This window comes from Rhodohalobacter mucosus (assembly GCF_003150675.1).
Classification (GTDB): Bacteria; Bacteroidota; Rhodothermia; order Balneolales; family Balneolaceae; genus Rhodohalobacter; species Rhodohalobacter mucosus.
This window is the reverse complement of sequence record NZ_QGGB01000010.1, coordinates 57,672-115,342: the sequence shown is the minus strand read 5'-3', so window position 1 is coordinate 115,342 and position 57,671 is coordinate 57,672. Positions and strand designations below refer to the sequence as shown.

The following is a 57,671-nucleotide window of genomic DNA, read 5'->3' as shown; positions in this document are numbered from 1 at the left end:
AATGAAGAGATCTGCCAGTTTTTTCGCCTGCTTGTCATATTCATCCGGATTGTCCCACGTCTGTTTTGGAAGAAGGATATCAGACGGAACATTCGGACACGTGGTCGGGATTTCAAAACCGAATACTTCATCTGGTTTCGTTTGTACATTTTCAAGCTCACCATTGTGAATGGCCTCAACAATAGACCGGGTATTCTTGAGATTGATCCTGCTGCCTGTGCCATAGGCACCCCCGGTAATTCCCGTGTTAATAAGCCACGCACTGGTATTGTGCGCCCTCATTTTTTCGGCAAGCATTTCCGCATATTTAGAGGGTGGCCATACAAGGAATGCTGCGCCAAAACATGCAGAAAAGGTGGCCTGGGGTTCGGTGACGCCCACTTCCGTACCGGCTACTTTTGCGGTATATCCGCTGATAAAGTGATACATGGCCTGTTCCGGGGTCAGTTTGCTAACAGGAGGTAGTACTCCGAAAGCGTCATAGGTCAGAAAAATGATGTTTTTCGGGTGACCCGCAATACATGGAATCTTAGCGTTGGAGATATGCTCAATCGGGTAGGAGGCACGTGTGTTCTGGGTGATGCTGGTGTCATCATAGTCCACCTCCCTGGTTTTCTCATCGTAGATCACATTTTCCAGAACCGTGCCGAATTTGATGGCATCGTAAATTTCAGGTTCTTTCTCCTTGGAGAGATTGATGGTTTTGGCGTAGCATCCGCCCTCAATGTTGAAGACGCCGTTATCGCTCCAGCAGTGCTCGTCATCACCGATCAGTTTTCGGCTTGCATCGGCAGAGAGAGTGGTTTTACCTGTGCCTGACAAACCGAAAAAGAGTGCCACGTCAGAGGGGTCGTCGCCTTCGTTGGCTGAACAGTGCATGGAAAGTACATCTCTTTTCGGCATGAGATAGTGCATTACCGTAAAGATGCCCTTCTTCATCTCACCCGCATATTCCGTACCCAGAATGATCATTTCATTGGTGTCGAAATTGACGTCCACGCTGGCGTCGGATGTCATGCCTTCCGTAAACTGGTTGGCAGGAAATTTACCGGCATTGTAAACCACAAAATCGGGCTCTCCAAACTCAGCGAGCTCCTCTTCAGTGGGACGGATAAGCATGTTCTGCATGAATAAGCCGTGATACGGGCGCTCTGCGATTATTCTGACTTTAAGCCGGTATTTCGGGTCCCACCCTGCAAATCCATCCGTAACGTAGAGCCTTTCGCGTGTATTCAGGTAGTCTATACCGCGCTGAAGATTAATGCGAAAGGTATGCACATCAAGTGGAATGTTGATGTTTCCCCACCACACGTCATCGCTGATTCCATCGGTATTAACAACCCGTTTATCGGCCGGGCTTCGGCCCGTCCGTTTACCGGATCGGACAGCAAGAGCACCGTCACTTGTGATGGCGGAGCCGGGATCGAATTTGATGGCTTCCTCATAAAATCTGGATGGAGCAGGGTTTCTGATAATGTTTTTCACAGTAATACTGTGCTTTGAGAGATCAAGTTCAGTATTCGTCATAATCTGGTTGTTTTGTATTGAGATGGTAGTCAGTTTTAGCTTTTTAATTTATTCGTAAAAAAATTTTCATCGAGAATTTTGAATGGCCGTAGATCTTTCACTCAATATAATCATAAATCAGTACCTATCAGAGCTTTTCCACCCATTGAGGGGGTTCATTTTCAGAAAAATTTCACGGCGCGGAAATAGACATTTAACAGATCCCGTTGAGGATTTAGAAGAGGCAATTTTAATTTAGATTTAGTCTACATAGAGGTTGATATTCGTTCTGCATGCCCTTACTTTAGATTCCTTCTAAATAAAGAATCACAAACAAATATCCCTTTTCACTAAGATGTACAAGAAATCTATCCCACTATTTTTACTGGCTTTCATATTGGTATCATGTGTGAATGACAACAACACCGAAGTCGCTATAGACGAACCTGAGGTCTATGAATTTACAAGGAACGGCTCATCCACAGTCAGCTTCTCCGGACAAACCGCAAGAATCCTGATGGCTGAAGAGCTGATCAGCACCATGATGGACTTTGACGGCGCGACAGAAAGCCTGCTGCTCCAGATGTATCGCAATCGGGATGCGTCGGGTGGCAATGCAGATCCGTTCTCAAATCCGGAGCTGAACAGCGAAACCAAGAGCATCAAGGAGAAAGTTGCAGCATCGGAGGACTATTTCTCATCAAATGCCTCTGAAAGCGTTCAGATAAGGAATGAGTTTGAATCATGGATTTCAGGCCAGGTAAGCGAAGTGTTCCCGAACGAAAATACACTTGCCTCACCGGGTCAGGCCGGTCAGATTGCTGACGGCACATCCGTACGCTATGTTAATGCGCAGGGTCTGGAGTACAATCAGATGGTCACCAAATCACTGATCGGTGCGCTGATGACAGACCAGATGCTGAATAACTATCTGAGTTCGTCCGTACTGGATGCAGGTACCAACCGCGAAGACAATGACAATGAAGTGCTTGTTGACGGTACCAGCTATACAACAATGGAACATAAGTGGGATGAAGCCTATGGATATCTTTTCGGTGCAGCGTCGAATCAGGCCGATCCGCTGACTGAACTGGGAAGTGCAGACAGTTTTCTGGACAAATACCTTGGCCGTGTGGAAAATGACGATGATTTTGCAGGAATTGCAGAGGAAATTTTCAATGCGTTCAAAAGGGGTCGTGCAGCTATTGTGGCAGGCGCCTACGATGTACGCGACGAGCAGGCTGAAATTATACGTCAAAGAATATCGGAGATCATTGGTATCCGCGCAGTTTTTTATCTCGAGTCTGCCAAAACTATCCTGGAAGGAAACTCTCCCGACTATGGAGCCATTTTCCATGACCTTTCCGAAGCTTACGGATTTATTTACAGCCTGCAGTTCACGCGCGTTCCCGGTTCGGATGAACCCTATTTCACCGGCAGTGAAGTTCAGTCTTTCTTAGATCGAATGCTGGGTGATGGACCCAATGGTCTCTGGGACCTGACCCCTGAAACCCTGGATGCACTTTCAGATGATATCGCTGCACCGTTCAATTTTAGTATTGAAGAGGCTGCGGGATAATTTGTAATCCGAGAATTTGATTCTGCAAAATGGTTGCCTGGAGCGGGGACCATTTTGCATTTAAAATTTGTTGAACATCCGCTATGAAGAGATACTCAATTTTAACACTTCTTATATTTTCAACCGCTGTGCTTATGCACGGCTGTACGGATGATGGTCCCCTGGGACCCGACCCCGACGATTTTGATCGAAGTGCCATACTGACTAACTGGGCCGATAACCTGATTGTACCGGCCTACCAAAACTTTGTGGCCGATGCCGAAGCGCTGGAGTCGGCTGCAGCAGATTTTTCAGCCAATCCGGCTGCAGATGAATTGTTGGCGCTCCGGAATGCATTTGAAACCGCATATCTGAGTTTCCAGAAGGTTTCGATGTACGAAATAGGCCCTGCCATGCAGGTGGGAGCTCAGGGAATCAATCTGCGAAACTACCTGAACAGTTACCCGTCGGATACAGCGCAGATTGTAGAAAATGTATCCCTGAACGATATCAATCTGGATCTGCCGTCGCAGCTTGATGCCCAGGGATTTCCGGCACTCGACTATCTGCTGTATGGGGCCGCCGGAAGCGAAGCCGAAATTCTTGCCTTGTACTCGGAAGGTGCCGATGCTCCTTTGTACCGCAGCTATTTGCAGACGCTAAGTGCCCGTATAGCGGGCCTCGCTGGAAACGTTTTGAATGCATGGGAAACCGGCTACCGGGATGAGTTTACAGACAATAGCGGTAACGGGGCCAATGCGTCGATCGATATGATGGTGAACGACTACATATTTTACTATGAAAAATGGCTTCGGGCCGGGAAAGTGGGCATACCTGCTGGAGTCTTCTCGGGAACGCCGCTTCCAACACACGTTGAGGCACTGTATCACGGAAGCTTTTCAAGGCAGCTTGCACTTGAGGCACTCAGTGCCGTTCAGGATTTTTTCAACGGAAACCACGTTAACGGTACAGGAAGCGGTGAAAGCCTGAACTCTTACCTTGACTATCTTGACAGCAGGAGAGACGGTTCACAGCTGAGTGTGCTTATAAACAGTCAGTTTGAGAGTGCCAGAAGCGAACTTGAATCATTGCAGCAAAACTTTGCCGACCAGGTTGAGAACGACAATATCCGCATGCTCAACGCCTACGATGAACTGCAAAAAAATGTTGTTTTCATGAAGGTGGATATGCTGCAGGCGCTAAACATCAGTGTTGACTATGTGGACGCCGATGGTGATTAAATAGCTTATGTTTGTTCAATCTGCCCGAGACTACCTGAACCGGCACTCCCACGCGGCCCCGCTGGCTCTTTTCCGGATTGTGTTCGGGTTGCTAATGGCGGTCAGCGTGGTTCGGTTTGCTGCAAACGGGTGGATCTCAAAGCTCTATATTGAACCTGCTTTTTTCTTCTCCTACTACGGTTTTGAATGGGTAAAACCCATTGGAGACTGGACCTATCTGATCTTTCTGATCTGCGGTGTTTCGGCTCTTTTTGTGATGGCGGGGTTTAAGTACCGGCTGGCTATGGTCACCTTTTTCCTCAGCTTTACCTACATAGAGCTGATGGATAAAACGACCTATCTGAATCACTACTATTTTATAAGCATACTCAGCTTTTTGATGATCTTTCTTCCGGCTCACGCCTACTATTCATTGGATGCGCGCCGGAACCCCTCGCTCCGGTCAGAATTGGTTCCATCCTGGAGTATCGATTCCATCAAGCTGCTTCTGGGTATCGTTTGGTTCTACGCAGGCCTGGCCAAGCTCAATTCGGAGTGGCTGATTCATGCCATGCCTCTTGCGATCTGGCTGCCCGCCAAGTACTCAATTCCGCTATTGGGTGATTTGCTTCAAAAAGAATGGGTTCACTATCTGTTCAGCTGGGGAGGAGCCCTGTACGACCTCGCAATCCCATTCTTGCTGCTGATGAAGCGAACACGCTGGTTTGCATTTATACTGGTTATCATATTTCATCTTCTTACCAGGGTTCTCTTTCCTATCGGCATGTTTCCCTACATCATGATTGGAGCTGCACTGATTTTTTTCGATCCGGGGTTTCATCAGAAAATCCTTGAAGCCATTGCCCGACTGCTTCGGGTACCTGCGGAAATATTCAAAAACGGGAAAGCGTATCGATTTCAAAAGAGCATCTTCAGGAAAGCGTCGATCGGAATCATAGGCGTCTTTTTTTTGGTTCAGCTTCTGATGCCGTTCCGGTATCTGCTCTACCCGGGTGAACTGTTCTGGACGGAAGAGGGGTATCGTTTTTCCTGGCGTGTAATGCTCATGGAAAAAGCAGGCTACGCACAGTTTTGGGTTGTGGATCCTGAAACCGGCACGCGCATGGCTATAGACAACTCCCGTTTTTTGACCCCTTTTCAGGAAAAACAGATGGCAACACAGCCCGACTTTATTCTGGAGTATGCTCATTTTCTCGAAGATATTTACCGGGAAGGAGGAATATCAGATCCTGAAATATATGCAGAGAGTTATGTGGCTCTGAACGGTCGGCCAAGCCGGCCATATGTGGATCCGGAACGGGATCTTTCAGAAATAGAACCTTCATTTAAACACAGAGACTGGATTTTACCATTTAATGATGAGATTAAAGGCCTATAGTTTTCTTGTACTTTTTTTGGCCGTTTTACCCGGTATGGTGAATGCCCAAAATGCGATCACCGGCAAGGTTACAGACTCTGCGAGCGGAGAACCTCTATCGCAGGTGGATGTATATAATAACAGTGCTGGTATTGTGGTAAACACAGACAAGGAAGGGACATACAGAATGGGCAACCTTCAGGACGGGGTATATACGATCTATTTTTACCTGCTTGGCTATGAAGTGGTAACCAGAAATGTAGAGATCCGAGGCGAAAATCAGGAAATAAATATTGAAATGGAGGAACTGGCTCGCGAGCTGACCGAGGTAACAGTGATGGACCAGCGTGAAGACATGTTTTCCATCAGGCGGCTTCGGGAAGTTGAGGGAACATCCATTTTTGCGGGCAAGAAAAATGAAGTGATAGCGCTGAACCGGGTATTTGCAAATAAAGCAGCCAACAATGCAAGGCAAGTCTATGCGAAGGTGTCAGGATTGAACATTTTCGAATCCAACGATGCGGGGCTGCAACTCAATATCGGTGGTCGGGGACTGGACCCCAACAGGTCATCCAACTTTAACATCCGGCAGAACGGATATGATATCAGCGCGGATGTTTTGGGCTACCCGGAAAGCTACTATACACCACCGGCAGAAGCGGTGGAGGAGATCCAGGTGATTCGGGGAGCCGCATCGCTGCAGTATGGAACCCAGTTCGGAGGTCTGGTCAATTTCCAGATGAACAAGCCGGATCCGAACGAGGTGTTTGAACTTCGCACCCGGCAAACCGCAGGTTCAAACGGACTGCTGACCTCTTTTAACAGCGTGAGCGGAAATGCGGGGAAGGTCGGTTATTATGCATACTACAATTACAAGGAAGGCAATGGCTTTCGACCGAATTCGGGCTTTGATTCAGATAACCTCTATCTCTACCTGGATGCAGAACTATCTGAGAAAACCCGGTTAAGCCTGGATGCAACATATCTGACCTACCTGGCCCGGCAGCCGGGCGGGCTCACGGATGTACAGTTTATCAACAATCCATTCCAAAGCAACCGGGAGCGAAACTGGTTTGCAGTGGACTGGCGCCTTGCATCTCTTCAGCTGGATCACCGGTTTTCATTCAGAACACGTTTCAGTCTCGTAGCATACGGGCTTGATGCCTCCAGAAAGTCGGTCGGTTTCCGCACAAATCGCGTTTCTCAACAGGACGATCCGGACGCGCCCCGCGACCTCATTATTGGTGATTTCAGCAACTGGGGAACAGAGGCACGATTTCTACACCGGTATACAGTCGGTTCACGCAATGCCGTATTTTTGATCGGATCGAAGTTCTACAAGTCGGATAACCGTGCAGTGCAAGGTCCCGGCAGTGCATCCGCTGCCCCGGATTTTACACTTGCAAACGATACCTTCCCCGACTATCCCAATCAGTCCGATTTTGATTTCCCGAACCGGAACCTGGCACTGTTTGGAGAGCATATTCTTTACCTGAAAGACAACTTTTCAGTGACACCCGGCTTCCGCTACGAATATATTAAGACAGAGAGTACAGGAAGCTACAAGCGCGTCAATTTTGATCTTTCAGGAAATCCCATTCTGAACAGGACCTTTGAGGAGAATCGCGAATTCGACCGGCAATTCGTGCTTCTTGGAATCGGGCTCAGCTACCTGCCGGACCCAGGCATTGAGTTCTATGGAAACTTTTCACAGAACTATCGATCCGTCACGTTTAACGATATCCGCATTGTCAATCCGTCGTTCCAGGTGGATCCTGACATTACGGATGAGAGTGGATTTACGGGCGACATTGGGGTGAGAGGCAGGCTGGGAGAATGGCTTTCGTTTGAAGCGGGCGCTTTTGGTTTGATGTATGATGACCGTTTAGGTGAGGTTTTGAGGGCTGAAACACGCGTGGACGCCACCGGTGAAGAGGTTGAGACAGGCCGTGTGGTTCGCTTTCGCGGGAATATTGGAAGGGCGTTTATGGCCGGTGTTGAATCACTTGTGGAGTGGAATGTATTGGGCACATTTCGTCCAGGCATAACCCAGGCCCGGTTCAATCTCTATCTCAATACAGCAGTTACCCGGTCGGAATATCTGGACTCAGAAATTCCGGGCGTGGAAGGGAATCATGTTGAATTCGTACCCTCTTTGAACCTCAAGGCGGGTGCTTCCCTGGGGTACAGAAACTTTCTTGCGGGGCTGCAATACACGTACCTTTCAAGCCAGTTCACGGACGCTTCAAATGCCTCCCGGAATATCAACGACAACCAGAGCGGAATCAGGGGAGCCATTCCGGCCTATGGAGTGGCAGACGTGTCGGTAAGCTGGAGCGCCGGACGGTTCAGGATTGAAAGCGGCATCAATAACCTCTTTAACAATTTATACTTTACAAGACGTGCCACCGGCTACCCGGGTCCGGGCATCATTCCATCGCCTCCCAGAACCTGGTATACAACCCTGCAATTTCTTTTCGACACGTAGCTTCATCTCAGGTTATTTAAAAAATTTTTTGATTTCCCGCCGGATCAGCCGTTCTGTAATGAACCGCCGGGTCCGGTGATGAATGTATTTCAATCAGTGTGCGTAAATCCGTATCCTGTAAACAATATGGATGATATCAAATCATACGGGGTCCGCTGATGGAGGGTAAATCCAATCGAAAATACAGGCAGCGAAGGGAAGCGCTGGCAGATCAGGTTCGGGCAAAAGGAATTCAGGATGAACGCGTTATTGAGGCAATCCGCACGGTTCCGCGCCACATTATGGTGGATACGGCACTGGAAAACCGCGCCTATGAGGATAGCGCGCTGCCTATCGGGAGCGGTCAGACCATATCACAGCCCTACACGGTGGCGGTTCAGACGGAACTGCTGCAGGTAGAGAGAGGGGATAAGATTCTTGAGATCGGCACAGGTTCGGGATATCAGGCCGCCATTCTTTGCCAGATGGGAGCGGAGGTATATAGTGTGGAACGTCAGGAAGAGCTCTATCACAACGCCAAAAAGGTTCTCAGGGAACTGGGTTTTCGCCCGCACCTTAAACTGGGTGACGGTACGATGGGCTGGAGCGCATACGCTCCGTACGACGGTATCGTAGTGACGGCGGGGGCACCCGTTGTTCCCGACGATCTGGTGAAACAGCTGAACGTGGGCGGACGGCTCGTGGTGCCGGTTGGAAATCAGGAGAGTCAGGTGATGATTCGAATTACAAGGGTATCGGAGGACAGCTATGAGGAAGAGCAGCTCAGCCACTTCAAGTTCGTACCCCTCATAGGCAAAAAGGGCTGGGACAAAGCCTGAATGCGTCACGGGTTTGAATGAGTCATCCGATGACTTTATCGAACTCACGCCGCAAGGGCTTCTGCTCATATCGGTTAGAGATCGATGCTGAAGCTGAAAACAGGGTAGATACCCGGCATTGTGCGGTACTCTTCTTCATATCCCGTTCGCACATCATTTTCATATACAGGTACAAGGTATGTTTCCAGAACATTCTTGCGGTTCATCAGATTTACCAGTCCTGCACGCAACTCAAGATCTGCGATGCGAAGCGACGGCTGCCAAACGAACGTGATATCTGTTTGCAGGAAAGCAGGCAGCTTGTCCCTGTCCGGATTGCTGAAACGGCTGCTCAATTCGGCTGTACTCTCGTCAAATAATAGGAAGTTGTAGTAAGCACGCCTGTAGCCCCATTTTCTCCCCCAGATACCCTGCCAGCCCGTGACCAGCGAGAGATTGGACGTTATTCTCCAGAGCGCCGAAAGCTGCGCTCGATGGGGCTCATTCCAGGGGGTGGAAACGTTGCTGCCAAACTGCTCTTCCAGGCTGATCTCCGCAAAGCTGTAATCGTATCCGGCTGTCAGCCGCAATGATTCATCGAAAAAATACTGGGAATATCGTATTCCTGCACCCCATGTCTGCATCTCCGTGGTGATACCGAAAGCTGATACGTCGGTAATGGTGCCCGATAGGTTATCAGATTCAATGTATGTCGTAAAATTAGCTTCCGGATGCCATTTGTGAAATAATTCGGCTGTAACGGATGCACGTTCAGAGGGTTCTATTAAGAGAGAGGCAGTAAGATGCCATGCTTTCGGAATGGCTGTATTGCCGGTATGCGACCAAATGGGTATGTCGGGTACAATTGCGGTTGGGCCTGTATTTGTAATTCGATATTCGTTAATGAATTGACGGTAAAGTCCGCCCGCAACCCTCAGCGACCAATAGCCTGCGCGCGATGATGGCTGGTCGTACTGTATTGAAAATCTTGGTTCAGCATAGAGATCATTTGTTGTATCAAGCCAGGTAATCCGTGTACCGTACGACAGTCGCCAGTTTCGACCTGCCTGATGCTCCGCATTCAGATAGCTTCCGATTATGGTGGAATGCTGATCGGTGCCGGTTATCATGGTTGCAGGCTCTGAAATTGAAACATTGGAATAGACTTGTTCGGCGCGAATACCGCCCTGAAGCGAGAAGACGGGTGAGAGGCTGTAACCGGCGTCTGCATTCAACTGCAGGTGCTGTATCGTGTTGCCGTTAATGCGTGTAGGCAAAGGTTGTGATGTTTCGGGAGAAGCTGAATCCAGAGAAGCGCTTGAGCCAAGGCTTCGAAAAAAGAGGTCAGACGGTCTGCTATTGCTGAGGCCTGCACGATTCACATGGTCAAAGTGGTTTTCGGAATATCCGGCTTGCAGAGAGAGGTCCAGTCTGGGAGTGAGCATCCGGCTCCATTGGGCCTGAATCAGGCTGTTTGACCATTGATGCCCGTCAACAGCATAGAGGTAGCGCTGAACATCCGGATCGAAAGTCTGCTCATTCAGGAGGCCGGTCTCAATCCGGTTTTTGGCAGCATAGGCTGATATGAGAAGACGGCTGAAATCATCGGGTTCATAAAGTACAGCAGCATGGAGATCAAATGTAGAGAGGTCGGACCGGTGTTCAAGCGGTTTGTAACGTCCCGCATCCACCTCAAGATCCATCAGGGCGTTGGTAATCAGCGGATCAAGCCGGTCCCAGTTCCTGAGAGTATTTTTCAGGAAAGGATCCGGCTGCAGATCCCAGTAGCTTGTGCGGAGCGCCCCCAACATTTTTAAAGAACGGGTTTCCGAAACCGGAAGTGAGAGATCGCCTCTAAGGTTTACATAGGAAGGATCAGTCTGCAGCGTCAGTCGGTTTGGGCTGTTGGGGCGTATATCATGCTTTAGTTCTACCAGTCCGGCGGTTGTGCTCCCTGCAGCTGTGCCATATCCTGCTTTATGCAGCGTAACATTGCCTATTGCATATGGACTGAAGGAGCTGAACAGTTTACCAAAACTGTATGGATTGTAGACCGGAATGCCATCAAGTGTAATCCGGTGCTCACCCTGATCGCTGCCCTGTAGATTGAGGTCTTTCATGGGAAGGCCATACTGCACCCCACTGAGAAGGCTGAGGCTGCGGATAGGTCCGCCCGTAAATCCCGACCGGTTTCCTTCAGACTGCACGTTGAGTATTCCGCCGCTGTTGGTGCTTGGCAGCCTCGATCTGTGTGCGTGTACCACAATCGGCTCTACATCGATTGGCCGGGGTGTAAGTACGATGCGTTCTTGCAAGGATCTATTCGGTTCAATCCTGATGGTTCTGAAAGCCGATTCATACCCCATGTAACTGATAATAAGATGATGCGTGCCGCTCATCAGGCGGTTCATGGCAAAGCGTCCGTGGTGATTTGTGCTGGTTCCCCCGGATGCATCTGCCAGTAAAACTGTAGCGCCGGGCAGCGGTTCACCGGTATCACTGTCAACTACCAGGCCCGAAACGGTGCCGAATGAGGGCGTTTCTCTTGATGCTCTCACGATAACAATGGTTCCTGAGGAGAGGGTGATATAGTCGAGCCTGTAATCTTGCAGAAGGTCGGTGAGCAGCTCGGTAACAGTGGGATGGCGAAGCCTTTTATATACGGTAATGTTACGGATCAGTTCAGGATCATACACCAGGTCGATTTCCGTATCCCGGGCGATACGGTCGAGTACATTGATCATACTTTCTCCGGAGAATTCGAACTGCAGGGGGCTTTTCGGAGCAGATTCCTGCGCACGGAGCGTTAAAGTCACTCCAAGCGACAGCAGAATCGCAATCCAAAATGTCCGGAAACTGATTCCCTGAGTCATATTCTGTGAAGCTTATTTGAAGATCCGGTATCCGTTTGCTGTTTCTGCATAACGCAGCCCTTTTACCATACTTATATCATCGAGTACGGTTTGAAGGTTTTGGGGAGAATTATAATATGCGGTAATGGGATCATCCTCCGCCCCCGGCACATCCAGGTCGATCGTGGTATCAAAACGGCGCTCAAGTTCATTGATAATAACGCGCAGTGATTGCTCACGGAAGATAATGCGGTTCTCTCTCCATCCTGTAATCTCGCTGATCGGTACGGATACAGGAGTCGTGGGTTCTGTGAGAGAGGGATCCCACCTACTGAGCTGTCCCGGTTCGAGGGTTACTCCTCTTCTTATGTCTTGCTGCGGCATGAACGCCACTCTGCCGGATGATACGGAAAGTTCCGTGTCGTTTTCCGGGTCACTGCTCCAGGACCTGATATTGAAGGATGTTCCGAGTACACTGGTGAGTGTACCGTTTGCTTTTACAGTAAATGGAATACCTGAGGGAGTCACGTCAAACCAGGCTTCACCGTTCAGCGTTAAATCACGGTCCGTTCGCCCAAAAAGTGCCCGGTTGTAGGTGATGGATGTTCCGCTATTCAGCTCTGCCTGTGAACCATCAGGTAAATCCAGGGTTACCTGTTCGCCATAGGGAGCCGTAACCGTTACAGGAACAAAAAGATACCATGAAACGGCTATGATAAGGGCAGCGGCTGCCACCATGTAACGTCCCCATATCCAGAATCTCTCTGCTCTGTTTCGAGACGCATCATGAACTTTGGTTTCCTCTTTCATTCCGGATGAATCGATTCGATCCCAAACCGATCTCAATGCATTTTCCGTTTCCGCTTCGCTGACAATCTCCCGTGCGGTGGAATGCGGCTCAGCGGTTTTGGAAATCTCCCAAATCCTGATGAGCTCAGATTCGTTTGTATACGGCCGGTTTTGATTAGGGCTATTCCTGTTCATGGCATCATTCCTCCGCTTCTGTGTTACGGTGCTGTTCATAGCGCTCTCTAAGATGCCTGAGCGCAGATACAATATGATTATTCACTGTTTTTGGAGATACATCCATAATTCCTGCAATTTCATCATGTGAAAGTCCGTCAAACCTGCTCAGCTCAAAAGCTTCCTGTCGACGGTCAGGCAATTCCGAAATCCACTTTCTGAAAAGCCCGGAAAGAGAGTTTTTATTGTCATTTTCTTGTTCGGCTGTGGTATCCGTACGGTTATCTGATACTAGGTTCATATCCGGCCGGTCATGAATCGATTCATTTTTATTTGAAGAATGCTGTAGCCAGTTGAGTGAACGGTTTCTTACTGCGGTATACAAATAGGACCTGAGCGCCTGATCGGGGTCAATGCCGGATCTTTTTTGCCACAGGGCTACAAACGCATCCTGAACCATATCACATGCCGCGTCCCTGTCGTGCACGTATCTCATGGAAAAATACACCAGACGCGGATACAGCAACCTGAACAGGTCGTCAAACGCCTGCCGGTCTTCATTTCTGATCCTCGCTGCAAGGAGGTTTATGGTTTCATCGTCGATTTCGCTCATCATCCTTGTTCTCTTGTAATACAGCCGGTGAACGCGGTATACCTAATATAATGTGAGTTCTTTAGATAACTCTCACAGAGTGCTTTAATAAGTTCATGAAGTGACCTTCCTCTTCTTCTCAGAAGATATGACAGACAGAGAGAAGTAGAGTGTTTCATTTTAGTTCCTTTCCCGGATACACTGAAATTGAATATAATGCAGGGAAACGAACCGGCAAGACAGGCTATTAAACCATACAATATTCTCAATATTCAATTCTTTATGATGGTCTGAGCGGTAATTTAATCTTTGTAAAGGAGTGTTATACATTCTAACCTGTTGTGCTTCATATCAATATGGGAGTATAGAGCATTAAAAAATAAAGCTTTTTATGAGGAACCGTGGTGTATGCGGCTCTGTTGATTCGAGTGTCACAAAGGTTTGATGCAATCAAATCCTTAACCCCAATTAAACTTTAACAGATATGACACTTTTAAAAAGCACGATCGCATTATTGGCAATCACCGTTTTAACTTTCGCACCTGTCAATGAGGCATCCGCACAGAGCAATGACAACGACATTGTATCCATTGCAGCTGGAAATGACAGCTTCTCAACTCTTGTAACTGCTCTCCAGGCAGCAGGACTCGTGGAAACACTCCAGGGCGACGGTCCTTTCACCGTATTTGCGCCAACGAACGAAGCATTTGAAGCACTTCCCGAGGGTACGCTTGAAAGCCTTCTGATGGAAGAGAATCGCGACCAGCTTATCCAGGTTCTTACTTACCACGTAGTACCGGGTAAAGTAATGTCCGGCGATCTGAGCGACGGAATGACAGCTGAAACCGTTGAAGGTTCCAGCGTTGAAATTTCAATCGGCGACTACGGTGTATCCGTTGACGATGCGTCTGTGGTAACTGCTGACATCGAAGCTTCAAACGGAGTAATTCACGTTATTGATGCAGTTATTCTTCCTTAATTGACAGGCATAGCCTGTAGAATTGATTTACAGGAAATTAAAAGCCCGTTTTCAACAGAAAACGGGCTTTTTTTATGTCTGAAGGGCTGATTGGGTCGTATTATTTAATTTTCACCCCATTTTTCAAACCAGGCTCTCAGGTATAGCTGGGTTCTGATAAAATTTGAAGGCTTGGAGCTTGTACCATGCCACTCATCCTGAAAACGGACCATCGCTGTCGGAACGCCCAGTACCTGAAGAGCTGCATAAAACTCTTCCGTTTGCGGCATCGGTGTGCGAAGGTCATTTTCGCCGGTCATGAGCATGGTGGGCGTGGTTACATTTCCGACATACATGAGCGGTGAGCGTCTGAGGTGCTCCGACGGATCTTCCCAGGGAAGATTTTCAAAGTTTCTGTACCAGCTGATTCCATCGGTTGTGCCGACAAAAGAGAGCCAGTTGATAACCGGACAGTTAGAGGATGCCGCTGCAAAGCGGTCTGTATGGCCCACAACCCAGGCTGTAAGAACGCCTCCTCCTGAGCAGCCATAGACGTACATTCGGTCCGTATCCACCCAGCCTTTACCGACCAACTCGTCCACTCCGGCCATCAGATCATCGTAATCTTTGCTGGGGTATGCATTGTCGATTTCATTGCCGAACGAGCTGCCGTAACCTGCGCTTCCCCTTGGATTCGTGTAAAGCACCAGGTAGCCGTTGGCAGCATGCTCCTGCCATGAGTAATTAAAATTCACCCCGTACATTCCATGCGGACCACCGTGTATCACCAGCATCATGGGATAGGTTTGGCTGGGGTCAAAGTCGGGCGGCTTTACAACCCATCCCTGGATATCCAGATCATCGGTCGATTTATACCAGATTTCTTCGACCTCGCCCAGTTTTACATCTTTCATCAAATCCCTGTTCATATAGGTAAGCCGCGTCATTGTTCTGTTGCGTCCCGTTGTAAGAACATAGATATCTCCAGGCTCATGAAACGATGTGGAAGTAATGCCCAGATCACCAAGGTTACTGATTGAATGAAGATTGATCTGTTGAACGCCTTCTGTAATCTGACTTACATCACCGTTAACTGAGACGTAATAAATATTGCGGTTTCCTTCGGAATTGGCGGTAAAGTAAAGTCCCCTGCTGTCCGGTGCCCAGGTCATGTTGCGGGGTGAACGGTCAAAATCGGGTGCAATGATTCTTGGATTGGATCCGTCCGTATTCATCAGATGGATTTTTCTGTTTCTGTAGGTGTCCGTATGCCAGTCATCACCCAGATAAGCGATGTGCCGGCCGTCTGGTGAGGGCAGCGGGTTGCTGTCGGGCCCATAACGGTCGGTTAACTGGCGAATCGTGCCGTCATCTACGGATACGGAATAGATTTCACTGTGCCTCCACTGAAGCTCTGCATCTTCTACCCTAAGCGTGGAAAAGACCAGGGAACGGCTGTCTGCCGTCCATTCCGATGAGGAGTGGTTCCAGTTTCCATCCGTTAGCTGGCGGACCGCACCTCCGTCGGCTGAAACCACAAAAATGTGTGTATAGGAATCATCGATGTATCCCTGACGGTCGCGTCTGTAAACCGGCCGTTCCACAACTTTCGGGCTTGCCGTCCAGCTGGCTCCGTCGGGGCGGGACGGCATGCTGATGGTGAGCGAGGGTTTGGTTTCTACCCTCTTATTGAATGACAGGTACCGGCTGTCGGGCGACCAGCGGATATTGGATGGGGAGTGTGTAAGGCGGGTAATCTGACTGGTAGCTCCTTCGCTATCCATCCAGCGCACATAAATCTGGCTGCCTCCGGGTTCGCCTTCTGCCGTAAAGGCTATACGTGTGCCGTCGGGCGACCATGAGGGATTTGATCCTTCAGCTAAAAACCTTTTGCGGGTTCCGTCCGAATTCATAATCCAGATTTCCGATTTTCTTGAATCCGTGATCTGATCAATCCACCCGCGTGTGTATACAATAAGGCTTCCATCAGGTGAAATTTGTGTATTGCCGGCAGACTGAAGTTCCCAATACATATTCAGATCCAGCGTTTTTTCACTTTCAGCAGACTGCCGGGCGGCAGATTGAGAAACAGGAATGAGAAGCAGCATCAAAATGAAGGCAGACATGATAACTTTAAGGCTGATGCTCGTGGTATAGAAGGGTGTTCGCATTATGGTAAGAGTTGGTTAAGGGTGTTGTTTTATTGATCCCACAAAACGACCGGTAATCGATGCAACTGATAGTAAAAATATGAGTGGGAGGCGTGAAATGCGTTACTCAAATAAACATATTATTGGCATTGAAACAATCATTAAATAATCAGCAATACAGCAAAAATGATGCTTTTATCGGGTACGGGAGCACCCGGTTCGGATCAGTTAAAAGCTTGTCACGATCACTGAACGAATAAATAAAAAAAAGAGCCGCCCGAAAAAATCGGTACGGCTCTTTTGAAAATGTACGTAACTGAATCGCTTTTTAACTCGGATCCAGGATATTTTCGATACGTTCTTCCACATCGTTCAGGTGAACACGGGTCGCGCGGTCACTAACGCGTGTTTTTGTTTGCTGAACGTCTGCAAGAAGGGTTTCAAGCTGCTCACGCACAATGGGGCGGATATCAGACTGGCTTACATTGATGGATGTAAATCCAAAAAACTGTCTGAATGCAGCGGGGATGCTGGGCAGTTCGCTGGTCATCAGGTACTCCATTCTTTCAACGTAAGCCCGCTGAAGATTTCTGCGATAAACGGAAACTTCGGAATTCCGGTCAAGCTCCGTCCAGATCATAGAGCGAACATCGTCCATAAATTCAAACGGGGAGTAGATGTCGTCTCCGTCCATTCTGTTGTCATATTCGATCAGGCGCGCAAGACGCTGCGGATCTACCAGGTTATTCAGAACGGATACCTGCCGCCCGCGGAACGTATCTACAAAATCGGCCTGATTCACGCGGCCCAGGATCTCCTGGTTCATGACCCATGACGGATCGCTGAATGCGTGTGTTCGAAGGAAGTCCATGGCTTCTTTCTGCACGGATCGTGGAACGGGCTCATAAACCACGCCATCCTGATCGAAGGTTTTATGATTCTCATATACGCCTGCAACGTTGGAGGTAACATGACCCATGTAGCGGCTCCACTGACCGATAACCTGTCCGTACAGCTCTTCGAGCTCATCAAAGTCCTCGCCTTCCTTGCCAATCCAGTCAATCAGGTTCTCCGTAATCACCTGAAGGTTAGCAATGCCATAGCGGCTGGCTTTCATGCTGTTGTCGCCCAGGTCTTCGTTCTGGGATCGCGGATCGATTCTGGAACCGGTCTGGCGGCCATAGAAATAGTAGGGATCATCGGCGCGTTCGGTGGTCCATTCGTGCAGTACTTCCTGCTGCTCTTCAAGCGACATGTCGCCAAACCATGTATAGCCCCACTTCACGGCCCACTTGTCGTAGGGACCGACACGGGGGAAGAAGTTGGTAACGCCGTCGCCCGGCTGTGCAATATAGTTGAAACGGGCGTAGTCCATAATAGAGGGAGCTGTTCCGTTTTCCGATGTGTAGCTGGGTGATCGGAGGGAGTCGACCGGTACCGCGTAGCTGGAACCCCAGTTATGCGGAAGCCCCAGTGTGTGCCCCACCTCGTGTGCTGATACAAACCGGATCAGCTCACCCATTACGTCGTCATCGAATTGAACATTCCGTGCCTCCGGATTGGCTGCCGCGGTCTGGATAAAGTACCAGTTTCGAAGCAGTCGCATCACGTTGTGATACCAGCCGATGGCGGATGTCATGATCTGTCCGGATCGCGGATCGTGTACGTGCGGTCCAAACGCATTCTGAATCGGGGATGCGAAGTAACGGATCGAGGGGTATCGTGTATCTTCCAGGCTGAAATCGGGATCTTCCTCGGGTGTCGGGGCCATTTTGCCATAGATGGCATTTTTGAAGCCGGCCTCCTCAAAGGCTACCTGCCAGTCATCCACTCCCTTGATCAGCCACTCTCTCCACTCAACGGGCGTGGCCGGATCGATATAAAATATGATGGGCTCTTCCGGTTCCACGAGCTCGCCACGCAGATACGCTTCCTTGTCTTTGGGAACCAGTTTCCATCGTGTGATATGGCTCATCGGTGCGGCACGATGCTGCTCGGTGCCGTAGTCAACCTGGTTGGCAGTGAAATAGCCTACCCGTGCATCCGGTTCCCGGCGCTGCATGGGTTCTTCTGGCAGGATGATCATACTGTGGTTGATCTCCAGGGAGATGGTATTGGCATCGGAGTTTGACGGCGGGTTGTTTGCATCGTATGTAAGGATATGCCGTGCCTCCACATTTTCCGGGTAGGCCCGGATCGACTCGATGAATGTGCGGTTGCCATCCACGCGGCGCACCTGAAACCGGCTTCTGAAACTACCCTGGAGGCCGAGTGCCGGAACATCCGTTGTAAACAGGCTCGTTACATCGATAACGGAGCCGGTAGAATCCGCATTCAGCGCCTTCACGTCAAATGTAGCGAGGATCGGCTCAAAGTTTGAGTTCCGAACGGCTTCATAGATGGGAAGTGTATCGCTGGCCGTATTGCTGAATGATACCCGGCGAAGCAGAATTTTGTCGTCCCGTTTTTCCCAGCGCAGAACCTGGTTGTTGTTTCGCATACCGCCGTAGTTGATTCCATTGGCGGTGCGGGCAATACGTGAAACCATAAGCATCTCACGTCCGAGAACATCGTCGGGGATTTCATAGTAATAGGTGTTTTTGTCTCTGTAGACGGTAAACAGTCCTTCATCCTTCTCAAAGCTGTCTTTGATTACTTCTGAAAAGGGCTTGATCTCCCCGTTTCCTGATGAAGCTGAACGTTGCGGTCTTTCTGAGGGTCCATTGTCCTGCTGAACGGCATCCGTGCTTGCACAACCGGCAATCAGAAATGCGGAAATCAGAACCATAGACAAACGAAGTACATATGTTGTCATAGAATCGATAATTTAGTGTCAATATTATAGTCGGGTTAAGGTGCCGTTATCCTGACTATTCTTCAAGGGGAAAAGAGAAAGGAGTGTAAAAATTTGATAATATTCCGAATAAGTGACAGTATACATTTGTGATGATTCGAGCTGAATAAGCGTGTACTATTATTGAATCCAAAATTTAAATCACTATGGCTTCGGAAAAAATTGAGTTCAAAGGTGTATTGGGTGAGATGCTCTCTGCAAAAGTGGATCGTCCGGACGGTGAACACAGAGCCTGCGCTCTTTTTGCTCACTGTTTTACCTGTTCCAAAAATCTGAAAGCAGTTTCCAATATCGCCAGGGCCCTGAACAGGAAAGGGGTGCTGGTATTTCGGTTTGATTTCACCGGGCTTGGCGACAGCGGGGGCAGTTTTGAGGATACCAATTTCAGTTCGAACGTGGATGATCTGATCGCGGCCGCAGAGTACATGAAGAGAGAGATGCATGGACCCACTATCCTGATTGGTCACTCACTCGGAGGTGCGGCCGTTCTTCAGGCAGCGGGCCGGATGGAAACCGTAAAGGCAGTTGCGACAATAGGTGCGCCATCCGAACCAAAGCATGTAGAGCATCATTTTGAATCCAAAAAAGAGGAGATAGAAAGGGAGGGCTCAGCAATTGTAAACCTTGCGGGCCGTCCGTTCCGGATCAAAAAGCAGTTCCTTGACGACCTGGCCGAAACACGAATGGACAGCTATATTGAAAATCTGGACCGTGCCCTTTTGGTGATGCATGCTCCGCTTGACGATACAGTTGGGATTGACAATGCAGCGCATATCTACAAGATGGCCCGGCACCCGAAAAGTTTTCTCTCCCTGCATGAGGCGGATCACCTGCTCACCGACGAAAAATTCAGCCGGTATGCGGGATCCATTATTGCTGAGTGGGCGGAGATTTATTTATAAGTGAAAAGGCAGAAGGCAGAAGGCAGAAGGCAGAAGGCAGAAGGCAGAAGGCAGTCTAAAATAAGTTCATAAGTTACTAATAAAATTGATGTTTAAATAGTTTAAAAAACAGTTTTAATGCACCCTGCACCCTGCACCCTGCACCCTGCACCATGTCCATCCTATTTGAAGCTCCCGTTTTTAATGCAGAATCAGCGCTTAGGGCGGCCGGTGCAGGTGTGGATCGTCTTGAGCTCTGCAGTTCGTTTTCTGAGGGGGGAGAAACACCGGGTGTGGGTATGCTTCAGTGGGTTAAACAGAAAATGAACATTCCGGTTTTTGTCATGATCCGTCCCCGGGGAGGGAATTTTATCTATACATCAGATGAGATTGAGGTGATGAACCGGGAAATTGATTTGCTGAACAACGCCGGCGCGGATGGTTTTGTATTTGGCATCCTGAATAATGATCACAGTATAAACAGCGATGCCTGCAGGGAGTTGATTGGCGCAGCGGGTGGAAAACCGTGCACGTTTCACCGGGCATTTGATTCATGCAGGAATCCCCTTGAGGGCCTCCAGACAAGTATTGAATGCGGCTTCAGTCGGATTCTGACATCCGGTATGAAAGAAAATGTGAGCGAGGGACTGGAAGAGATCATCAGGCTGCTTAAAATTGCAGAAAGAAAGATCATCATTATGCCGGGAGGCGGACTAATGCCAGAACATCTTCCTTTGTTAATGGAAACCGGATTGCTCCAGGACATTCATGCAAGCTGCATTGCAAGGAAAAGGCGAGAGGATATTCCACTATTCGAAGATGATATTTTTAATAAGTTTCAGAATTGGTTGCACGGGTGAAAACTTCTTTTTGCTGAATCAGAATGATATAATCCTCTCTTCTGTTTAACATATTGATGGGCAATAAACTACAAAACAACACAAAACATCATAAAATGTCATTAAAAGCATATTTCTCAACACTGACTTTATTAATCGCAGTTCTTCTTGTTGCCGGATGCACTCAGACCCAGCAACAATCCGAAAATATGGAGGAAGAGCCAGAAACAATGATTGAAAAGGCAGTGGCGGTGATTTACCCCACTGAAGGCAACGATATTGAAGGCATGGTTACATTTACCCAGACTGAAGACGGTGTACGGGTGCAGGCTACGGTATCCGGGCTGGTTGAACAGTCACTCCATGGCTTCCATATTCATCAATATGGTGATTGCAGAGCATCTGACGGAACCTCTGCAGCCGGCCACTTCAATCCTATGGACATGCCGCACGGATCTCCGACGGATGATGACCGGCACGTAGGCGACCTGGGGAATCTGCCGACTAATGAAGAGGGGGTCGCTGAAATTGACTACACAGACGATGTGGTTGAATTGAACGGACCGAACTCCATTCTTGGACGAGGAGTGATCGTACATGCAGGTCAGGACGATCTTGAAACACAACCTACAGGTGCAGCGGGTGCGCGGCTTGGATGCGGCGTTATTGGTGTGGCCAATCCTGATTATTAATTGTTCGGGTTACAGTTTACCTGTGATTTGGCATACCGCAAACCAGCGATCATGAGCTTGGGCTGTATCTACGTAATTCTACGTAAAAATTTGCGTATTGCAGGCCTCCGGATAATGCATTATTAGGATGGTTTTCATACCTTCCCGAATGCTCAAAATTCTATTTGTTCTCTTTTTTGCACTAAGTCCGGTGCTCCATGCTCAGCAGTCTGCCGACATTGTCGGAAACTGGTCAGGATCTATCACGGTTAACGGACAGGAACTGGGTATCGAATTTGTCTTCAACTACAACCAGGGCGAATTTGATGGTACAATCGACATTCCGCAGCAGGCTGCCTACAATCTCCCCGTGGAGTTTACATACGTTGAGGCCGACTCGATGGTTTTTCAGTTTCAGACCGGGACGGGTGCAGCCGTTTTTATGGGCCGCCTGAATGAAAGCAATGATGAAATAAGCGGCCTCTTTGAGCAGCTTGGAACGCGGTTTCCATTTTCTATTATCCGCCAAAATCAGGTTTCGGTTTCACAATCTGATTCTTCAGGTACAAATCTTGTCATTCCAACCGAATCGGGCCAGCGGTCGGGTACCCTTCTGCAAGGTGATAGCCAAAAACCCATTGTGATACTTATAACCGGATCGGGTTCTCAAGACCGCGATGAAAATGTGGCGGGATTCCGGGTGTTTGGAGAGCTCTCCGAGGCCCTTCTCGACAGCGGATATTCCAGTTTTCGATATGATGATATTGGAGTGGGAGAATCAACAGGTGTGGAAGATGCCACCCTGCAGGATCTTGCGGATGACCTGAAAGATATCATTGAATATCTCGCATCCAACCATGTGGAAACATTTAATGACATTGTGCTGCTTGGCCACAGCCAGGGTGGAGGAGTAGCTGCGCTCGCAGCCTCCGGTAATGAGCTGGTAGACGGAATCATTTTCATGGCAGCGCCATTTTTTGGCGGAGATGAAATTATTAACCAGCAAATCAGGGCTATCTCTGAAGCTCAGAACGTCAGTGAATCCGTAGTAGAGCAGAACCTGGAGTACCAGGCCAGAATCTATGAAGTGGTGCGAAATAATGGAGATTGGGCAGAGGTTGAAGAAGATCTTTATGAGCGTCTTGAGGAGCAGATGAATATGCTATCGGAGCAGCAGCGTGAATCACTCGGCGATATGGATGCATTTATCAGGAGCCAGGTATCGAGGCAGCTTGCTGCTGCAAAAACCGATTGGTTTCGGTCTTTTATAGAGCTTGACCCCGCAGAAGTGGTAAAAACATTGCAGATACCGTTGCTTGCGATCTTTGGAGAAAAAGATATGCAGGTAATTAATGAACCCAACCGGGAAGCTGCTGATAGTCTTGCCGAAAATAGCGAAATTGATCTGAACACCGTTACCATCCCTGAAGCCAATCACCTCTTTCAGCAGGCAAATACCGGTATGCCAGGCGAATACGGCATGCTCGAGAAACGCTTCGCGGAGGGGTTCCTGGGGGCGATTCTGGAGTGGCTTTCAGGTTTGTGATTCACCGCCCCGAAGTTTCGGGGCTAAGAGCGCAAAGTTTGTAATAATTTTCAGCAGTTCCGTGATACTTTTGATAAGCCGGGAATTAAGTCAATAAATATAAAAATCTCCGCGTTCCCTGCGCCTCTGCGGTGAGACGTTATTGCTTCCAGCTCTTGATCCCGCTCCGGATCACCTCATCCACCTTATCAACTGAAACGCGGTCCTGCTTCATGTCATCCCGGTAACGAATGGTGACGGTGTTATCTTCAAGACCGTCAAAATCGACCGTGATGCAAAAGGGAGTACCTGCTTCATCCTGCCGGCGGTACCGCTTGCCGATAGAGCCGGATTCGTCGTAGAGTACCGTGTATTCTTCCTGAAGGTCGGCTTCGATCTTGTGTGCAAGCTCCTGCAGCTCCGGCTTCTTGATAAGGGGAAAGATGCCAACCTTGGTTGGAGCCAGCTTTGGATGCATCTTCAGAACGACGCGAGTGTCTCCGTCCACCTCCTCCTCTCTATAGGCATCGCATAATACCATCAGGGTACAGCGGTCGAGGCCGATGGAGGTTTCAATCACATACGGCACGTACCGTTTCTGCTCTTTCTGATCGAAGTACTCCATCTTCTTGCCGGAGTATTCCTGGTGTCGCGACAGGTCAAAATCGGTGCGGTTATGAATGCCTTCCACCTCCTGCCAGCCGATCGGGAAGTTGAACTGGATATCCGCTGCGGCGCGTGCATAATGCGCGAGCTTGTCATCAGGATGCGGTGTGGCCCTCAGGTTTTCTTCGCGGATACCGATGCTTTTATGCCACTCCATTCGCTTGTTCAGCCAGTTGTTGTACGTCTCTTCATCCGTTCCCGGTTCCACGAAGTACTGCATCTCCATCTGTTCAAACTCTCTCATGCGAAAAACAAACTGACGGGCTACCACTTCATTCCGGAACGCCTTACCCACCTGCGCAATGCCGAAAGGAACCTGCACCCGGGCGGTATCAAGCACGTTCTTGTAGTTGACAAAAATGCCCTGTGCGGTTTCAGGCCGCAAATAGATGGCATCCTCATCATCTTTTGACGTTGCACCGTAGTGGGTTTTGAACATCAAATTGAACTGACGCACTTCGGTCCAGTCGAATGCCCCTGAATCAGGTGCTTTGATCTCCTCCTGCATGATGATCTCGTAGAGGTCTTCGCAGAGCCCATTCCGTGTACCGGTCGTGTCAAGCTGTTGCTGAAGGTCATCCGCTTTTTCCGCTTTCCCTTTATCACGTAACTTTTGAATATACTCCTCAATAAGCATATCCGCCCGGTAACGTTTTTTTGACTGTTTATCATCAATCATCGGATCGTTAAAACCTTCTACGTGACCGCTGGCCTCCCACACCTTCGGATGCATGAAGATGGCGGCGTCAATTCCAACGATATTGTCGTGCGCCTGGGTCATCGCTTTCCACCACGTGTTCTGGATGTTGCGCTTCAGCTCCACACCGAGGGGGCCGTAATCGTACACGGCGGCCAGTCCGCCATACACTTCGGATGATTGGAAAATAAATCCTCTGGATTTGGAGAGGGATACGATGTCGTCGAGGCCGGTCAGGTTCTTTTCTGGCATGTAAAAATCAGCTCGGTTGATTGGTTTTGTCTATGAATTCAGTTCCGTAAAAAGATCACAAAGATAGGAAAAATCTCACCTCTATGAACCGTTTGTGAGGATTGTTTGTTATTTTAGCTCACATTAGAAATAAAAAACAGTATAAATCAGGTTCTCGCAGATTTACGCTGAGTTAGCCGCAGATTCAAGCTGAAATCTGCGAAACTTCGCGAATCATCTGCGTGACTCTGCGAGAAAGAATACGATGTCAAAATTTAACGCAGGAATCCTCGGCGCGACGGGCGCTGTGGGGCAAAAATTTATCCGACTTCTTCAAAACCATCCGTGGTTCACCATCACCGCCCTGGGTGCCTCTGAACGCTCGGCAGGCAAAACATACAGAGAGGCCGCCAACTGGATCGAAGCTGTCCCGATGCCTGACACCGTAGCCGGGCTGAGTGTGCGAAACTGCGTATCAGGCGAATTTGATGATGTTGATTTTGTCTTTTCCGGACTCGATTCGTCCGTAGCCACCGACATTGAAAAAGACTTTGCCTCGGCCGGCATCCCGGTGATCAGCAACGCCAAAAACTACCGCACTGACCCCACCGTACCCCTGTTGATTCCTGAGGTAAACCCGGATCACATCGAACTGATTAAGAAGCAAAAATTTACCGCTGACGGATCCGGCTGGATCGTGACCAATCCAAACTGTGTGGTTGTGCCTCTGGTTACATCACTCAAGCCGCTTTATGATGCGTTCGGAATAGATGCCGTGGTTGTCACTTCCATGCAGGCCATATCCGGCGCAGGCTATCCGGGAGTGGCCAGCCTCGATATTCTCGGAAATGTGGTTCCCTACATTGGCGGGGAAGAATCCAAGGTTGAAAGCGAACCCCATAAATTACTGGGCAAATTAAATGAAGAGGGTATACTGAACGCTTCATTTCCGATTCAGTCCACAGCCACGCGTGTACCCGTTGAGAACGGGCATATGCTGGCAGTGACGGTGGGTCTTAAGAACAAGGCGTCAGCGTCTGATGTAATAGATGCGATGAAGAACTGGCAAAGCCCGATTGCTGACCTGGGACTGCCATCTGCTCCGCCGTTTCCCATAAAAATCCATGAGGATGAACGCTATCCGCAACCGCGCCTGCATGCCGACAGCGAAAATGGAATGCAGACAGCTGTGGGCCGAATCCGCGAAACCCGGGTACTGGATATCTCCTACATTGCGATGGCACACAACACGGTTCGTGGTGCAGCCGGTGGAGCCATTCTGAACGCCGAACTGCTGGTGAAGAAGGGCTATTTGTGATGTGAGCTGTTAGATGAGTGATGTACGATGAGCGATTTCTATGGTCGCTTCTAAATGAATTCATAATAGTATAAATCAAACATCACTCATCTCACATATCAAATAGGTTATGTCCAAAAAGAATCTGCCAACCAAAATCTGCCCGGTCTGCAACCGTCCCTTCACCTGGCGGAAAAAGTGGCAGCGCGACTGGCAAAACGTGAAGTACTGCAGTGAGCGTTGCCGGAGAAATAAAAATAGTGCCTCACCGTTATATGATCCCGAGCAGAACTGAGCTGTTTGCATATTAAAACTAAGTTCATTAATGTATTCATACATACCCAACCTATTGGGAGATAATAACTTCACAAAAAGAAGAGAGGTGACTAAAACAGTCCTGTTTTATCCCTGACAGATAGGATTCTGCCGAATAAACCACTTCACGGATTCCTGAAATAACCAAGCAATTAGTTTGGAAATTTTTCGCTCATTATATCCATTTCCGGCAAATGAGCTGGCGCTTTATGCAACAATGTAAGAGGTGGATACGTGCGTTAATTGGCATATCAAATTCATACATCGGATGTGTGAAAAAAAAATATTTGAGTAAGAGAATGACTTCTATGAGTAACAATCTTCGCATACTGTTTAAGGTGATCGATGACGGTATTCTTATCACGGATCCCGAAGATGACAACATTATTGTGGATGCCAACCCGGAAGTCTGCGAACTTTTGGGATATAAGCGTGAAGAGATCAATGGGCTTAAGAGGGAGGATTTGTTTGTAGATCCCCCCACATTCAGCCAAACCATGAAGCCGGGTAAAAGCAGACAAGTAGCCAGGCATAAAAGCGGACGGCTGATTGAGGTGGAAACCACTGCAAAAGATGTGCAACTTGAGGATCTTGGAAAGATGTGCTGCACCATCGTTCGGCCGATATCAGAGGATAGCAAGGCATTTCATTCGACAGGAGACTATAACAGATTGCTGGATCTGCAAAATGAAATTGCCAAGATTTTCAACGAAAAGGGAACATTTGAAGAGCTTCTGAGCAAATGCATGAATCGCATTAACTCGTATTTCAATTTGGATATAGGCCATCTGTTCATCAGGAAGTCCGACAACGCAAAAAGCGTATATGAGTCATGTCTGCTGGAAAAAAACACAGCCGGACCCGGTTATGATGAGTTCGTACAAGCATCAAGAAGCACGTCTTTTAATCTTGGGGAGGGATTTGTAGGTAAAACCGCTCTTGAAAAAAGGCCGTTTTGGGTTCAAAAACCGGACCTCAGCCAAGATTATTTGAGGGCAGAACCCTTGATGGCGTCCGGCATTCAGTTGGGTTTAATGGTACCTGTGATTGTGGATGAAGAGACAGAGGCCGTTATTGAATTCTACTCCTCTGAGCAGCAAATGATAGATGACACTACAGAGCACATTCTTGAAAGCCTTGGTAAGCAAATCGGCTTCATGCTAGAGCGAAAAAGGCGTGTAGAGCAATTGAGTGATGAGAAAGAAAATTACCGGCTTCTGGCTGAAAACTCAACGGACGTAATTACCCGCCAGGCTCCTGACGGCACCTATCTTTATGTTTCACCCGCTTGTAAAGCCATAATGGGATACAATCCGGACGAACTGGTTGGAACGTCTGCTTACAGTTACTGCCATCCGGATGATATTGACAGACTTTCGGAACTACGCCAAAAAGTTTCCGATACTGATGATACACTGGTTATTGACTACAGGATCAGGGAAAAGGAGGGTGGCTGGACGTGGGTGGAATCTGCAAACCGAGCTCTTAGGACTTCTGAGTCCGATGAAGTCACTGAGATTCAGACCGTAATGCGCGATATAACGATTCGCAAAGAATATGAAAAAAGACTCAAAAGCCAGGTCCATCTCAATGAAAAGATCATCGATAGTATGCCGGGTATCTTTTTCATCATCTCCAGCAGCGGGGTTGTTGAGAGAGTGAACGATGAACTCAGGGAGTTGACAGGATACAATCCTGACATTGAGAAAAAAATGTTCTATGAGTTTGTGGATCCCGATGATGAGCTATTGGCATTGGATAGCTTCCGGGAAGCGTTTGATTTTGGTTTGACGGATTTGGAACTGCGAATCAAAGGTATTGATGGAGAGAGTGTGCCCTATGTTATTTCTGCTTTAGTTGATGAGCTCAATGAAGAGCGCTATCTGATCGGCACAGGGATCAATATTGAGGAGCGGAAGAAGATTGAAAAGCAGCTGGTAAGCGAAAAACAGTTTACTGATCACGCTCTGAATTCTCTACCCGGACTCTTTTACGTGCTTGATGAGAATCAAAACTTTGTTCGTGTCAATGACAACTTCGTTAAGGCTCTGGGCTACACAAGGGATGAACTGGATGAGATGGAACCACTCGACTTCTACCTTGAAGAGGACCAGCAACGCATGCTCAAGGCAGTGGAACGCGCTTTTCAGGAAGGATCGGCTACGCTGACATCCAGGATAAAGACCAAAGATGGCCATTTGCCATGCTATGAACTCACCGGCACCTTTTTTCGGGATAAAGGTAAAAACTACATTCTTGGAACGGGTATAGACATTACGGAGCAGCGCAGACTGGAGACTCTGCTTCAGCAGGCCCACAGCCTGGCTCGAATCGGTGCATGGGAAGTGGACCTTCTAAATGATAAAGTGACATGGTCACAGGTTACGAAAGAGATTCATGAGGTGAATGCGGATTTTGAACCGGACCTGAATTTGGGGATCAATTTCTACAAGCCGGGTAAGAGCCGGAAAGCCATTCTTAATGCGATTGAGCAGCTGATCGAATCCGGCACCCCGTTTGACGTTGAACTGCAGATTATTACTGCAAAGGGAAACGAACGGTGGATTCGCGCGATAGGCAAGGCTGAAAGAGTGAATGGAAAATGTATTCGCATGTACGGCAGCTTTCAGGATATACACGAGAAAAAAGTTATCGAAGAGCAGATTCGGGAGTCACTGAAGGAGAAAGAGATCCTGCTGTCGGAGGTTCACCACAGAGTGAAAAACAACCTGGCACTTGTTTCGGGCTTCCTGCAGCTGCAGGCTTTCAGAACAGAACACGACTATACGCAGAAAGTATTGCTTGACAGTCAGAGCCGTATTAAATCAATAGCACTCATTCATGAGGATCTTTACCAATACTCCTCATACACGAAAATCGACGCAAAAAAGAATGCGGCCAAACTGATCGATCATTTAGGGTACTTTTCGGGACAATATGAAAAAATTGATGTACAGCTGACCGGTGATGAAGTGCTGTTGAATATCAATCAAGCCGTCCCGTTTGCCATTGTGATCAACGAGTTGGTGACCAACTGTTATAAACATGCATTTTCGGAAACCGATGAAGGTCACATCAGGGTCGACATCCGAAGACAGGATAAAAAGGTTCTCCTGGAGATAACGGATAACGGTAGGGGATTGCCGGAAAACTTTTCCATGGATGATGAGGAAAGTCTCGGTATGACGCTTGTGAAAGCCCTGGTGACCCAGCTTGACGGTGAGTTCTGCTACCAGCGAAACGAGATAGGAACATCTTTTTTTCTTAGTTTTGATATCTCGGAATCCGTGAAAGGTTCTTCCAGCAATATCTGATTGCATGCACTTTGTTGCTGCTCAACTGGAGATTTGCAATTAGCAGGTGCCAACCCCAAAACGAGAAATAGCGCTGCTGAACGAATGCCTGAACCTGGCCATCAAAAAAAACACGATCGTCACTACTTAATGGGTCGGCAGTGCAGAAGGCGGCAGATGAAATGAATAAATTGTAGGTTGATTGTCGTGGGTGGTTAGTTGTTAGTGGTCGAATGGCCTTTGCGAAGATTGAAAAAACTGTATGGTAACCTTCCAATGTGAACAACTAACAACTATCGACAAACAACCGGCTGCCTCCGACGATCAACCAGTTACCCGCCGCTCTTTGTAAACCTCTCCACCCGTTCAGGGTCATCCGGTTTGGTTAAGAGACTCACGCCTGTAAGCAGCCCGACGTTGGCTATCAGTCCGTAGACCCCTTCATGCATCGGCAGGGGCTTCAGCTCGGGCATCAGCAGAAAAAAAGTGTTTACCGCAATCCCTCCGAAAAGGCCGGCAAGCGCTCCGCTTTTTGTTGCACGCGGCCAGTAAAACATTGCAAACACAACCGGAAAGATCTGGGCTACGCCCCCGTATGCGCCAAGAAGCAGCGAAACGATGGAGATATCGATCACAACTGCAAAGAGATAGGAAATCAGTCCAAGCAACACGACCAGGATCTGAATTAAAAACCTCTCGCTGTGGTCGGAAATTGGACGTTTCAGCAGCGGACGGATCCCGTCCCGAATGCCAACCGAGGCCGCCGAGTGCAGTATGGCATCGCCCGATGACATGGATGCGGCAAGTGCACCGGCGCAGAACAACCCGATAACAACCGCTGGAAGATCCAGCTGCATCAGGATATGGGGAAGGATGCTGTCGGCCGGTTCCACACCCGGAAATGACACTACGGCTGAGAATCCAATCAAGAGTATGGGAACCATAAAAAGCAGGAATGTGGGGTAGAGAACTACGCTCAGCCGGAATGAACGCGGACTTCGGGCTGCGTAACTGCGCATGAAAAAGTGGGGCCATACCGAAAAACCGATTGCCGAAACCAGCACGGCTGATCCGTATCCCCACCAGTCCCACGGAGTTTCGCCGTCGGCAGCAAGGCCGGGTGCATAGAGCATATTCGCCTCTCCCGAATCCATAATGGCGGTGAACATTTCGCCAATGCCCCCGTAGAGTTCGTTCGGCAGATAAATTCCCAGGAACCATGCAAGAACCATCATGAACAGTCCCTGAAATGCATTCGACCATCCAACTCCCATCACACCGCTCAAATACACATAAATCAGGACTACCAGGTAGGTGATACCGGCACCCGCCCAGTAAGGGATCATTCCTTCACTGATGACATTCAGCACGTAGCCCGATCCAATCATCTGCAGCGTAAGATAGGGTATGAATACCGCAACACTCAGAAATCCAAGGATCACGGAAAGTCCTTTGCTGTTAAAGCGGTTGGCAAGCAGTTCGGCCTGTGTTACAAATCCGTATGTTTTGCCAAGCCGCCAGGCCCTGGGACCAAAAAAATAGAGCGGTACGATACCGATTACACCATAGGATATGATGTAGAACGCAGCAGCGCCGCGTGAGTAAGCCCAGCCCGGCCCGCCCAGAAAAGCAAAAGAGGAGAAGATCGACGCGCCCAGCACAAAATACATGATAAATACATTCATGCTGCGGTCCCCGGCAACATAGCCGTCTACGCTGGATGTGATTCGAAGCGAGGGTATGATTCCCATCACCAGAGAGACCAGGAGATAGAGCCCTACAATGACCAGAATGATTGTTCCGGATTCCATTACCTACTCTTCCTCATCTTCATGATTCAAGTCGGACAGATAGAGACCACTCATAGCTGCAAAACTGACAAGTACCCAGAAGATGACCCATGCAAAACTGAGCGGAAAGCCGAGGATAAAGGGTTCGGGATCTGAAAAAAGTGCATGGCCGGGCCACACGACGGCAAGTACGGCTGTCAGCATCACCATAACAAAAAGTACTCTGCTTCGCCGGAGGGTGAATGAGAAGAGAGGTTGTGATTTGGTATCTGACGAATTTCGTGCCATGGCGGAATCTATCTGATTACCGGGAAAAGTGAAAGGGGACATACCCCTGATTCTCCAAAGTCAGGCTTTGCCTGCTTGTTCGAATCTGTCCCCTCTGGAGAGGGGAAATGCGAAAGCAAAAGGATGAAGTCCGGTTTGCTGAGCGAGGGGTGTGTCAGCGGGGGTGGAGAGTGAAACACCATCCCGAACCCGCATCATCGCCCCGGACACACCCCTGATCCTCGAAAGGCTCGCTGTGCGAGCTTTCTCATATCTGTCCCCTCTCAAGAGGGGACTTTTCCACCTGACCTCGTTTCTTGATTGTTGATAATACTGTAAGGATTTCGGAATTATGGGTTCTTACTAAAAAGGGGAGAAATCAATTGATTAATCATGAAGAGACCTATCATATCATACAATCCAAAGCTGAAAAAGCTGGCCCGTGAGCTTCGGAACAACAGCACCATGAGTGAGATCATCCTGTGGAAGCATCTGAAAGGGAGACAGATGTACGGATATGACTTTCACCGGCAGCGACCGGTTGATCAGTTTATTGTTGATTTCATCTGCAGCGAGCTGTGGCTGGTCATTGAGCTGTATGGATATTCTCATCTGTTGGAGGTTCAGGCAGCAGCAGACATTGCCAGAGAGAGAAGACTTCAGGAGCTGGGCCTGAACGTAATCCGTTTCTGGAATGAGGAAGTCTTGAAGGATATCGATTATGTGCTGGGTGCGATAGAGCATGAGGTATTGTTGCAGAAACGAAAGCTGGGGCTGTAAATAAGTGGCGCCTTCGCCGAAGGCCACCATCCACCCCCTCTTGCCCCGTAGGGATGCCTTCGGCAAGAGGGGACATACCCGTATGAAAATGCGAAGCGTGATTCATCCGGGAAAGGGGTGTGTTTACGGGCATTCATCGAGGCCATCTAAAGTTCCCTCTGGAGAGGGGAAATGCGAGGGCAAACGGACGAAGTCCGATTTGCTAAGCGAGGGGTGTGTCAGTGGGGGTGGAGAGTAAAACACCATCCCGAATCCGTGTCAATGCTCCGGACACACCCCTGATCCTCTCAAGACAGGCTATGCCTGCTTGTTCAAATCTGTCCCCTCTCGAGAGGGGACTTTTTTCCTCGCCCCACTCATGCATTTCCCAATTTACTCCACCTCATTACACACAAACTCTCCCTGGCCGCCGGCTTGCGGCTTCACGAATACCAGGGCGGAGAGTGCCGGGACCTGAACGCTGCCGCCGGTGGTAATCGAAGCCTCCCGTAGTACCGGATCACTGCCGTCTTCAAGCAGCGGGTGAAGCATCATTCCGGTTAGCCCTGAGTCAACGGTTTTGGGTTCGTCGTCAGCATTAAAGAGCACCAGGATTCCGTCATAATTGGGATCGAGCGATTCACCCGCACACGCACCGTCGGAGATAGTCATGGCAATCAACCCCGGATCCTGATCCGGGCCGGTGTTGTGAAAGGCCACCCGTTTTTGGATCTCTTCTGCGGATTGAAGCCGGAATAGCGGGGAGCTGTAGCGGACCCGGATCTGATCCAGAAACACCTCACGCGTAAATTCCATATGCTCTTTGGTGATGTCCACATTCTCGTTTTGCATGATGGTTCGGAGCGCATCCCAGCGGTCCTCGTTTCGCCACGCCGGCGGAAGCCCCTTACCCCAGTGGGTGGTTTCCATGGTATAATCGATGGCGTTGTACCAGTCCCCAGAGTCGTAACTGTCGCGGTCCATCGACTTGGATCGGAGCAGGTCTGAGCCCAGCTGGTAAAAAGGTACGCCCTGACCATAATTGATAAACGCATTGCTGAGCAGGTGCACCCGAACGCGGCCCTCCATCATCATGTCAAAAGGAAGTTTGGCCTGGGTGTTGTCCCACAGGGTTTCGTTGTCGTGCTTGTCGAGATAGTTTACCGTCTCCTGGGGCATCAGGGTATAGCCGATTCCCTCATTGCCGCCATCGACGGCTTGCCCGAATCGATTTACATACCGATAGGTGCTCAGGTTGCCGGCCATTCCTACGCGAACGCGATCGGCCTGGTCGAGAAGGGCTGCTTTTTCTTCTTCTGATGCATTCGACTCCTCATTCGGAAAGAGATACTTCCCGGTGGCAAACCCCTGGTCGCGTCCGGTCCAGGAGTAGAAGCCGCCTTTCACCGCATCGCGGATCCGGTCGTTGAAGTGCCCGATGCCCATTCCCCCGGTCATGAACTGGGTGGCCTGGTCAAAAATACGGTTATCGGCCACTTCCCCGAAATTCCATCCCTCGCCGTAGATATAAATGCCTTTTCCATCCACGCCATGCTCCTCGACAGTAAGCTCATTGAGCGCCTCTTGCAGATTTTCCATGACGTATTTGGGATGGTGCCCCATCAGGTCAAACCGGAAGGAGTCCACCTTGTAGTGCTCTGCCCACAACAGGACCGAATCGATGATCAGCTTCTCCATCATAAGGAATTCAGCGGCGGTGTTGGAGCAGCAGGTGGAGGTTTCCACCTCTCCGGTGTCGATATTAAGCCGCTGGTAGTAATCAGGCACCACCTTGTCGAGCACCGAGTAGGTCGACAAACCCGTGGCGTGGGTATGGTTGTACACCACGTCAATCACCAGTTTCAGCCCAATGTCATTGAGGGCCTGAACCATTTCACGGAATTCCAGGATACGCTTCGGGCCATCCGGGTCTGTGGAGTAGCTTCCCTCAGGCACATTGAAGTGGAAGGGATCGTAACCCCAGTTGAATCCGTCGTACCGGGCCGGGTGATCGGGATAGCGCGCGCCCAGGGTGTTCTGAATTTCCAGGGTCACGGGATCATTCTCTGCCATCTCTTCAAACACGTCGCGGATGGGCTGATCGCCGTACCGTTCACACTCCTCAGCCAGCTCTTCTATTCCCAGCCGGTCGCACAGCAGCCGGTAGGGGTCGTCCAGGTCCACCCGCTCGCTGCGATCCTCTATGACGGATGCAATATCGTTCACCGGGAGCAGGTGGAGGTGAGTAAGCCCTGCATCGGCGAGTACCTTCAGATGGTCCATTCCGTCGGTCAGATCCTGGCCGTCTTCACCATTGTGGGTAAATGCCATGTAGGTGCCGCGGTGCTCTTCGGGTACGGTTTGATCAATGATACTGAAGTCGCGCATGTGCGCTTCATAGAGCGTGATATCCGTGGGGAAGGGGAGTTCCTTCACAAGGCTGTCCCACCCATTCGGTTTCAGCTCCGGATCTTCTGCCAGGTTCACAAACTGGCTGTACTCACTGTCGGTGCTCAGGCTTACGGCATAGGGGTCGGTCACTTCGTACTGTTCCACGGTGTCGGTCTGACGATGGTACACCCGGATATCAAACCGGTAATACATGCGGTCCCAATCTGCAGGCCCTTCAAACCGCCACACGCCATTTTCAGGTGATTCAACAACCGGTGCGACCTCCTCAATCAAATTTTTCTCTCCATCATAAACACGAAGGGTGACCCTCTGTGCAGTGGGTGCCCACAGGTTCAGTCCGATGGAGTTGTCATGGTAAACGGAGCCAAGTTTCCCATCATAGTAAAAAAGATCATCCAGCACGCCGTGACGCTGCACATGCGTGGCGGCGACCGGGTACCCAGAACCATCGAAGGCCACGGCAATCAGCTGGCCTTTTACCGCATCCCGGATGTCTTCCTTATCAACCATCAACGTAAAAACGGGTCTTCCCTCAAGATGTCGCAGCCGGTTCTGAACTATCGGTACCTGCTCATCTGCCGGTTCCAGCTCAAAAAATCGTCCACCGGTCACCTCGGTGTCATAGACCTTGATTTCAGCATTGTCACTGTAGTAAAGTGCATAGGAAAATGCCTCTGTTCCGGGATTCCATATCAGGTGACCCGCATCGACCCAGTGAGCTGCGGCTCCGGTGACGGACATCTGCTGAGTTTCTTGCTGAACGGTGGGCTTTTCAGTGGTGGAACAGCTCAGAGAGATGAATAATAGCGGTAAGAGTAATTTACTTGGATATGTCATGCGTGAAATGATTAATAAATCTTGAAAGAGTTTTTACAGATACAACCGGAAAAGCCGGTGTAATTTAGTGATGAAAGTACCCATTCAGGTAAAGTAGGTGAGATTCAGATATTGAGCAAGAAAGGTTGGACTCACCCCTCGGACTCACCCCCCTTGACCCCCTCTCTGCGAGCATAGAAGGGGGGACTCCTCAACACAGATTGAAGCATGGCAGATACTGCCTAGTAATCTAATATCGACGTTCCCCATCTATTCAAGATTGTCAGTCCGCGTTAAGCGGGCGAGACAGTCGCAGAAGAGAGGGGAACAGCCCCGAAGGGATCACTATGTGAGGGGTGAGTTTTGCTTCCGAATTCAATAGTTTGCCAGCACCATGAGCAAAATCCGATACGCAGACATAGCCTTCCCCACCGCCGTTCGCCGCCTGTTTACCTATGAGACGGGCGATTCCACAATCCGGCCCGGCATGAGGGTGTGGGTGCCGCTTCGAAGTGAGTTTGCCATCGGGATGGTTGTTCAGGTTCACGACCGTAAACCTGAGTTTGAGACGCGTCCGGTAGAGCGGATCCTGGATGAGGAACCGGTTATGGATCACACCATGCTGCAGCTCACCGAGTGGATCCACCGTTTCTACTACTGCAGCTGGGGAGAGGCGGTCCAGGCGGCGCTGCCTGTGGGGTTGAATTTTGCGTCCGAAAAACGACTGCAGGTCCGCAAGGGTTTTAAAGGGGGGATCTCCGAAGAGGAGCGGGAGCTGCTGGATGAGATCGCTGAAAGCCATCTCACCCTGAAAGAGGCCGAAAAGCGCTGGCGCGAGGGGAAGGGAAAGGCGTTTCTGAAAAAGGCCCTGAAGCAGGAGTGGGTGACCGTCTGGGAGCAGCCGAAACAGAAAGTGGATTACAAGAAGGTCAAGCATTGGCAGCTTGCGGAATCGGTGAACCCGGATAAGGCACTTGCAGGACTTGAAGAAAAAGAACGCGACAACAAATGGGTACAGGCGTTCGAAAAGCTGACCGGAATGAACCTGCCTTTGCCTCACCGTCATCTGCTGGAGGATAAACTGTTTACAACCTACACCCTGAACCGGATCGAAAAGGAGGGATGGATCGAGTCGGTGGACCTTCCCGTGGAGAGCGAACCGGTTCACAACGGCATTCACCGGCCGGATGAGATCAAAATCCTCTCTGATCAGCAGCAGGAGGCGTTTGAAAAGATCCGTGAATCGCTGGATTCCCATGCTTTTAAGAGCTATCTGCTCTTTGGCGTTACCGGTTCCGGGAAGACCGAAGTCTATATCCATGCTCTTAAACACGCACTGGAGCAGGGGCGGGGCGGACTGGTGCTGGTGCCCGAAATTGCGCTCACACCGCAGACCGTGCAGCGCTTTTATCACATCTTTGGCGATCAAATCGCCGTATTGCACAGCCGGCTTTCCGATCGGGAGCGGTTCGAAGCGTGGCAGAGCCTGAAATCGGGCGAGAAGCGGATTGCCATCGGTCCAAGGTCCGCAGTGTTTGCACCGGTCAGGGATGTGGGACTGATTGTTGTGGACGAGGAGCATGACACCTCGTACAAGCAGTACGATCCCGCACCTCGCTATCACGCCCGCGATGTGGCGGTCATGCGCGCCCACATGGAGAACGCCGTTGCGGTATTGGGATCGGCTACGCCGGGGATGGTCTCCGTTCAGGCGGTGAAGGAAGAGAAACACGAACTGCTGCACCTGCCGCTGCGTCCTACGGGAACAATGCCGGAAGTGCAGATTTTGAACATGCTGGAGTATAAATCGGCCATGCGGGGACCGCTCACGGTGGAGCTTTACAACGAAGTGGAGAAAGCCCTGAAACGAAAAGAGCAGGTGATCCTGCTCTACAACCGGCGCGGATTTGCTTCATTCATGCAGTGCGAGGATTGCGGCCATGTGCCCCAGAGTCCGGAGAGTTCCACCAGCCTCACCTATCACAAAAAGAAAAATATTTTGCTGGACCACTACAGCGGCTACTCGAGACGGGCCGATACCCGGTGCGAAATGTGCGGATCCGCCAACCTGAAAACCAAGGGGAGCGGCACCCAGCAGGTGGAGGAGGAGGTTGAGAAACTGTTCCCGCAGGCGCGGCTGCTGCGGATGGACCGCGATTCTACTTCCGGCAAGCGGGGGCACCAGACAATCTACGAGCAATTTCTAAGTGGTCAGGCCGATATCCTGATCGGCACGCAGATCGTGGCCAAGGGACTTGACTTCCCTAATGTAACCGTTGTGGGTGTGCTCAATGCCGACACCGAACTGGCGTTCCCGTCCTTCAGGGCGGGTGAGCGGATGTTCCAGCTCCTGAGCCAGGTGGCCGGCCGTGCCGGGCGTGCAGAGAAGCCGGGCGTGGTGTACGTGCAGACCTGGAAACCGGATCACCCCGCGATACAATGCGCAAAGACCCACGACTTCAAAGCCTTTGCACGGCACGAGCTGGCCAACCGCGAAATGCTTCACTACCCGCCCTATTCCAGAATGGTTGTGTTTCAGTTCAAGTGTCCGTCGTGGAGCAAGGTTCAGGTGGTGGCGGATAAATTCTGTGACGCCATGCGCACGGTTACCGGTGATGAACCGGTAATGGGCCCTTCTCCCTCCGTAATCGAGTGGATGAGCGGACAGCACCAGTGGGAGGCCAACATCAAGTTGAGCCGCAATTTCAACGGCCACGCCATCGAAAAACTGCTGAACGATATCTTCAAGAAATACGACTCCATCAAACCCAAAGGCTCAGGAGCGGTTCGTATTAACGTGGATGTGGATGCGGTGGAGTAGGTGAACCACAGAGACGCTGAGTGCGCGGAGTAGTTTGCCACAGAGGCACGGAGGGGGTGAAATATCCAACCGCTCAACTGATAAACCGAACAGTGATCAACTGCTTTTTCGAAAATTAAAAATACTGACTGCTGAAAAGCTTTAAAAAGACCGCAGGTCGACATATGCGAGCAGGGAATTCATTCCCCTTGGGTGCGCGGTGCGTATCAACGTAGATGTGGATGCGGTGGAGTAATTCACCACGGAGTGATTCACCGCGGAGTTGCAGAGAACGCGGAGATGGTTTGCCACGGAGGGGATGAAATATCCAATCACACAACTGACCAACCGATTAATGATCAAGTGTAGTTTCTAAATAACTGAGGTTGACTGCTGATAGCTGATAGCTGACTGCTGTAAGCCCGAAAAGACCGCAGGTCGACACACGCGAGCGGGGAATTCATTCCCCGTGGGTGCGCGGTGCGTATCAACGTGGATGTGGATGCGGTGGAGTGATTCACCACGGAGTGATTCACCGCGGAGTTGCAGAGAACGCGGAGTAGTTTGCCACGGAGGGGATGAAATATCCAATCATACAACTGACCAACCGCTCAATGTTCAAGTACCTTATCGAAAATTAAAAATACTGGCTGCTGATAGCTGATAGCTGACTGCTGAAAAGCTTTATAAAGACCGCAGGTCGACATATGCGAGCGGGGAATTTCCCGAAGGGATCCCGATGGGGCATTCCCCCTGTATGAGACGGAGGAAATGATATGCGATTGGAGATATTCGGTGTATGATTTCAGAACTTTCCATAAGTTGCCCGTTGAAGCCTGAAGCCTGAAGCCTGAAGCCTGAAGCCTGAAGCCTGAAGCCTGAAGCCTGAAGCCTGAAGCCTGAAGCCTGAAGCCTGAAGCCTGAAGCCTGAAGCCTGAAGCCTGAAGCCTTCTGCCAAGGCCTGTCAGACACACCCCTTGGTTATCTGAATCGTGCTTTGCACGTTCATCTAACCATGTCCCCTCTCAAGAGGGGACGAGCACCCTGCACCCTGTACCTTGTGCCCTGCCCCCTATTGACATTCACCCCAAATTTGATAAATTAAAGCGTTACTTAACACTGTTAACCCATCTGTATATGTCGCTGAGGCGTGAAATCATTGATGTCAGCAAGGAACTTCTTCTTAAGGAGGGGTTCGCAAAACTCTCCATGCGGAAGATTGCAAACAGGGCCGGTGTAACGGCAACAAGCATCTATCTCTATTTTAAAAACAAGGATGAACTGCTGCTTGCGCTGGTTGAGGAGAGTATTGAACGTCTCACTTCAGCACTTAAAGGTGCTATTGATCCGTCCGCTGACCCGGTGAAGCAGCTGGAGAAACTGACCAGGACATACGTGGATTATGCGCTGGAAAACCCACAGGAGTACGAAATTATCTATATGGTGAGGCCGGAAGAGATGCCGAAATATCCAAGGGAGAAATTTCAGCAGGTACGGGATATTTATGAAATGATCGCATCCATCATTCGTTCTGGTATAGAGAAGCATGTACTCGACGTGGATGACCCTATGATTAGTGCATATACCATCTGGGCTCAGCTTCACGGTGTGGTTTCCGTTGTACTTAGTAAACGTCTCGATACGCGAATTCCAAAACAGCCTTTTTTGGATCATGCGATCGACCAAATCATACATGGTTTTATCATTCAGAGAACACCCGCTTAACAGGAGGTCATTATGGAAGCATTTTTGGAGCAGTTTGGTTTTTTAAATCAATTTGAAGCATGGGGAGTCTGGGCCGGCATCGTGCTTGTATTCCTTGTTTTTGGATTTGCCGGCGCACCGCTCTGGCTTTGGGCTGTGGCAGGGCTGATAGCCCTTGCCGGGTTCAGCGCACCGGCCTGGCTGGTCATCACATTTGTTGTGTTGGCCGTTGTATTTAACATAAAGCCGATCAGGAGAGCTGTCTTGTCAGGTCCGTTGATGAAGCTTCTGGACGCACTAAACATTCTTCCGGCCATATCGGAGACCGAACAAACGGCCATTGATGCCGGTACGGTTTGGGTTGAGGGAGAACTTTTCTCGGGGAAACCCGACCTGAATCGCCTTAATAAGGAGAAATATCCCGACCTGACCGACAAAGAGAAAGAGTTCATGGATGGTCCTGTTGAAGAACTCTGTGCGATGGTCTCCGATTGGGAAGTATTCCAGAACAAGGGATTTGATGATGCAACCTGGCAATACATGCGCGACAAGCGGTTTTTTGGACTGATTATTCCCGACAAATATGGCGGTTACGGTTTTTCGGCCAATGCGCACAGTGCCATCGTGGCCAAGCTGGCCTCGCGTTGCGGACCGCTCGCCACTACGGTAATGGTCCCGAACTCCCTGGGTCCGGCCGAGCTGCTGATGCACTATGGCACGGATGAACAGAAGAACCACTACCTTCCGCGCCTGGCCACCGGTGAGGAGATCCCCTGTTTTGCGCTCACCGAACCCAACGCAGGGTCGGATGCGGGGTCGATGCAGTCAACCGGAGAAGTTTTCAAGGGCGATGACGGAAATCTGTACCTTAAACTGAACTGGGATAAGCGGTATATAACACTCGCAGCTATTTCCACGGTTATAGGTCTAGCCTTTAAGATGTATGACCCGGAGAATCTTCTTGGAAAGGGAACAGAGCTGGGAATTACATGCGCCCTGATTCCGTCGGATACCGAAGGTGTGGAGCTGGGCAAGCGGCATGATCCGCTCGGCGTGCCGTTTTACAACTGTCCGACCCGCGGCGAGGATGTGGTGGTTCCTATCGACGCCATCATCGGGGGAGAAGAAGGCGCAGGTAACGGCTGGCGCATGCTGATGGAGTCGCTGGCTGTGGGACGCGGTATTTCACTCCCCGCACAGGCGATAGGGGGTGCCAAAACCGCTACCCGTGCAATCGGTGCCTACTCGCTCATCAGAAAGCAATTCGGGCTTAATATCGGCCGCTTTGAGGGAATTGAAGAACCCATGGCACGCATCGGAGGCTATACCTACCTGATGGATGCAGCTCGCGGCTACATCTGCGGTGCTCTGGATGAAGGTGCCAAGCCGGCTGTGGTCACGGCCATTGCCAAGTATAATTTCACTGAGCTTGGCCGGGAAATCGTAAATGACGCCATGGATATTGTGGGCGGAGCCGGCATTTCACGCGGACCGCGGAATATCTTTGCGCACTCATATATCGCCATGCCGATTGCGATCACGGTAGAGGGAGCCAATATACTTACCCGCACGCTGATGATCTTTGGCCAGGGCGCTATCCGCAGCCATCCCTATGCGCTCAAGGAGATCAACGCCTTAATGGACAAGGATGTAAAAGGTTTTGACAATGCATTCTGGAAACATATGGGCCATGTGGTGCAGAACAGTATACGTGCACTGCTGCTCAGTATCACCCGCGGACGCCTGTCCGGGTCTCCCGTAAGCGGGCCCGCTGCCAAATACTATCGCAAGCTGGCCTGGGCTTCGGCATCGTTTGCGTTCATGTCTGATATCGCGCTGGGATCGTACGGCGGAGCTCTCAAGATGAAGGAGAAACTGGCCGGCAGGTATGCCGATATTCTAAGCTGGATGCTGCTTGCAACGGCCACGCTCCGACGGTTTGAAGCGGAAGGCCGCCGGAAAGAGGATATGCCCTACTTCGAGTGGGCGATGCAGCACGCTTTTTACCGGATTCAGAACGCTTTTGATGAGATCTATTCCGAAATTACGGTTCCCGGTCTCAGCTGGTTGTTCCGCGGACCGGTAGGCATATGGTCCAGAATGAACCGGATTGGCCGCAAACCGTCTGATAAGCTGGGACATCAGATTGCACAGGCGATGCAGTCGCGGGGTGAAGCGCGTGACAGAATTACGGACGGAATTTACGTCCCTGATAGTAAAGAGGAAGCGATCGGGCGCTATGAGTATGCCATGAGTCAAATCGAGGAGTCATTCCCGGTTTACAAAAAACTCTACAAAGCTACCAAGGCGCGTGAAATTCCGAAAGATCATGTTCTCAAACAGCTCAATCCTGCACTTGAAAAGGATATTATTACAGAAGAAGAAGCAGAACTGGTCAGAAAAACCGAAGAAGCCAGATTTGATGCAATATTGGTTGATGAGTTCACGTTGGAAGAATACAAAAGTGGACGGGCTTCGGCTCCGGTATCATCCGGGCTTGAAAAGCCGGACGATAAGTCCATTTTGGCTCATGAAAAGAGTTAGTAAAAATCGATTGATCCCAACAATCCAAACCTGTGGCTCAAGCATGAGCTGCAGGTTTTTTTATTGATTGCAAAACAAATACTGATCCCGTATCTTTTCTAGTCTATTGACGATTCTAAAAATTCAGGAAAAATGAAGAAAGGTATCCACCCGGAATATAATGAAATAACCGTCCTGATGAGTGACGGAACAGAGATAAAAACACGCAGCACCATGCAGACCAAAGACGGTGTTTACAAGAGTGAGGTAGACTCTAAAAACCATCCGTTCTATAACAAAGATCAAAAACTGCAGAAGAAAGCTGACCGTATTGACCGCTTCAACAAGCGCTACGGTAAGAAGTAACCGTAAACAGACTTTTTGGAAAGGATGTAATGAACCTCATTGCATCCTTTTTTTATTTGAGGAAACAGATAGTGGATATTGAACTCTACACAGTTGGGCCGTTCGCCGAAAACACCTACCTGATCTCTCAACAAGGGTCATCGCTGCTGATTGATCCCGGTTTCTATCAGCCCCGCGAGTACAGTGTCTTTCAAGACGATCTTGCCGAGTCGGGGAACAAACTGACAGCCGTTATTCTGACCCACGCCCATGTAGACCACGTTCTTGGACTTGAAAAAGTACTTAAGAATCACAAAGTCCCGGTATATCTCAACCATTCCGATCTTTACCTTTGGAACCACTTTTCTGACCAGGCCGGGCGTTTTGGTTTTTCCGTTCCTGATTTTGATTTCACACCTGAACCGTTAGATGAGCAAGAGGGATTCACTATCGGTTCTTTTTCAATGGATGTGATCTGCACTCCCGGTCATTCACCCGATCATGTTTCCATCTATTTCCCATCCGAAGATCTGCTTATTGCAGGTGATGCCCTTTTCAGGGAAAGTATCGGCCGCACAGACCTGTATAAAGGTGATTTTGATCTGCTTTCGGACTCTATCCGCAACAAACTCTACACCCTGCCCGATTCTACGCGAGTGCTCCCCGGCCATGGACCCGCCACAACCATCGGTTATGAGAAAAAGAATAATGCGTTTGTGAAAGGAGAGTAAGGATTGGTGTCAGCTGTCAGCTCTCAGCTGACGGTTGTTAGTTGTTGGTGGTTTGTTGTGGGCAGTCGATTCAGGATTTATAAAATTGAATTATTCAACGGCCTTTTCTTACAAACAACAAGCAATTGCCAACTAACCACTAAACACTAAAAACTAAACACTCCCTTCACTCCCCTTTTCACTTTTGCCTTTCCCCTTTTCACTCTTTTCAGCCAGCTGCTGAACTCTGAAAATTTGCTCATCATAATGTTCTTTTTTTGATGGATGAGATGAGCGCAGTTTCTTTAACGTTTCAATTGCTGCAGGATAATTCTCCTGCCTTTCATGAATTAATGCGAGCGTCTCAGTAACAATATCGTCTACCTGACTGCTGAGCTCGCTCAAATCCGTCTCTTCGTTTTTAGGGTTCAGGTCAGGTTTCATGCGGCTTCGGTCTACCGATGAGAGGCGTGCTATCAGCAGATCCAGATCCTGAATAGGATGTGCCCTGTCATGGCTGTGATTGTCTTTGCGGAAAGGTTCCTGTTTGGTTGGCGGTTCCCAGGCATTGAAAGAGCGTGGATGTGAGAGAAGATAGTGCAGCCGTTCCATCAGATTGCTTCCGGGCGCAAGCATTTTGGCTTTCATGGCAGCCTGAACGGCTTTTTTATTCTCACCATGACGGTGATAAAGCCAGGCCAGGAAAAAAAAGCCCACAGCTCCCGTATTGCGGCGTGCAATATGGTTTTCGAGGCGTTCAAGAGCCGTGGAAGGATCGGTCTCGAACTGGTCTATATACCCCTGAAATGATTTTGGTATCTGATGAACTTCGAGCTGCATGCTCAATGGTATGAAATGAGTGATTAAGTTACCAATTGCTTACTGCATCATTGAACATATTGTTTGCAATCTGCTCAAGGGCCTGCCGGGCCGCTTCAATTTCTCCGTCCACCGGATTGTCAAGCACATCGTATGTGGCATTTCCGCTGAAATTTTTATTCCACAAAGGCTCCTCATCATCCGCATATTGAAACAATGCACGAACCGTGATCTGTACCTCATTCAGATTGGCCTGTTCATTGCCGGCAACGCTGAAGGGACGGTTAACGTAATTCTGAATGGCTCCCTCGATATAGGCATCGGCGTTTTCCAGGTCATTTTCAAGAGACAGGCGGCTTTGATTGATAAAGCGCTGAACAAGAGCCTGGTTTAGACGGTCGCTCAGGTCGCCGAGGCCGCTTTGAGACTGGTCAGGGAAAAAGGGAATATAGATAGTTCGAACCTCCGCAGGTATGGAAGTTCCCGTGAAGCTGTACCTTACGCATCCCGCAGCTGCTGTTATCAGGGCTGTGAAAATGACAGCCAATGTTAGAAATGATTTTCTATTGAAGGCCATACTGATCCAGTTTGCGGTAAAGGGTCCGTTCACTCACACCAAGGGCTTCGGATGCTTTCCGACGGTTGCCTTCAAACCGCCTCAAGGCCTGCTGTATCAGAAATTTTTCAGCCTCCTCTATTGAAGGGATTTCATCACTGCTGAAAAATTCGTCCAGGTCACTGGCCTCTTCCGTATCCTCATCCGTCAAAACGGATTCGTCTGAGGTTCGTATACCGAGCGATTCGCTCTCCATCTGGTCGCGAAGGTGACTTGAAATATCGTTTGGATCAATATCCCGCGGAACGGCAGACGGCAAAGCTTTTATATTTTTATCGGAAAAAGTGGAGTATAGAAAATTCGCCAGCATCTTTTTCAGGTCACTGATATCAGTTCTCATCTCCAGTAGTGCCCGATAAATGAGGCTGGAATCGGCACCTGTGGTATGTTTTTCCTCTTCGAATCCGCCGGACTCTTCAGGACGTGACAGAACGGGTAGATTATCGGCAGACCCGAGGTGCTGGCGCCCCTTAAGGTATTTTTGAAGGGTATCTTTATCAACAAATTGCGATTTTTCGAGTACTACAAGCTGTTCTGCCACATTGCGTAACTCCCGGACGTTTCCGGGCCAGCGATAGCTTGTGAGCAGTTCCCGGGCCTCATCAGAAAAACCTTTGAACACAGAATCGTATTTTGAGGAAAACTCATTTACAAACTTTTTGAAAATGGGAATAATATCCTCTTTTCTTTCACGAAGCGGGGGCAGCTTAATTTTAACGGTGTCGAGGCGGTAGTAAAGATCTTCCCGGAATTTCCCCTCTCTGACAAGCTCCCACAGGTCCTGATTGGTTGCCGCAATCACCCGGACATCGCACGTGTACATCTTGCTTGACCCAACCCTGAAAAACTCACCGCTTTCAAGCACGCGAAGCAGCTTAACCTGTATATTTTTGGGAGTGTCACCAATTTCATCAAGGAAAATGGTGCCACCGTCAGCTTTTTCAAAATAGCCTTTGCGCGACTCATGTGCGCCGGTAAAAGATCCCTTTTCATGCCCGAAAAGCTCACTTTCGATGATACCTTCCGGAATGGCACCACAGTTCACTATCACCAGGTTATTTCTTTTTCTGTTGCTGAGTGCGTGGATGGCACGGGCTGTAACATCCTTTCCAACTCCGCTCTCGCCCTGCAGCAAAACAGTGATATCGGTGCCCGCAACCTGCATGATTTTATCCACAACCTGACGAATGGCTGCCGACTCACCGGTGATTCCGTACCGTTCCTGTAGTGCTTCCCTGTCCATAGTATTCGTTTTTCTTGAATCTTAAAGGTAAGAAAGATTCAATTCTTGCCATAGAAAGCTTTTATCGATTGACGATCATTTTTTCCTGCTGCTTCAAAATCCCTTTACATTTTGCCTAAAAGATCGTTTGTTAACTGAGATATAAAAAAAATCATCTATGAGCAGCTCAAAGATCCCCGAAATTCTTCAGAAGAAATTTCGCAAGCACTTCAATATTATCTATCCGGACATGGATCCGGAATTGCTGATTGAAGAGACAGGCAAATTAATGGATACATACGGTCTGGAACCGGTGGAAAAAGTATCATTTGACGATGTGTGGACCCACCAGGACCAGATCCTGATCACATACGGCGACATGGTTCAGCCCGAAAGGGGAGAAGCTGTTTCCAAATTGTCGAAACAGCACCATTTTTTGAAGCGTAAACTCAAGGGGTTGATTGATAATGTGCATATCCTGCCCTTTTTCCCAAGCTCTTCAGATGACGGTTTCTCCGTTGTGAATTATAAACGTGTGGATGCACGTCTCGGTGGATGGGATGATATTGAGAAGATGAGCGGCGATTTTCGGCTGATGGCCGATCTCGTTATGAATCACACGTCACGTTACAGCCGCTGGTTCCAGGGGTACCTGAATAAGGAGGAGCCCTATACCGACTATTTTATTGAAGTGGACCCATCCACGGACCTTTCGAGTGTGGTTCGGCCGCGCAGTTCACCTCTTCTCACGCCGGTTCACACCGAAGAGGGCGAAAAATTTGTCTGGTGCACATTCAGCGATGATCAGGTGGATGTGAACTTTGCTAATCCCGAAGTCCTGTTTCAATACATCGACATCTTTCTTTTCTATCTCAGTAAGGGAATCTCCGTTGTCAGGCTTGATGCGGTCGCATTTATCTGGAAAGAGATCGGTACGTCCTGCATCCACCTGGATGAAACCCATGAGATCGTAAAACTCTTCCGGACGATAGTCGATAGCTATGCGCCTCAAACTACACTCATCACAGAAACAAACGTGCCACATAAAGAGAACATCAGCTACTTTGGCGATGGAGATGAGGCGCACATGGTGTATCAGTTTAGCCTGCCGCCTTTGTTGCTGCACGCACTAATGAGTGAAAATGCACATTATCTCACAGAATGGGCACTCTCACTGGAACCCTTGCCCGAAAACTGCACCTATTTTAATTTTACTGCCTCTCATGACGGTATTGGAGTAAGGCCTCTGGAAGGATTGGTACCCGCTGAGGAGTTTGATCTTTTAATTAATGAAATTCGAAAAAAAGGCGGTTTTGTATCCGAAAAGATGAATCAGGACGGATCCCTGAGTCCCTACGAGTTGAATATAACCTATTTTGACGCGTTCGGTGACGGGAATGGATCTGATATAAGGCAGGAGAAGAAGTACATCTGTTCACAGATTATCGCTATGAGCCTTCAGGGAGTACCCGGTATTTACTTCCATAACCTTACTGCTACACGAAACAATGTGCAGGGTGTAGCCTTAACCGGCCGCTATCGATCCATCAACCGGAAAAAATGGTATTACGAGGAGCTGATGGACGAGCTTACGGATCCCGATAGTACCACCAGCCGTATTTTTGGCCGCATGACCGATATGATATCAAAAAGATGGCACCACCCGGCTTTTCACCCTTTTGGCGGGCAGAAGGTTCATCAGGTGGACCCATCGCTTTTCTGTTTCGAAAGATGGGACCCGGAAGAGACGGAACGCGTTCTGGTTGTGGCAAACGTAACCGGTGATGAGGTCCAGATTGAAGCGGAAAGTCCCGATTTGCCATTACGTCCCGATCAATCCTACAGTGATATCATTTCAGGCAAGGAAGTGCTGAAAGATGGCACTCTCACGGTCAGCTCCTTTACGGTGTTGTGGATTAAGGTGTAACGCCCGGAATGGGCAAAAGGGAAGTGCAATGAACCGGATGAACAGAACAAAGGAGAATGGATAGTTTAATAGGGCGGGAGTTTATCATAATTTTGACCACTCTTTTCCCTGATCAGGCCGGATTCCTTTATATTGCGGCTGCAGAAGCCGGGCCACTCACAAATTGAATATTCTTGTACCACGTTGAAAAAAGCACCTCTGATAAAGAATAAAAGCGAGAAACTGCCCCGAAATCTGGGTTTGTGGGGCCTTTGGCTGTTGGTTGTTAATGGATTTGTGGGCGCAGGAATTTTTGGCCTTCCGAGCGGTGCATATGCGCTTGCAGGAGAGTACAGCATATGGATTTACGCACTCTGCGCACTGCTTATGCTTCCTGTGATTCTCTGTTTTGCCGAGCTGGGAAGTTATTTCCGTGGAACGGGCGGGCCGATACGGTATGGAAGTGAAGCTTTTGGACCGTTTATAGGTTTTCAGGCGGGATGGCTGTTTTATGTGGCACGTCTCATTTCATTTGCGGCAAATTCCGTATTGCTTGTCGACAGTATCGGATATTTTCTGGAGCCGGCCGCCGAGGGTGCCGGCAGAATAATTTCGCTTGCGGTGATCATCGGTGGACTGACCCTGATAAATATGCTGGGTTCGCTGGAGTCTATACGTTCGCTTGCACTGTTTACTGTTTTGAAATTTTCAGTGCTCATCTTTCTTGTTTTTGGCGGCCTGGCTCTTCTCGGAACGGAAATGCTGCCCTCTTTTACGACCACTGTGCCGCCTGTCAGTGATCTCGGGGCAGCGGCCCTTCTTCTGATTTACGCTTTTGTGGGATTTGAAGGCGCTGTGGTACCGGCAGGAGAGACCCGGCGTCCGGAGCGGGATATGCCTTTGGCGCTGCTTTACGGTTTGGGCGCAACTGTGGTGCTTTACATGCTCATACAGCTTACCGCAGAGTCAGCTGTCAGTGATCTCGCATCGTCTTCTTCACCGCTGCTCGATGCGTCTGCAGTGCTTTTCGGAGCTGCGGGAGCCGTGATTCTGATGATTGGAGTGGTTACATCCGTAACAGGCAACCTGATTGGATCCCTCTTCTCTGCGCCGCGTCTTACCTACGCCATGGCTCTGGAGGGCTGGCTTCCAAAATGGTTTGGCAAGGTTCATCCGGGATGGCTCACACCTGCAAACTCAATTCTTTTTTATGGTGTGTTTGCCTTTATCGGAGCCGCGCTGGGTTCGTTTACATTCCTCGCTGCTATGACGGTTCTTTCCAGGCTATTTCTTTACATCATTACATGCGGTGCCGTACCGGTGCTGCGGCCTGTATTTGAGGGGAGTGGATTTCGATTAAAAGGAGGTCTGCTCATTCCGGTGTTGGGAATTCTGGCATGTATCTGGCTTATGCTTCAGGTGAGTTTTCATTCGATCTGGCTCACCGCACTCTTTATTGTAATCGGTACAGGCCTCTACTTTTTTGCACGGAAACAGAACGGCACCGGTTCAGGTCAGTCTGATCAGAATTAAACCACACCGTGCAGCTGACTGAAGTTGGTTATGATTACATCCGGTTCCAGATCTTTGCAGCGGTCATCCTCTTTCCGCCACTTCAGGGATCGGCTGTCACCTGCAAACAAAGCGGTTTTCATGCCGAGCGATGCGGCCGGCCAGATATCCTTGAGCATGTCGTTTCCGACATAGAGCACTTCGTTGGGCAGGGATTCCGGAAAGGCAGCGGTCATTTTGTCCAGAAATCTTCTGTAAAATTCGATATCCGGCTTTTTCATTTTTTCTTTGAATGACCAGTGCAGAAGCCGGCGGTCAAATCCCAGTTCAGTCATTGATTTTCCCATCAGTGCCTCAAGAACAAGTGGTGTGTAAAACTGGGAGTTGGAAATGATTCCCTGTCGAAGTCCGCGCTCTTTCAGGTGCCTTAAGGTTGCTGCTGCATCATCAACCGGCCATACCGGGTTCATCCGCGCTTCAAATTCCACGGAGATGCGTATGGCCGTTTCAGCCTCTGCAGTTTCAATCGGGCCGACCAGGTTTTCGGACACCAGGTGTTCCAGAACCGTACTCCAAATCTCACGAATATCGGGTTCAGGAGTCTGAATACCCTCTTGTCTGAGGCGGTTGACAGCATCATCGACCACACTATTGTACAGATATAGGGACCTTTCACCTGCTTTTTTATCTCTGAGTGATATACCGGCACCCTCGAGAGCATCGTTCATAAGCGCTGCGTCGGATGTGCCGTCGTCAATACCGATATCACCTACACCCGATAAAAACAGCGTACCGTAAAAATCGTACATAACAAAGCGTATTCCGCTTAGTTTTTGCAGACTGGATTCGGTATCTGTCGGGATCGCATCCATGGGTGATGACAGTTTCCGAAACCGCTGTTTCAGCTCTTGATCAACAGGACCCGTTTCACTCATTTTTTGAATTTTTTTCGGTACTCCTCAATTTCAATCATGGGCGGACGCTCCTCTTCAACGATCTCAATCAGATTCTGCTCATAGTGATCTTTGGTGACCTGAAACTGGCGCATAATCGTTTCATGATCTGCTTTTTCCAGAATTCCAAGGGCTTTGGCGCGCTTGATAAAGGTCTGCAGGATGCCGAACGACATCTTGCCGAGAGATATAGTCGGCTTATTTTCGTGAACTCGCTTGTCCAGATCGGTCTGCGCGAATGCTTCAAGCCCGAATTTATGGTGTACATCGATCAGATGTGAAGTTTCCACACCGAACCCGATGGGAAATGCAATCTGTTCAAGCACCTCACGTCGAACGGCATACTCTCCCGAAAGTGGTTGAATAATGGTAGTCAGTTCCGGAAAGAAGAGTGAAAAAAGCGGCCTGACAAGAATTTCGGTAACGCGTCCGCCTCCCGAAGCTCTTACGCTGCCTGAAATGGCAAGCGGCCGGTCATAAAAAGCTTTCACATATTTAACCTCTTCACGATAAATCAGCGGAGCCACCAGTCCATACACGAATCGAGGGTGGATATTGCTGATGTCTGCATCCACATATACAATAATGTCGCCGGTGAGCTGATAGATGGCTTTCCACAGGTTTTCACCCTTACCCATTTTCGGCTCAAGATTGGGAAGAATATCAGCTGACAGATAGGTATCGGCGCCATAGCTCCTTGCCACTTCAAGCGTATTGTCTTCCGAACCCGAGTCGATCACCGCAATTTCATCAATCAGCGGGTAGCGGTTCATCAGTTCCGATTTAAAAACGATAATCTCCTTACCTACGGTTTTCTCTTCGTTCAGTGTGGGCAGGCAGAGTGAGATGGTCAGCCCCAGCTTTTCCTTGGTTTCAACCAGTTTTTTAAGGTCCCAAAACTGGGAGTGGTGGTACGTATTTTTGTCAATCCATTCCTGAAGATTATTCACAGCGCCCTCCGTCAATTGCAATTAAAATTCCGATTAGCTGGGCCAGACCTTTAAATATCGGCTCAATCCAGATGGTTTCATTGGTTTTCTGCATGTTGTCGCCGGTTGTGATGCCCAGAGTAAGGGCCGGGATTTTTTTGTCTATCAGAGCGGCAAGTTCAGATATACTGGGTGCCAGCCTGGGTTCAATATCCAGTGTTTTCATGACGTCGCGTGCGCACTTGTTAAGAGGGTGTGCATACGGAATACCGCCCGGTTTCCTGCGCGCAAAAATATCCAGTTCCACTTCGTCACCGGTTTTGGAAGATACCTCCATAACGATGTCTTCGATAGTTTGCCCTGTTGAATGCACAACGTCCTGCGATTCGGACCGAACCTCGAATCGCAGCGTAGCGTCTTTGGCGATGGTATTGAATGAAGTTCCGCCATTAATGGAGCCCATCACAATACTGGTTCGCGGCCGTTTCGGAAGGCGGATATCATTAATTTTATTGATTACTTCGTTAAGAGTCAGAATTGCACTTGCATCACCGAAGCGCGACCAGTCGTAGCTTTCAGGAACCTTGCAGGTAATTTCTCCCCGTAGCATGCCGATAGAGGTATAGCTAAGCCGCCCCAGTTCAACACCCTCAATACAGAGTGCATGTGAAAGGTTGAAGTTGTGATTGTTCAGGAAAAAGCGGATTCCCTGCAGGTCACCCCGGCCCAGGCTTTTTGTACCGCCAAGCAAAATCAGATCGTGGTTCAGCTCTATCTCGAGCTCGCTTAATATGTAGGGAAGGGTTGCAAGAATCGCCATTCCGAGACTGTTGTCAGCTACTCCGGGACCGCTTATGCGATCACCCAGTACCTGCATCGTATGATCGGTTTTGGATGAAAAAACCGTATCGGCGTGTGCATTGATTAAAATTCCCTGATCTCCGTTTTTACCCTCCAGAAAACCGATGCCGTTACCGCCGTCATCGATCGACGACTCGGTAAGATCGGCCTCATTGAAACGGTTAAGTAAAAATTCTATTCGGTCGGCTTCTTCAAAAGTGGGTGCTGCAATTTCCCCCAGCATCACCAGATTGGCCAGAATCACTTCTTTAAACCCCTTTAGCCTCTCCTCCAGGTCGGGAAGCTTTTTAAGCAGTTGGTTGTTTTTCATGATGATTGATTAATAAGTGAGACGTCTCTTTAGACATATAAAATGCTAAATTTTGGGACATCATTCAGGAAAACATGTGAAAGCGCTTCTTTGGTAGAGCCTCTTCGAATATAAATTTTGGATATTATTTGGTAACCTTTCTGAAACTGCATCGTCACACGTTTACAAAGTACCCGCGACAGCGTTCCGCTCATGAATTCGGATGAACTGAAGAAATCGGAGTTTGAGATAATTGATAAGATCCTGAACGGTTCCAGAGATCGGTATAGCGTGCTTATTGACCGGTACGCGCCGGTGGTGTTTCATGTGGTGCGCCGGTTTGAGAGAGACGAAGATGAGGTGGAAGAGCTGGCTCAGCAGATATTTGTTAAGGCGTATGAGAAACTGGGCAAGTTCAATAAAAATTCAGCGTTCTCTTCATGGCTTTATATGATAGCTATGAATCACTGTCGTGACTACGCAAAAAATATCCGCAGGCAGAATAAACGATTCAGTGAGTTTGAAGCGGGATATCTGGATAATCTCTTTAAAGAGGATAAGACACCGTTTAAGCGTTTGGAGATGAAGGAGTGGAAAGAGCTGCTGGCCAGTGCCCTGGATGGCCTTTCGGCTGAATATGCAGAGCCGTTTCTATACAAATACAGAGATGGTATGAGCTATGAAGTAATGTCGGAACAGACCGGGGTGTCGGTGAGCGCCCTGAAAGTACGGGTGCACCGCGCAAGGAAAGAGTTGAAATACAGGTTAAATAAAGAGGTTCAATGATGAATGAGAATAGTTATCAATTCGACAGGCAGGAAGAACTGTTTCGGCGCTATCTGGATGGTGAATTGAGTTCCGGTGAGGAGCGTGAGGCTCTTCACATGATTGCGGATAGTGAAGAAATGCGTGAGATGCTAAGGTTTGAAAGATCGCTCAGCATGGGCTTTTTGCAGATGCAGGACCCGGGCTCATTTACGGTTCCCGATAATTTCAAAGATTCTGTTATGAACAGGATTGAACAGGCCGAATCTGCGCCTGAAAAAACAGAAATTTCAAAGAATAAGTCCGCAGAGCCCCTTTCAATATTTAGAAAAAGAACCGTCACATTTCACCCTGTACTGGCAGCTGCTGCGATGATTTTGATATCCTTTGGATTCGGATATCTGCTGTTTACTCAAATGCAGCCGGCTGCGGGCGAAGGGTTTGATGGGGAAAGACAAACAGAGATCCAGACTATTTCCGGTTCTGAGGCAGAATCGCAAATATGGATTCGTTTTGTCTACTTTGATGAATCTGCCGAAACGATTGAAGTTGCCGGTGATTTTAATGATTGGGAACCCACGGAGCTTTCTCGTGAGATTATGGATGGCCGTCAGGTGTGGACCGGCATGATCCCTGTTACACGTGGTGAGCACAAATATATGTTTGTGAAAGATGGTGAGGAGTGGGTAACAGATCCGCTCGCAGAGGTTCAGCAGGACGACGGCTTCGGCAATAAAAATGCGGTACTCTATTTATGAGAACTATTTTCTCAGCCATGATCATACTTTCAATCATACCGATTCAGAGCTACTGTCAGAGTTGGCAGGGTGTATTGCTTTTGGATACCAGAAGCGGGTATACAGGGAATGCCTATCTGAACCCATACTTTGCTGAGTGGGACCGAAGCGGGGAATCAGGTTACTTCATGGGTGCATCGTTGGGACAAATCTCTTATGCTGCCGACAAATTTTCTACAGAAGCTACAGCAGGTTACGTATACCAGCCATTCTTTGATGAGCGCGATACATGGACCGGATTATTTACTTCACTGTCGGGCCGGTACAGGATTTCAGACCATGTTTCTGCCGGAATGGAAACAGGCGCCAGTTATTTTTCGACAATCTTAAGACGCGATCTGTTTTGGCTGCAGCCTGTCATCACTGTAACACCATCACTTTTTACGCAGCTTCGATTCAAGGCGGGGTCCAGCTTTAGAACATTGCACAATTTTGATCCAGACGGGTCAAATGTCAGTGACCGATACGATAGTTACACCATTGAAATTGAAACCTGGCCTGGTTTCAGATGGCAGGTCCGTTCTGCCTTGTATGGAAACATTGCGGACCCTTCGGCAAATATAGGTCTCAGGTCAATTGTTGAGCACAGGATCGACAGGTCGTTTAGAGTCAACATTAATGCCGGATTTGAGCGATTTGGATATACTATAACCTCGGAAACAGGCGGTGGGGGCGGATTTCCGCCGATTGGTAACCCGGGAGGTGAATTGACCACGTCGGAAGCTGATTTTCTATTGAGAGGAGGCCTCGGGGCTGCATGGCAGCTGAATCGTAACCTGTCATTTTTGTTTCAGGGTGATCTGCTGAACTACAGCTCATCGGCATCCGGTGAATCGTTTACGGATATCCATGTTACGGCTGGCGTTCGTGTTTCTTTGTTTCCTTCAATTGGAGATAAAGACAGGGCGGATGTGGAGTGGACATCAAACGGTACGCAGCAGGTGTTTGTACAGCTCAATTACAAGGGCGATGGCCGGCTTTTTATTACCGGCGATTTTAATGATTGGGATAAACCGGGAGTTCCGCTCTCTAATCAAAACGGAAACCGGTACGCCGCCCGCCTTGAGCTGGAACCGGGTGTGTATGAATACAAAATATTGCTTGTGGAAGGATCTGATGAAAACTGGGTGGAACTGTCAGACGAAACGTACACCGTTACCGACAGTTTTGGCGGTACAAACGGAATGATATTTATTGATTAAAATTGTGGGAACCATGAATACGTACAGTACATATTTCAAGATTGCAGGTGCCTGCCTTATAGGGATACTTTGGCTTTTCAGCACAAACGTTGTGAACGCACAAATTTCACAGGATGCGATGAACCGGGCCATTGAGGCGGGCGTTGATCCTGTTCGTCTGGATCAGCTTGGTGAGCGTGCCGTCCAGAGCGGCATAAGCAGCGAGGAGCTGTTGCGGATTCTGGAACCGGCTACAGCCATGGCGGGTGAGAATCTGCCCTACGAACTCATTTTTGAAAAGGCATTTGAGGGCATGTCCAAAGGTGTACCTGTCTCAAGAATGCAGCCTGTGCTGGCCTCTATTGCCTCCAGTTCTTCGCAGGCGGCCGGGATTACCGACAACTGGGTGCAGAGGCCAGGGGTGCAGCGGATGCTCTCACGCGATGGGAGGATGAGTCAGCAGCGGTTTCGCAATGAAATGATCCGCGCCGGTTCAAAAGGGCTGATGCAGAGCATGGACCGAGAGGTGTTGGTACAAACCCTGGAGGAGGTAGCAGGGGGGCCCGCCCTTGAGCGATCGAGTGCCTCAGGTATTGTAACGGCGATCAGCATTTTGAGTGATCTGCCTACCGCAGCGAGCGAACCTGCAGCGACGGCCCGGATGGTTGTGAGTGCGCTGGAGGGAGGGTTTGAGTCGGAGGATCTGCTGAAACTTCCCGGAGCGATGAACATGGCGCAGCGCCGCAGCAGGTTGCCTGCACAGGCAGTGGCCGAGGGTCTGCGAAGACAGCTGCAGGGAGGCTCTCCTGCGTCTGATATCCTTCAGAATTTGTTTAACGGAAACGTGGGGGGAGGCCCCCCCGGTAACTTGCCCCCCGGACTTGATGGAGGGCGCCAGGGAAGGGGACAGGGACCTCCCGGGTAACAGAATTGAAGTAATAGGAAAAAGGGCTGACGACGTTGTTGGCCTTTTTTTTTGCTTGAGGGCCGGTGATTAAAGAAATGTAACGTGATCGGAAGTTGATCGTCCTATAGGTGCATAACAACAATTATCCATTTGATTAAAAATACGATAAAATGATAGAATCACTTAAATCATTAAAAAGAGTCGTTGCAGGAATTGCAGCACTAAGTTTAATTCTGATAACCGGTTGTTCCCTGAACAGCGACCCGGGTGTCGGAACACTACAGGTGAAGCTGCATGATAACGCAGCCGATTATGAAGAGGTAAATATTCTCGTAGAGCGTGTGGACGTGAACAATACTAGCGGTGATGACGGCTGGCAAACAATTAGTGAGCCCAATGAAACCTATAACATACTTGAGCTTATCAATGGCCAGTTTGAATTGATTGCAAATGCACAGCTTGAAGCGGGTATCTATGAGCAAATTCGGCTTGTAGTGAGCAGGGATCAGAACACGGTTGTAAAAGACGGGCAATCCTACGGCCTTTTTGTACCCAGCGGTGCAGAAACAGGCGTAAAACTTAATATAAATGCAGAAATCGAAGAGGGAATTCAATATGTCCTCCTGCTCGATTTCGATGCGGAAAAATCGGTCGTGGAAACAGGTGCGGCTGACAACCCCGGATTTATTCTGCAGCCTGTGATCAGAGCCACTCCCGAAGCAATTTCCGGTAATATCGGTGGTACCGTATCGCCGGTTGAAGCAAACGCTGCAGTATATGCCATTACGGGCTTTAATACTCCGGAAGCCGACACCCTCTCAACTACCTATGCAGATGAAGTGACCGGAGAGTTTCTTCTGGTAGGTCTCGAAGAGGGAACATATACGGTATCGGCAGATGCAAACAGTTACGGTCCCGTATCAGTTGAAAATGTAGAAGTAACGATAGGTGAGACCAACGATGTCGGAACAATTGAACTGGGTACCGCCCAGTAGACGACGAATACCCCATTTGTTAAATTTCCCAAAAAAGGCCCCTCTGATCCGGGGCCTTTTTC

43 protein-coding genes (1 of these 43 only partly in view) are annotated in these 57,671 nt (G+C 49.3%); 26 read left to right on the top strand and 17 right to left on the bottom strand.

The genetic code is table 11. From position 1 onward, the window contains the following. A protein-coding gene (gene pckA / locus DDZ15_RS14690; RefSeq protein WP_109647874.1) for a phosphoenolpyruvate carboxykinase (ATP) crosses the window boundary here: on the bottom strand, nucleotides 1–1,527 show its 5' portion. It extends 66 nt beyond the left edge of the window; 1,527 of the gene's 1,593 nt are visible here — the first part of the coding sequence; it begins with the start codon at nucleotides 1,525–1,527; its stop codon lies off the left edge, out of view. 388 nt (nucleotides 1,528–1,915) lie between these two features. Between pckA and DDZ15_RS14685 the strand changes: the two genes are divergently transcribed. The 5 genes from DDZ15_RS14685 (at nucleotide 1,916) to DDZ15_RS14665 (ending at nucleotide 8,968) form a co-directional block, all read left to right on the top strand. Next, entirely contained in the window at nucleotides 1,916–3,085 is a 1,170-nt protein-coding gene (locus tag DDZ15_RS14685) for a DUF4856 domain-containing protein (protein ID WP_242979061.1), read from the top strand. An 83-nt stretch (nucleotides 3,086–3,168) separates the two neighbouring features. After that, nucleotides 3,169–4,305 (top strand): imelysin family protein, encoded by a 1,137-nt coding sequence (locus tag DDZ15_RS14680; RefSeq protein ID WP_109647872.1) that lies wholly within the window; start codon nucleotides 3,169–3,171, stop codon nucleotides 4,303–4,305. A gap of 7 nt (nucleotides 4,306–4,312) precedes the next feature. Further along, a complete protein-coding gene (locus DDZ15_RS14675; RefSeq protein ID WP_109647871.1) occupies nucleotides 4,313–5,683 on the top strand; it encodes an HTTM domain-containing protein in 1,371 nt (456 codons plus the stop codon). Beyond that, complete coding sequence (locus DDZ15_RS14670; protein WP_109647870.1) at nucleotides 5,661–8,150, top strand: TonB-dependent receptor; 2,490 nt, start codon at nucleotides 5,661–5,663, stop codon at nucleotides 8,148–8,150. Before DDZ15_RS14675 ends, DDZ15_RS14670 begins: the two co-directional genes overlap by 23 nt. A gap of 158 nt (nucleotides 8,151–8,308) precedes the next feature. Continuing rightward, nucleotides 8,309–8,968 carry a protein-L-isoaspartate(D-aspartate) O-methyltransferase gene (locus DDZ15_RS14665; protein ID WP_109647869.1) on the top strand — a complete coding sequence of 220 codons (660 nt, stop codon included), beginning with the start codon at nucleotides 8,309–8,311 and terminating at the stop codon, nucleotides 8,966–8,968. A 74-nt stretch (nucleotides 8,969–9,042) separates the two neighbouring features. Here DDZ15_RS14665 and DDZ15_RS14660 read toward each other — a convergent pair whose 3' ends face one another. The 3 genes from DDZ15_RS14660 to DDZ15_RS14650 are packed head-to-tail and all read right to left on the bottom strand — an operon-like array spanning nucleotide 9,043 to nucleotide 13,378. Next, entirely contained in the window at nucleotides 9,043–11,820 is a 2,778-nt protein-coding gene (locus DDZ15_RS14660; RefSeq protein WP_109647868.1) for a TonB-dependent receptor, read from the bottom strand. A gap of 12 nt (nucleotides 11,821–11,832) precedes the next feature. After that, complete coding sequence (locus DDZ15_RS14655; RefSeq protein ID WP_109647867.1) at nucleotides 11,833–12,822, bottom strand: FecR family protein; 990 nt, start codon at nucleotides 12,820–12,822, stop codon at nucleotides 11,833–11,835. Continuing rightward, nucleotides 12,788–13,378: an RNA polymerase sigma-70 factor gene (locus DDZ15_RS14650; RefSeq protein WP_109647866.1), complete on the bottom strand. Its 591-nt coding sequence runs from the start codon at nucleotides 13,376–13,378 to the stop codon at nucleotides 12,788–12,790. Before DDZ15_RS14650 ends, DDZ15_RS14655 begins: the two co-directional genes overlap by 35 nt. A gap of 460 nt (nucleotides 13,379–13,838) precedes the next feature. Here DDZ15_RS14650 and DDZ15_RS14645 point away from each other — a divergent pair, with 460 nt between their 5' ends. Next, a complete protein-coding gene (locus DDZ15_RS14645) occupies nucleotides 13,839–14,333 on the top strand; it encodes a fasciclin domain-containing protein (RefSeq protein WP_109647865.1) in 495 nt (164 codons plus the stop codon). 104 nt (nucleotides 14,334–14,437) lie between these two features. On the opposite strand, the gene DDZ15_RS14640 is transcribed toward DDZ15_RS14645, so the two are convergent. Next, complete coding sequence (locus DDZ15_RS14640) at nucleotides 14,438–16,483, bottom strand: S9 family peptidase (protein WP_199222982.1); 2,046 nt, start codon at nucleotides 16,481–16,483, stop codon at nucleotides 14,438–14,440. Nucleotides 16,484–16,790: 307 nt separating this feature from the next. After that, nucleotides 16,791–19,277 carry a zinc-dependent metalloprotease gene (locus DDZ15_RS14635; protein WP_109647864.1) on the bottom strand — a complete coding sequence of 829 codons (2,487 nt, stop codon included), beginning with the start codon at nucleotides 19,275–19,277 and terminating at the stop codon, nucleotides 16,791–16,793. Nucleotides 19,278–19,462: 185 nt separating this feature from the next. On the opposite strand from DDZ15_RS14635, the gene DDZ15_RS14630 reads away from it, so the two are divergent. From DDZ15_RS14630 to DDZ15_RS14615, 4 genes are all read left to right on the top strand, one after another. Beyond that, nucleotides 19,463–20,218: an alpha/beta hydrolase family protein gene (locus tag DDZ15_RS14630; RefSeq protein WP_109647863.1), complete on the top strand. Its 756-nt coding sequence runs from the start codon at nucleotides 19,463–19,465 to the stop codon at nucleotides 20,216–20,218. Between the two features lie 152 nt (nucleotides 20,219–20,370). Further along, nucleotides 20,371–21,057 (top strand): copper homeostasis protein CutC, encoded by a 687-nt coding sequence (locus tag DDZ15_RS14625; protein ID WP_109647862.1) that lies wholly within the window; start codon nucleotides 20,371–20,373, stop codon nucleotides 21,055–21,057. A gap of 95 nt (nucleotides 21,058–21,152) precedes the next feature. Continuing rightward, nucleotides 21,153–21,728 (top strand): superoxide dismutase family protein, encoded by a 576-nt coding sequence (locus DDZ15_RS14620; protein WP_199222981.1) that lies wholly within the window; start codon nucleotides 21,153–21,155, stop codon nucleotides 21,726–21,728. 148 nt (nucleotides 21,729–21,876) lie between these two features. Continuing rightward, entirely contained in the window at nucleotides 21,877–23,253 is a 1,377-nt protein-coding gene (locus DDZ15_RS14615) for an alpha/beta hydrolase (protein ID WP_158278727.1), read from the top strand. Nucleotides 23,254–23,392: 139 nt separating this feature from the next. Here the strand turns inward: DDZ15_RS14615 and DDZ15_RS14610 are convergent, their stop codons facing one another. Beyond that, a complete protein-coding gene (locus DDZ15_RS14610) occupies nucleotides 23,393–24,847 on the bottom strand; it encodes a glycine--tRNA ligase (RefSeq protein ID WP_109647860.1) in 1,455 nt (484 codons plus the stop codon). A gap of 244 nt (nucleotides 24,848–25,091) precedes the next feature. Between DDZ15_RS14610 and asd the strand changes: the two genes are divergently transcribed. The 3 genes from asd (at nucleotide 25,092) to DDZ15_RS14595 (ending at nucleotide 29,752) form a co-directional block, all read left to right on the top strand. Continuing rightward, nucleotides 25,092–26,144, top strand: a complete 1,053-nt coding sequence (gene asd, locus DDZ15_RS14605; RefSeq protein ID WP_109647859.1) for an aspartate-semialdehyde dehydrogenase — start codon at nucleotides 25,092–25,094, stop codon at nucleotides 26,142–26,144. 109 nt (nucleotides 26,145–26,253) lie between these two features. Beyond that, the gene (locus DDZ15_RS17095; RefSeq protein WP_109647858.1) at nucleotides 26,254–26,418 is read left to right on the top strand and encodes a DUF2256 domain-containing protein; all 165 of its coding nucleotides are present in this window, start codon (nucleotides 26,254–26,256) and stop codon (nucleotides 26,416–26,418) included. Nucleotides 26,419–26,746: 328 nt separating this feature from the next. Further along, nucleotides 26,747–29,752 carry a PAS domain S-box protein gene (locus tag DDZ15_RS14595; RefSeq protein WP_158278726.1) on the top strand — a complete coding sequence of 1,002 codons (3,006 nt, stop codon included), beginning with the start codon at nucleotides 26,747–26,749 and terminating at the stop codon, nucleotides 29,750–29,752. Between the two features lie 311 nt (nucleotides 29,753–30,063). On the opposite strand, the gene DDZ15_RS14590 is transcribed toward DDZ15_RS14595, so the two are convergent. Together DDZ15_RS14590 and DDZ15_RS14585 are read right to left on the bottom strand one after the other, a co-directional pair. Further along, on the bottom strand, nucleotides 30,064–31,542 hold the full coding sequence (locus tag DDZ15_RS14590) for a sodium:solute symporter family protein (protein WP_109647856.1): 1,479 nt from the start codon (nucleotides 31,540–31,542) through the stop codon (nucleotides 30,064–30,066). Between the two features lie 3 nt (nucleotides 31,543–31,545). Next, nucleotides 31,546–31,809, bottom strand: a complete 264-nt coding sequence (locus DDZ15_RS14585; RefSeq protein WP_146198608.1) for a hypothetical protein — start codon at nucleotides 31,807–31,809, stop codon at nucleotides 31,546–31,548. A gap of 372 nt (nucleotides 31,810–32,181) precedes the next feature. Here DDZ15_RS14585 and DDZ15_RS14580 point away from each other — a divergent pair, with 372 nt between their 5' ends. Continuing rightward, complete coding sequence (locus DDZ15_RS14580) at nucleotides 32,182–32,568, top strand: endonuclease domain-containing protein (protein WP_109647854.1); 387 nt, start codon at nucleotides 32,182–32,184, stop codon at nucleotides 32,566–32,568. Nucleotides 32,569–32,940: 372 nt separating this feature from the next. Here the strand turns inward: DDZ15_RS14580 and pulA are convergent, their stop codons facing one another. After that, nucleotides 32,941–35,700: a pullulanase-type alpha-1,6-glucosidase gene (gene pulA / locus DDZ15_RS14575; RefSeq protein ID WP_158278725.1), complete on the bottom strand. Its 2,760-nt coding sequence runs from the start codon at nucleotides 35,698–35,700 to the stop codon at nucleotides 32,941–32,943. A gap of 469 nt (nucleotides 35,701–36,169) precedes the next feature. Here pulA and priA point away from each other — a divergent pair, with 469 nt between their 5' ends. Beyond that, nucleotides 36,170–38,596 carry a replication restart helicase PriA gene (gene priA / locus DDZ15_RS14570; RefSeq protein WP_109647852.1) on the top strand — a complete coding sequence of 809 codons (2,427 nt, stop codon included), beginning with the start codon at nucleotides 36,170–36,172 and terminating at the stop codon, nucleotides 38,594–38,596. 590 nt (nucleotides 38,597–39,186) lie between these two features. On the opposite strand, the gene DDZ15_RS16760 is transcribed toward priA, so the two are convergent. Beyond that, entirely contained in the window at nucleotides 39,187–39,549 is a 363-nt protein-coding gene (locus DDZ15_RS16760) for a hypothetical protein (protein ID WP_158278724.1), read from the bottom strand. 163 nt (nucleotides 39,550–39,712) lie between these two features. Here DDZ15_RS16760 and DDZ15_RS14560 point away from each other — a divergent pair, with 163 nt between their 5' ends. The 4 genes from DDZ15_RS14560 (at nucleotide 39,713) to DDZ15_RS14545 (ending at nucleotide 43,878) form a co-directional block, all read left to right on the top strand. Next, nucleotides 39,713–40,300 (top strand): TetR/AcrR family transcriptional regulator, encoded by a 588-nt coding sequence (locus DDZ15_RS14560; protein ID WP_109647851.1) that lies wholly within the window; start codon nucleotides 39,713–39,715, stop codon nucleotides 40,298–40,300. 12 nt (nucleotides 40,301–40,312) lie between these two features. Beyond that, entirely contained in the window at nucleotides 40,313–42,823 is a 2,511-nt protein-coding gene (locus tag DDZ15_RS14555) for an acyl-CoA dehydrogenase (protein WP_109647850.1), read from the top strand. 132 nt (nucleotides 42,824–42,955) lie between these two features. Next, nucleotides 42,956–43,168: a 50S ribosomal protein L31 gene (gene rpmE, locus DDZ15_RS14550; RefSeq protein ID WP_109647849.1), complete on the top strand. Its 213-nt coding sequence runs from the start codon at nucleotides 42,956–42,958 to the stop codon at nucleotides 43,166–43,168. 29 nt (nucleotides 43,169–43,197) lie between these two features. Beyond that, on the top strand, nucleotides 43,198–43,878 hold the full coding sequence (locus DDZ15_RS14545) for an MBL fold metallo-hydrolase (protein WP_242979060.1): 681 nt from the start codon (nucleotides 43,198–43,200) through the stop codon (nucleotides 43,876–43,878). Between the two features lie 153 nt (nucleotides 43,879–44,031). Here DDZ15_RS14545 and DDZ15_RS14540 read toward each other — a convergent pair whose 3' ends face one another. The 3 genes from DDZ15_RS14540 to DDZ15_RS14530 are packed head-to-tail and all read right to left on the bottom strand — an operon-like array spanning nucleotide 44,032 to nucleotide 46,535. Further along, complete coding sequence (locus DDZ15_RS14540; protein WP_109647848.1) at nucleotides 44,032–44,697, bottom strand: hypothetical protein; 666 nt, start codon at nucleotides 44,695–44,697, stop codon at nucleotides 44,032–44,034. Nucleotides 44,698–44,725: 28 nt separating this feature from the next. Next, nucleotides 44,726–45,223 (bottom strand): LPS assembly lipoprotein LptE, encoded by a 498-nt coding sequence (gene lptE / locus DDZ15_RS14535; RefSeq protein WP_242979059.1) that lies wholly within the window; start codon nucleotides 45,221–45,223, stop codon nucleotides 44,726–44,728. A 16-nt stretch (nucleotides 45,224–45,239) separates the two neighbouring features. Further along, nucleotides 45,240–46,535, bottom strand: a complete 1,296-nt coding sequence (locus DDZ15_RS14530) for a sigma-54 interaction domain-containing protein (protein WP_109647846.1) — start codon at nucleotides 46,533–46,535, stop codon at nucleotides 45,240–45,242. Between the two features lie 157 nt (nucleotides 46,536–46,692). Between DDZ15_RS14530 and DDZ15_RS14525 the strand changes: the two genes are divergently transcribed. Further along, the gene (locus DDZ15_RS14525) at nucleotides 46,693–48,441 is read left to right on the top strand and encodes a sugar phosphorylase (RefSeq protein ID WP_109647845.1); all 1,749 of its coding nucleotides are present in this window, start codon (nucleotides 46,693–46,695) and stop codon (nucleotides 48,439–48,441) included. Nucleotides 48,442–48,624: 183 nt separating this feature from the next. Further along, nucleotides 48,625–49,953, top strand: coding sequence for an APC family permease (locus DDZ15_RS14520; RefSeq protein ID WP_109648027.1), 1,329 nt, complete (start codon nucleotides 48,625–48,627; stop codon nucleotides 49,951–49,953). Here the strand turns inward: DDZ15_RS14520 and DDZ15_RS14515 are convergent. The 3 genes from DDZ15_RS14515 to DDZ15_RS14505 are packed head-to-tail and all read right to left on the bottom strand — an operon-like array spanning nucleotide 49,950 to nucleotide 52,985. Next, entirely contained in the window at nucleotides 49,950–50,867 is a 918-nt protein-coding gene (locus tag DDZ15_RS14515; protein WP_109647844.1) for an HAD family hydrolase, read from the bottom strand. The two genes, DDZ15_RS14520 and DDZ15_RS14515, sit on opposite strands and share 4 nt — an antisense overlap. Then, entirely contained in the window at nucleotides 50,864–51,835 is a 972-nt protein-coding gene (locus DDZ15_RS14510) for a glucosyl-3-phosphoglycerate synthase (RefSeq protein ID WP_109648026.1), read from the bottom strand. Before DDZ15_RS14510 ends, DDZ15_RS14515 begins: the two co-directional genes overlap by 4 nt. Next, entirely contained in the window at nucleotides 51,828–52,985 is a 1,158-nt protein-coding gene (locus tag DDZ15_RS14505) for a M20/M25/M40 family metallo-hydrolase (RefSeq protein ID WP_109647843.1), read from the bottom strand. Before DDZ15_RS14505 ends, DDZ15_RS14510 begins: the two co-directional genes overlap by 8 nt. A 192-nt stretch (nucleotides 52,986–53,177) precedes the next feature. Between DDZ15_RS14505 and DDZ15_RS14500 the strand changes: the two genes are divergently transcribed. The 5 genes from DDZ15_RS14500 (at nucleotide 53,178) to DDZ15_RS14480 (ending at nucleotide 57,609) form a co-directional block, all read left to right on the top strand. Continuing rightward, complete coding sequence (locus tag DDZ15_RS14500; protein WP_109647842.1) at nucleotides 53,178–53,750, top strand: RNA polymerase sigma factor; 573 nt, start codon at nucleotides 53,178–53,180, stop codon at nucleotides 53,748–53,750. Next, on the top strand, nucleotides 53,747–54,487 hold the full coding sequence (locus DDZ15_RS14495; protein WP_109647841.1) for an isoamylase early set domain-containing protein: 741 nt from the start codon (nucleotides 53,747–53,749) through the stop codon (nucleotides 54,485–54,487). The genes DDZ15_RS14500 and DDZ15_RS14495 overlap by 4 nt, the downstream gene beginning before the upstream one ends. Next, nucleotides 54,484–55,728 (top strand): glycogen-binding domain-containing protein, encoded by a 1,245-nt coding sequence (locus tag DDZ15_RS14490; RefSeq protein WP_109647840.1) that lies wholly within the window; start codon nucleotides 54,484–54,486, stop codon nucleotides 55,726–55,728. Before DDZ15_RS14495 ends, DDZ15_RS14490 begins: the two co-directional genes overlap by 4 nt. Before the next feature lie 13 nt (nucleotides 55,729–55,741). After that, nucleotides 55,742–56,632, top strand: a complete 891-nt coding sequence (locus DDZ15_RS14485; protein WP_146198607.1) for a hypothetical protein — start codon at nucleotides 55,742–55,744, stop codon at nucleotides 56,630–56,632. A gap of 152 nt (nucleotides 56,633–56,784) precedes the next feature. Further along, the gene (locus DDZ15_RS14480; protein ID WP_109647838.1) at nucleotides 56,785–57,609 is read left to right on the top strand and encodes a DUF4382 domain-containing protein; all 825 of its coding nucleotides are present in this window, start codon (nucleotides 56,785–56,787) and stop codon (nucleotides 57,607–57,609) included. The last annotated feature ends 62 nt before the right edge of the window (nucleotides 57,610–57,671 follow it).

Bases quoted from the DNA above. Each gene is read 5' to 3' on its own strand.
- DDZ15_RS14680 (WP_109647872.1), top strand. From the start codon at position 3,169: ATGAAGAGATACTCAATTTTAACACTTCTTATATTTTCAACCGCTGTG.
- DDZ15_RS14675 (WP_109647871.1), top strand. From the start codon at position 4,313: ATGTTTGTTCAATCTGCCCGAGACTACCTGAACCGGCACTCCCACGCG.
- DDZ15_RS14670 (WP_109647870.1), top strand. From the start codon at position 5,661: ATGATGAGATTAAAGGCCTATAGTTTTCTTGTACTTTTTTTGGCCGTT.
- DDZ15_RS14665 (WP_109647869.1), top strand. From the start codon at position 8,309: ATGGAGGGTAAATCCAATCGAAAATACAGGCAGCGAAGGGAAGCGCTG.
- DDZ15_RS14660 (WP_109647868.1), bottom strand. From the start codon at position 11,820: ATGACTCAGGGAATCAGTTTCCGGACATTTTGGATTGCGATTCTGCTG.
- DDZ15_RS14655 (WP_109647867.1), bottom strand. From the start codon at position 12,822: ATGAACAGCACCGTAACACAGAAGCGGAGGAATGATGCCATGAACAGG.
- DDZ15_RS14650 (WP_109647866.1), bottom strand. From the start codon at position 13,378: ATGATGAGCGAAATCGACGATGAAACCATAAACCTCCTTGCAGCGAGG.
- DDZ15_RS14645 (WP_109647865.1), top strand. From the start codon at position 13,839: ATGACACTTTTAAAAAGCACGATCGCATTATTGGCAATCACCGTTTTA.
- DDZ15_RS14640 (WP_199222982.1), bottom strand. From the start codon at position 16,483: ATGCGAACACCCTTCTATACCACGAGCATCAGCCTTAAAGTTATCATG.
- DDZ15_RS14635 (WP_109647864.1), bottom strand. From the start codon at position 19,277: ATGACAACATATGTACTTCGTTTGTCTATGGTTCTGATTTCCGCATTT.
- DDZ15_RS14630 (WP_109647863.1), top strand. From the start codon at position 19,463: ATGGCTTCGGAAAAAATTGAGTTCAAAGGTGTATTGGGTGAGATGCTC.
- DDZ15_RS14625 (WP_109647862.1), top strand. From the start codon at position 20,371: ATGTCCATCCTATTTGAAGCTCCCGTTTTTAATGCAGAATCAGCGCTT.
- DDZ15_RS14620 (WP_199222981.1), top strand. From the start codon at position 21,153: ATGTCATTAAAAGCATATTTCTCAACACTGACTTTATTAATCGCAGTT.
- DDZ15_RS14615 (WP_158278727.1), top strand. From the start codon at position 21,877: ATGCTCAAAATTCTATTTGTTCTCTTTTTTGCACTAAGTCCGGTGCTC.
- DDZ15_RS14610 (WP_109647860.1), bottom strand. From the start codon at position 24,847: ATGCCAGAAAAGAACCTGACCGGCCTCGACGACATCGTATCCCTCTCC.
- asd (WP_109647859.1), top strand. From the start codon at position 25,092: ATGTCAAAATTTAACGCAGGAATCCTCGGCGCGACGGGCGCTGTGGGG.
- DDZ15_RS17095 (WP_109647858.1), top strand. From the start codon at position 26,254: ATGTCCAAAAAGAATCTGCCAACCAAAATCTGCCCGGTCTGCAACCGT.
- DDZ15_RS14595 (WP_158278726.1), top strand. From the start codon at position 26,747: ATGAGTAACAATCTTCGCATACTGTTTAAGGTGATCGATGACGGTATT.
- DDZ15_RS14590 (WP_109647856.1), bottom strand. From the start codon at position 31,542: ATGGAATCCGGAACAATCATTCTGGTCATTGTAGGGCTCTATCTCCTG.
- DDZ15_RS14585 (WP_146198608.1), bottom strand. From the start codon at position 31,809: ATGGCACGAAATTCGTCAGATACCAAATCACAACCTCTCTTCTCATTC.
- DDZ15_RS14580 (WP_109647854.1), top strand. From the start codon at position 32,182: ATGAAGAGACCTATCATATCATACAATCCAAAGCTGAAAAAGCTGGCC.
- pulA (WP_158278725.1), bottom strand. From the start codon at position 35,700: ATGTCCGTCACCGGAGCCGCAGCTCACTGGGTCGATGCGGGTCACCTG.
- priA (WP_109647852.1), top strand. From the start codon at position 36,170: ATGAGCAAAATCCGATACGCAGACATAGCCTTCCCCACCGCCGTTCGC.
- DDZ15_RS14560 (WP_109647851.1), top strand. From the start codon at position 39,713: ATGTCGCTGAGGCGTGAAATCATTGATGTCAGCAAGGAACTTCTTCTT.
- DDZ15_RS14555 (WP_109647850.1), top strand. From the start codon at position 40,313: ATGGAAGCATTTTTGGAGCAGTTTGGTTTTTTAAATCAATTTGAAGCA.
- rpmE (WP_109647849.1), top strand. From the start codon at position 42,956: ATGAAGAAAGGTATCCACCCGGAATATAATGAAATAACCGTCCTGATG.
- DDZ15_RS14545 (WP_242979060.1), top strand. From the start codon at position 43,198: ATGAACCTCATTGCATCCTTTTTTTATTTGAGGAAACAGATAGTGGAT.
- DDZ15_RS14540 (WP_109647848.1), bottom strand. From the start codon at position 44,697: ATGCAGCTCGAAGTTCATCAGATACCAAAATCATTTCAGGGGTATATA.
- DDZ15_RS14530 (WP_109647846.1), bottom strand. From the start codon at position 46,535: ATGGACAGGGAAGCACTACAGGAACGGTACGGAATCACCGGTGAGTCG.
- DDZ15_RS14525 (WP_109647845.1), top strand. From the start codon at position 46,693: ATGAGCAGCTCAAAGATCCCCGAAATTCTTCAGAAGAAATTTCGCAAG.
- DDZ15_RS14515 (WP_109647844.1), bottom strand. From the start codon at position 50,867: ATGAGTGAAACGGGTCCTGTTGATCAAGAGCTGAAACAGCGGTTTCGG.
- DDZ15_RS14505 (WP_109647843.1), bottom strand. From the start codon at position 52,985: ATGAAAAACAACCAACTGCTTAAAAAGCTTCCCGACCTGGAGGAGAGG.
- DDZ15_RS14500 (WP_109647842.1), top strand. From the start codon at position 53,178: ATGAATTCGGATGAACTGAAGAAATCGGAGTTTGAGATAATTGATAAG.
- DDZ15_RS14495 (WP_109647841.1), top strand. From the start codon at position 53,747: ATGATGAATGAGAATAGTTATCAATTCGACAGGCAGGAAGAACTGTTT.
- DDZ15_RS14490 (WP_109647840.1), top strand. From the start codon at position 54,484: ATGAGAACTATTTTCTCAGCCATGATCATACTTTCAATCATACCGATT.
- DDZ15_RS14485 (WP_146198607.1), top strand. From the start codon at position 55,742: ATGAATACGTACAGTACATATTTCAAGATTGCAGGTGCCTGCCTTATA.
- DDZ15_RS14480 (WP_109647838.1), top strand. From the start codon at position 56,785: ATGATAGAATCACTTAAATCATTAAAAAGAGTCGTTGCAGGAATTGCA.